The organism is Pedobacter sp. BG31, assembly GCF_042464845.1.
In the GTDB taxonomy this organism is placed as follows: domain Bacteria; phylum Bacteroidota; class Bacteroidia; order Sphingobacteriales; family Sphingobacteriaceae; genus Pedobacter; species Pedobacter suwonensis.
The window spans coordinates 173,015-230,685 of sequence record NZ_JBHNZK010000005.1 but is presented as its reverse complement, the minus strand read 5'-3'; the positions used below and the strand labels follow the sequence as shown (position 1 = coordinate 230,685).

The window sequence follows — 57,671 nt, the reverse complement described above, 5'->3', positions numbered from 1 at the left end:
TAACTCGATTTTTATTTAAACCTTTGCACCTCAATAGAGTTAAAGCCGTTTTAATACGCAAGAAATGATTAAACCAATTTTACATAAACTTTCAGTTTCCAATGCACAAACCGTGTCTGGAAAAGGTTTGTTTATTAATCATTTTCAATCCGTGTTTTATTATCCCACAAGCCGGCAAAATTTCACTCCGCGTATTTAGTACTCAACTAAACGTAACGAGGAATTGATCCTCTCTAAAAACCCAATTAACAAGAATACTTATAATTTTTCGTTAGAAAACGAATGGATATTAACGAATTTATAGTGCAGGTTGCACTTCCTGAACATCGTGTATTTGCAGAAGAAATTGTAACCGAGATGGCCGAATCTGCGAAAGCGCGTGGTACAGGCATCGCAAAACGTTCTCCTGAATACATCTCTAATAAGATGCAAGAGGGCAAATCGGTTATTGCTTTCCACAAAGATGGTTCATGGGCAGGGTTTTGCTATATCGAAACCTGGAGTCACGGACAATTTGTAGCCAACAGTGGTTTGGTGGTAAGCCCTAAGTACCGTAAAGCCGGATTGGCTAAGGCCATTAAAAATGAGATTTTCGGCTTATCAAGAAGGTTGTACCCCAAAGCAAAAATATTTGGGTTAACAACAGGTTTGGCCGTAATGAAGATAAACTCAGATTTGGGCTATGAGCCGGTAACCTACAGCGAACTTACCCAGGATGAAGAATTTTGGAAAGGTTGCCAGAGCTGCGTAAACTTCGAAATTTTGAAAATGAAGGAACGTAAAAACTGCATGTGCACGGCCATGCTTTATGATCCGGCAGAGAAAAAACACGAAGTAGCCAAACAATTTGCTGAAGAACTGCAGAAAAAACCCAAATTATATGAGCGCTTTATGCGCATTAAACAGCGTTTGGTTGTTAAACAAAAGCCGAAAACCGGCTTAAAAGCCCTTTTATTTTTATTTACCCTTTTATTTAAATAGCATGAAAAAAGTTGTCTTAGCATTTAGCGGAGGATTAGACACCTCATTTTGTTGTATATACCTGGCGAAAGACCGTGGATTGGAAGTACACTCGGTGATTGTAAATACCGGTGGTTTTTCTGATGAGGAGTTACAGGAAATTGAGAAAAGAGCTTATGCTTTAGGGGTAAAATCGCATGCGGTAGTAGACGAAACAGAGGGCTACTATGATGATTGTATTAAGTACCTGATTTTCGGAAACGTATTAAAAAATGCAACTTATCCACTTTCTGTTAGCGCAGAACGTGTAAGTCAGGCTACCGCAATTGCTAATTATGTAAAGAAAATCGGTGCTGATTATGTAGCGCATGGCAGTACTGGCGCTGGTAACGACCAGGTTCGTTTCGATATGATCTTCAATATCCTGATTCCTGGTGTTGACATTATTACGCCAATCAGGGATTTGAAATTATCACGCGAAGCTGAAATTGAATATTTAGCCGGTCATGGTGTTGAATATAGTGCCGAGAAAGCAAGATATTCAATCAATAAGGGTTTATGGGGTACTTCAGTAGGCGGTAAAGAAACATTAACTTCCAACGAAACCTTACCAGAAAGTGCATGGCCAACACAGGTTTCAGAAACCGGGTCGCGTAAAATTGAACTTACTTTTGAAAAAGGTGAACTGGTAGCGATTGACGGCGAAAAATTGGCGCCGGTAAAAGCCATCCAGAAATTGCAGGCCATTGCGCAACCTTTCGGCATTGGTCGCGATATCCATGTCGGCGATACCATTATCGGTATTAAAGGCCGTGTGGGTTTTGAGGCGGCAGCACCGGTTTTAATTATTAAAGCACATCATACTTTAGAAAAACACACGCTTACGAAGTGGCAGTTAAGCTGGAAAGAACAGTTATCTTCTTTCTATGGTAACTGGTTACATGAAGGTCAGTTCCATGATCCCATCATGCGGAATATTGAAGCATTCTTAGCCGATACGCAGAAATTTGTGAGCGGTAAAGTTTTTGTTGAGCTATTGCCATACCGTTTCCAGATTATCGGCATTGAATCTGACCACGATTTAATGAGCAACAAATTTGGCAGCTATGGTGAAATGAACAATGCCTGGAGCGGTGAAGATGTAAAAGGTTTTTCTAAAATCTTCGGCAACCAGGTAATGATCTGGCATAAAGTAAATAATGAGGCATAGCCTCGAGGTTTAAGGTTTAGGGCGAAAAGGCGTAAGGTTATCCGCCCGGCCCCTAAACCTTATACCCTACACCCTTAAACCTTTAAAAAAATGATTAAAGCAGGAATAATCGGTGGTGCAGGTTACACTGGCGGAGAAATGCTGCGTATTTTGGTTAACCATCCAAATGTTGAAATTGCTTTCGTAAACAGTACCAGCAATGCCGGAAATTTAATTTCTGATGTACATACAGATTTGATAGGCGATACTGATTTACGCTTTGTAAACGATATTCCGCAAGATATTGATGTGCTTTTCCTTTGTGTCGGCCATGGTGATGCGAATAAGTTTTTAGCCGCTAATCCCATTAACGATAATGTTAGGATTATCGATTTATCGCAGGATTTCAGGTTGCATAAAAAATCTACATTCGAAAAGCGTGAATTCGTTTACGGCCTCCCTGAATTAAACCGTGATAAGATCAAAGCAGCAGGTAATATTGCTAACCCAGGTTGTTTTGCAACTTGTATCCAATTAGGATTACTGCCTTTAGCTGCCAATGGGTTGATCCAAAATGAGGTTCACATTAATGCTACTACCGGATCTACCGGTGCAGGCCAGAGTTTAGCTACAACTTCTCATTTTAGCTGGAGAAATAACAATCTTTCTATTTATAAGGCTTTTGAGCACCAGCACCTTAATGAGATCAGCGAAAGTTTATTGCAATTGCAACCATCACTTACTGAAGCTTTAAGTTTTATCCCACAGCGTGGCGCTTTTACCAGAGGTATTTTGGCCGCTATGTATCTGGAAAGCGAACTTACTTTAGAGGAAGCCCAAACCATTTACGAAGATTATTACAGCGCGCATCCTTTTACGCATGTGAGCCGGAAAAATATCGATTTAAAACAGGTTGTAAATACCAATAAAGCACTGGTACACATCGAAAAACACGGGGGTAAATTATTTATCATCAGTATTATCGATAACCTTTTGAAAGGCGCCAGCGGACAAGCGGTTCAGAATATGAACTTAATGTTTGGATTGAAGGAAGATGCCGGCTTGAAGCTTAAAGCTGCTAATTTCTAGGCGGAAGGCTGGAGGTTGGAAGGCTGGAAGGCCTGGGTGCAGACAAAAAATATTTATGAGTTATGAGAGATTATCAAAAATTAGATGTTTGGAAAAAGGCTCACTTATTTACTTTGCAGGTTTATAAGGAAATCCTACCTATCATGCCTGTTGAAGAAAAATTTGCTTTAACCCAACAAATTCGGCGGGCCGCCTATTCAATACCTCTAAATATTGTAGAAGGAAGTGGTAAAAACACAGATAAGGATTTTGTCCATTATCTTGATAATGCACTTGGCTCTACCAAAGAAATAGAATATGCTTTTATTCTCCTTCGCGACTTAGCTTACGTCAGTTTGGAAGTTTACGAAGCCGTAAATAAAAGCGTTAATGAAATTAAGGCGATGTTAATCGCATTTATTAAATTTTTAAGAAACGGTGGAAAAGGTTAGGGAATATCAACCTTCTACCTTCCCGCCCTCAACCTTCAAACCTTATTAAAATATGCAACTATTCGACGTTTATCCAATTAATGATATAGAAATCACCAAAGCAGCCGGCAGCAATGTTTGGGATGCTAACGGACAACAATATTTAGATTTATATGGCGGACATGCTGTAATTTCTATTGGGCATACCAACCCCCATTATGTAAGCCGTTTAACTGATCAGTTAAATAAGGTTGGCTTTTATTCCAACTCGGTTAAAATTCCTTTGCAGGTACAACTAGCTGAAAAGCTGGGCGAAGTATCGGGGAAAAAAGATTTCCAATTGTTTTTATGTAATTCTGGAGCAGAAGCCAACGAAAATGCACTTAAACTCGCTTCGTTTTACAACGGCAGAAAAAAGGTAATTGCTTTTACCGGTGCTTTCCACGGACGTACCTCTTTAGCCGTTGCGGTAACCGATAACCCAAAAATTGTAGCGCCGGTTAATCAGACCGAAAACGTGATCTTCTTGCCGCATAATAATGAGGTGGCTTTAGAAGAAACTTTTAAAGCGCAGGGCAATGAGATTTCTGCGGTAATTATCGAAGGTATACAAGGTGTTGGCGGAATTAACGAAGCGTCAAAAAGTTTTCTTCAAAAAATCCGTTCACTATGCGATGAGTATAATGCTGTTTATATTGCTGATTCAGTGCAATGTGGTTATGGCAGAACAGGGTTGTTTTATTCGCACGATTGGGCAGGCGTAGAGGCCGATGTATATACCATGGCAAAAGGTATGGGCAACGGTTTTCCGGTAGCCGGAATTGCTATTGCTCCTAAATTTAAGCCATGGCATGGAGAATTAGGTACAACTTTCGGTGGTAACCATTTAGCCTGTGCTGCGGCTTTAGCGGTTTTAGAAGTGATGGAAAAAGACAACCTGATGAAAAATGCCGAAGAAGTTGGGAATTACCTAATTGCCGAATTAAAGAAATTTGAGCAGGTAAAGGAAGTTCGTGGCCGTGGTTTAATGATTGGTATTGAATTACCGGAAGAACTGGCGCATGTTAAAAAAGAGCTTTTGTTTAAGCACTTCATTTTTACCGGCGAGGCCAAACCCAATGTAATCCGTTTACTGCCGGCATTAAACTTAACCAAAGCACATGCTGATGAGTTTTTAGCTGCGTTTAATCTTGTGCTGAAAGCTTAAAGATTAAAGCTGAAAGCATGACTTTTGTATTTGTGAATCTAATTTAAACAAATAAAAGCTAGGTTAGTATCATCCCTATTTTCGAATAGAAGGGCCCGGGCCTTTCTAGTTTAACTTTTAAATTAAAATGAAAGACTACCGAAAACTAGATGTTTGGAAAAAGGCACATGTAATGGTATTATTTGTTTATTCAGATATATTACCCATGTTTCCCGTATCTGAAAGAAATGATTTACATAGTCAGGTTAAACGGGCTGCTTATTCAGTGCCACTCAATATCGTTGAGGGCGCTGGTCGAAATTCGGATCAAGATTTTGCGCGGTTTTTAGATATGGCATTAGGATCTTGTCATGAAGTTGAATATGCTTGTTTACTTGCTGCTGATTTGAGGTACTTGAACGAAGAGAAGTATCTGGAGATAAATAATAAAATAAATGAAGTTAAGGCAATGCTTATAGGCTTGCTGAAACGTTTAAGACGATAACTGTTTAAGGTTTAGATTTTGTATCCTGTTTAAAACTTTGCAGGGGCTTTAGTCTTTAAGCTTTAAACTTTAAGCTTTAAAAAATGAAACTTTTCACTTCCGTACATGATGTTCCGAGCATCAAACAATTTGTAAATGATGCATTGGCATTAAAAGCCAACCCTTATGGACATCAGCATTTAGGTAAGAACAAAACCCTGGGTTTGGTTTTTATGAACCCCAGCTTACGTACGCGTTTAAGCACGCAAAAAGCAGCCTTAAATTTAGGGATGAATGTGATGGTGATGAACCTGGATAAAGAGGGCTGGGCATTGGAGACGCAGGATGGTGTGGTGATGAATGGTTCTACAGTAGAACATATTCGTGAGGCTGCTGCGGTTATGGGACAATATTGTGATATTTTGGGCTTGCGTTCTTTTCCGAAACTGAATAACCGCGAGGAAGATTATAGTGAAGATTTTTTTAACAAGTTTGTAAAATACTGTGCCGTGCCGGTAGTGAGCCTGGAGAGTGCAACACGCCACCCTTTGCAGAGTTTTGCTGATATCATTACCATTCATGAAACCTGGACTAAGAAACCTGACGGCCGCAAACCCAAGGTAGTTTTAGCCTGGGCACCTCATGTAAAGGCTTTACCCCAAGCCGTTCCTAATTCTTTTGCCGAGTGGATGTGTAAAGCGCAGGCAGAAGGAATGATCGATTTTACAATTGCGCAGCCAGAAGGTTATGAACTTGCCGAAGATTTCACACCAGGTGCAAAGATTGAATACAATATAGAAGAAGCCCTGGTTGGTGCCGATTATGTATATGTAAAAAACTGGAGCAGCTACAAAGAATACGGAAAGGTGTTAACTTATCCGGACGGCTGGATGATGAATAACGAAAAGTTAAAAATCACCAACGATGCAAAGGTGATGCATTGCTTACCTGTGCGTCGTGATCTGGAATTATCGTCAGAAATTTTGGATGGTCCAAACTCATTGGTAATTCATGAGGCGGGAAACCGCCTATGGGCAGCACAGGCAGTGATTAAAGCAATGTTGGAGGAATTGAAATAGCATCAGTTGGATGGGAAAGCCAATGAAAAATATGACAACAGATTTCGAGCAGATTATTTTGCTTATTACAGAAGCCCGGAGTAGGGTTTACAGTAAAGCAAATGCAGAGCTGGTGATGTTATATTTTAGTGTTGGGCAAATTGTTTCTGAAAAAGTCGCGAACGGCAGATGGGGTGATGGCACTGTAGATGATTTAGCAAATTACATTGCTGAGAAACAACCTTTGTTAAAAGGATTTAATCGTCGCGGACTTTATAGAATGAAACAGTTCTACGAAGTTTATAGCGATAATGAATTTGTGTCACAAGTGGTGATAAAAAATCAAAAGGTTGATAGAGAGGGTGATAAGTTTGTGTCGGCAGTGCTGACACAAATTAGCTGGACCAATCATTTGTTGATTTTAGCCAAAACAAAAACAAATGAGGAGAAATTATTTTACCTCTATCAAAGTATAAATGAAAAATTATCTACACGGGAACTCGAGCGTCAGTTAAATTCAGCCACTTTTGAACGGACCCTGCTCAGTGATAAATTTGGACACGCAATAGCTAAACAATTGCCCCAAGGAATTTTTAAAGATCCCTATATTTTTGAGTTTTTGGCTTTACCCGAGATCCATTCTGAAGGCGATCTGCAGCAAGCATTGATTAAAAACCTCCAAAATTTCATATTAGAAATGGGAAAGGGTTTTGCGTATATGGGGAGTAAATACAGGCTGCAGGTAGGGAATAAAGATTACTATACAGATTTATTATTTTATCACCGTGATTTACAGTGCATGGTTTTATTTGAATTGAAGATAGAAGAATTTCAGCCGGAATTTTTGGGGAAATTAAATTTCTATCTCGAAGCTCTGGATAGGAGTGTTAAACGGCCGCATGAAAATCCAAGTATTGGTGTTTTATTGTGCAAAGGCAAAGATGTTGAAGTTGTGGAATATGCGCTAGCCAGAAATCTGTCGCCTGCTTTAATTGCAGATTATGAAACTAAACTCATTGATAAAAAGTTACTTGTAGAAAAACTACAACAGCTTTCAGAAATTTTCTATAAAAATGAAGAATAAACAACTCACTATCATAAAAATAGGTGGAAACGTAATCGATAATTCAGAAAACCTGCATCGGTTTCTAGTGGATTTTACAGCATTGCCGGGAGATAAAATTTTAGTGCATGGCGGGGGGAAAATTGCAACTGAACTGGGAGAATCGCTAGGCGTTGAGGCCAAAATGGTTGAAGGCAGAAGAATTACCGATATCGAAACCCTCCGCATTGTAACGATGGTTTATGCCGGACTAATCAATAAAAACATGGTTGCCCAATTGCAGGCCAAGGGTAGCAATGCCATCGGTTTAAGCGGTGCTGATGGCAATGTGATTAAAGCAAAAAAGCGACCGGTAAGTACCAAAACCTATGGGCCAGAAGCTGGGCCTATGGCTGGTGCAGTAATTGATTATGGTTTTGTTGGTGATCTGGATGAAAATTCTGTTTCTTCCTCAACTTTAGATAGCCTGTTAAAGGCTGGATTGGTGCCGGTTTTATGTGCGATTACACATGATGGCGATACGCAACTTCTGAATACCAATGCCGATACTATTGCTTCGTCTGTAGCGGTGGCGATGTCAGCCTTATACGAAACACAATTGGTATACTGCTTTGAGAAAAAAGGAGTATTAAAGGATGTGAATGATGATGCCACTGTGGTAAGGGAGATTAAGGCAGACGAGTTTGAGGGGCTAAAGGCTGATGGGACGGTAGCCGGTGGGATGATTCCAAAACTGCACAATGCTTTTGAAGCCATTAAAAAGGGTGTTTCTGCCGTCTATATTGGAAAAGCTGATGAACTTGCTGAATTGGCTACAGGTACTTTCGGTACCAAAATGCTGAAATAAGGCGGAAGGCAGTAAGGTTGAAGGTGGAGCGTTGAGGTATTGCATGGAAATTAACCGATAATATGCTGTGATTGCCCTATAAACCTGATAGTAGCGAACACGGAGTGCAACGAAGTAAAGCGGATAGCAGGAAATGCCTTTAAATAGCCTTACTGAAATTGCTTTACGAAAAATGAAAAGCTGTATTAACAATCTGAAACAAACCATAATCAACCATGAATAAAAAAATAGCCATCATTGGTAGCGGGAACATCGGTTTATCCTTAGCGAAAGGTTTGGTTAAAGCCAGCTTTGCCCAGGCTGCCGACATTACACTTACCCGTAGAAATACCGACCATTTAAAGTCTTTTGCCGAAGCCGGCTTTAAAGTTAGTAATAACAACAAACAAGCTGTGGTTGATGCAGAGGTGGTAATCCTTGCTGTTCTGCCCCAACAGTTAAACACGGTTTTAGACGAAATTCAAACTTCAATTGTTCAGGCGAAGCATTTGGTCATTTCGGTAATTTCAGGTGTAAGCTGTGCGGCTGTGCGGGAAAAATTAGGAGAGGGTGTTGAAGTGGTGCGCGTAATGCCAAATACAGCAATCGCGATCGGTCAATCTATGACTTGCATGGCGAGCGATAATGCATCAGCAGAAAATATGACTGAAGTAACCAAAATGTTCGAAACTGTTGGATCTGTTGTGAAGATTAACGAAGATTTAATGACTTCTGCAACAGCACTTTGTGCTTGCGGGATTGCTTTTTTCTTAAGGGCCATCAGGGCTGCATCGCAAGGTGGTGTTGAAATTGGTTTTCATGCAGATGAAGCTTTAAAAATGGCTGTTCAGACCGCCAAAGGTGCAGCCGATTTGCTTTTATTACATGGAACACACCCGGAATCAGAAATAGATAAGGTAACTTCGCCGAAAGGTTGTACCATTGCCGGCTTAAATGAAATGGAACATAACGGTTTTAGTTCATCGTTGATAAAAGGCATTAAACTTTCGGCTTTAAAAGCCGGGAATTTATATAATAAAGAGAGCTAAAAGCTGAAAGACCAAAGCTTAAAGCGAAGTAAAAGTATTGCTTGATACTTGATACTAAATACTTGATACTATGTTTTTAGAAAATATACAAAAGGAAAGCCTGGAATTACTGCGGCAATTGATTCGCATCCAGTCTTTTAGTAAAGAAGAAGACCGGACTGCTAATTTAATAGCCCAGTTTTTAGAAGAGAGAGGGGTTAAGACCCAGCGTAAAATGAATAATGTTTGGGCCTACAACAAGCATTTTGATGCCAATAAGCCAACTTTATTGTTAAACTCACACCACGATACGGTTAAACCAAATTCGGGTTATACCCGTGATCCATATGACGCCGCAATAGAAGGGGATAAGCTTTTTGGCCTGGGAAGTAATGACGCTGGCGGTTGTTTGGTTTCGTTAATCGGAACATTTTTGTATTACTACGAGCAGGAAAATTTAAAATATAACATCTGTTTGGCCGCCACAGCCGAGGAAGAAATCTCAGGCAATAACGGCCTGGAACTGGTACTGCCTGATTTAGGTGAGCTTGAATTTGGTATTGTAGGCGAACCAACAGAAATGAATTTAGCTATCGCTGAGCGCGGTTTGCTGGTGTTGGATTGTGTATCGTACGGAAAGGCCGGACATGCGGCGCGGGAAGAAGGGGAGAATGCCATTTATAAGGCATTAAAAGATATCGAATGGTTCAGGAATTATCAGTTTCCTAAAGTATCGGAAGTTTTTGGCCCGCTGAAAATGACTGTGACAATTATTAACGCCGGTTCGCAGCATAATGTGGTGCCGGCCAATTGTACTTTTACAGTTGACGTACGCGTAACCGATGCGTATACCAATGAAGAGGTGTTAGAAATTATCCGCGCAAATGTAGATTGTGATGTCACTCCACGGTCTATCCGTTTAAAGCCTTCATCAATTGATAAAAACCATCCTGTTGTGCAGGCTGGGGTAGCATTGGGGAGAACCACTTATGGCTCACCTACTACTTCCGATCAAGCGCTGCTGGATATTCCATCGGTAAAATGTGGCCCCGGTTTTTCAGGCCGCTCGCACATGGCCGATGAATTTTTGTATGTTAGAGAAGTTGCAGAAGGGGTAGAGGGATATGTAAATATGTTAAAACCAGTTGTTCAAGGTTGAAGGTAGAGGGTTTGAGGGTGTAAGGCTTGATACTTAACTTAAATATCGAATGCCTTAAGTTCTCTGTGGAAAACTCGGTATACGCTGTGGTAAAATGACTGTTGCTTTGTGCTTCGCGAACAACTTAGCACCCTTTGCGGTTAAATGAAAAAGCTTTAAATAATGTTTATATTTGGGATATGAACACCTATGCGAATTTTATCGAAATTAATGCAGATAAACGGTTCGGTCGGCCATGTATAATTGGGACTAGAATTGCTGTTTATGATGTTTTAAACTGGTTTGCGAACGGAATGACCCTCGAACAGATTTTGGAAGATTTTGATGAATTGACCGAAGCGCAGGTTTTAGCCTGTTTGGCCTATGCTGCCGATCGAGAACATAAAATACGCGTTGCCTAGTGAAATTACTATTTGATCAGAATATTTCTTTCCGAATTATTAAGCTTATTCAGTTAGCTTTCCCGCAGAGTGAACAGATTAGGAAATTAAATCTGGAGAATAAATCGGATAAGGAGATCTGGACATTTGCTGGCCAAAATGGTTTTACGATTGTTACTTTTGATGCCGATTTCTATGAGTTTTCTAATTTGTATGGGCACCCTCCGAAAATAATTTGGCTCAGAACGGGCAACAACACAACGCTATCGATATCACAGATACTTCTAACAAAAAAAGAATTAATAATAGAATTTATAAAACAAGCAGAATTTTCTTGTTTAGAAATTCAATAAAACTCAGCATTCTTTGCGAAAAGCCTTAGCGCTCTTTGCGGTAAAATAAATTAAAATGAAAATTTGGCAAAAAAATATTGATGTAAATCAGTTTGTAGAACGTTTCACTGTAGGTAAAGACCGTGAGCTTGATCTGCAAATGGCAAAATTTGATGTACTGGGTTCACTGGCGCATACTGAAATGTTGGAAACGATAAATTTGCTTACCGCAGAAGAGTTAAAAACCGTTCAGCAGGAATTGAAAAATATTTACGCTGAGATTGAAGCGGGTAACTTTACGATTGAAGATACGGTGGAAGATGTACACTCGCAGGTAGAATGGTTGCTCACACAACGCATAGGCGAAGCAGGTAAAAAAATCCATAGTGGCCGTTCACGTAATGATCAGGTTTTGGTTGATTTAAAACTGTTTTTCCGTGCCTGTATTGAAGATATGGTTAACCAGACGGCTACGTTGTTTAATCAGTTAATCGAACTGAGCAATGCCCATAAAGATAAATTATTGCCAGGTTATACGCATTTACAGATTGCTATGCCTTCCTCATTTGGCTTATGGTTTGGTGCTTATGCCGAAAGCCTTGCCGATGATATGGAACTGATGCTGGCTGCCTGGAAAATCACCAATAAAAATCCATTAGGCTCTGCAGCAGGTTACGGCTCATCATTCCCGTTAAACAGAACATTAACTACCCAACTGTTGGGCTTTGAAAGCCTGAACTATAACGTGGTTTATGCACAAATGGGGCGTGGTAAAACCGAAAGAATCCTGGCGCAGGCCATGAGCGCTGTTGCCGCAACGCTGGCAAAAATGGCTATGGATGTTTGCCTCTTCATTAATCAGAATTTCGGCTTTATTAGTTTTCCGGCGGAATTGACAACAGGTTCGAGCATTATGCCACACAAAAAGAATCCTGATGTTTTTGAGCTGATCCGTTCGCGCTGTAATAAAATTCAGGCTTTGCCAAATGAAATTGCGATGATGATTACCAATCTGCCATCAGGCTATCACCGCGATTTACAACTATTAAAAGAAAATCTTTTCCCTGCCATTACTTCGCTTAATGAGTGTCTGGAAATCGCCACCTTTATGTTTCAGAACATTACCATAAAGGATGATATTTTAAAAGATAAAAAATATGATTACCTGTTTAGTGTTGAAGTGGTTAATGACCTTGCGTTAAAAGGCGTGCCATTTAGAGAAGCTTATAAAATAGTTGGCGGGCAAATTGAAAGTGGTACATTTGCCCCATCTAGCCAGATACATCATACACACGAAGGAAGCATCGGTAACCTTTGCAATGAGCAGATTTCGGCAGCAATGCAGGATGTTTTTTCTCAGTTTGGTTTTGAAAAAGTGAATAAAGCAATAGCAGATTTAATAGCATAATATGAAAGTTTCAGTAATAGCCAATTCATTAATTGGATCAGAAATTATAAAAATTGGTAACGAAGTTAACGAAATGAAGCGCAAAGGTGCATCTATCGCTAACCTGACCATTGGCGATTTCGATTCAAATATTTATCCGATCCCAGCTGAGTTAAAAGCGGGAATTGTGGAAGCGTATAATGCCAACCAAACCAATTACCCGCCTGCAGATGGTGTTTTGCAATTACGAGAAACAGTTTCTGAATTATTAAAAGACAGATTTGGATTAGCGTATAATACCAATAGCATTTTAGTTTCAGGCGGTTCGCGGCCTTTAATTTATGCTACTTTTCTGGCATTGATTGATCTGGGTGATACTGTAGTGTTTCCTGCACCATCATGGAACAATAACCACTACTGCCATTTAACATCGGCAAATGCCATTGCAGTTGAAACCGACGCAGCCCATAACTTTATGCCAACTGCGGCACAGTTAAAACCGCATTTAAAAGGGGCAACATTATTGGCCCTTTGTTCGCCTTTAAACCCAACGGGCACCATGTTCGATGCTAATGCCCTGGCTGAGATTTGTGATGCTGTTTTAGCGGAAAATGCAACCAGAGGAGCCGACGAAAAGCCGCTTTACCTGATGTACGATCAGATTTATTCGCTTTTAACTTTTGATAAAGAACATGTAAATCCGGTGTCACTACGTCCGGAAATGAAACCGTTTACCATTTTTGTTGATGGTAGTTCTAAATGCCTTGCTGCCACAGGTGTACGCGTAGGTTGGGGATTTGGCCCGGAAGATATTGTAAACAGGATGAAAGCGCTTGTAGGCCATATGGGTGCCTGGGCACCAAAAGCAGAGCAGGTTGCAATGTCTAACTATTTTAACAATAAGCCTCAGGTTGATGCTTTTTTAACCAGCTTCAAAGCGCAGATCCAGGATAGTTTAAATGCACTCTACAATGGTTTTAATGATTTAAAGGCTGAAGGTTTTAATGTAGATGCAGTAGAACCTATGGGCGCCATTTATCTGACCATTAAAATAGATTATATTGGTAAAACAACCGAAGATGGTCAGCTTTTAAAAGATAGTGCAGATGTTAATTTTTATTTAATTAAAGAAGCCGGAGCTGCTTTGGTGCCGTTCTCTGCATTCGGAAATGAGCATAGTATGCCATGGTTCCGGGCATCAGTAGGAGCTTGTACTTTACAGGATATAAAAGACATGCTGCCTAGAATAAAACTGGCATTAAGCAAGTTGAAATAGAGAATCTGAACACTCCATCAAACAAATTGCATGATGGAGTGTTCAGATAAAAATCTCATTTCGCGCTTATATGGAACCAAAATACACGCCTCAGGGTTACGCTTCTACCTCAGCTATTCTTACTACACTTGCCATTGGTATATTGGCATCACTCATTCTTCCGGTTTTCTACATTATCCTCGGAAGGCTTATTCCCAATATTTGGTTCATCGCCATTATTGCTTTTCTTTTAGGTCTGGGTTTAGGGTTTTTTATTGATCTTGGGGTTAAGATCGGAAAACTCAGGAATAAAAAAATCGTTACCATTATTGCAATCTTTTGTGGCTTATTTGCCTTTTATGTTCAATGGGTATTGTTTGATACTTTAGCCTATAGTAGGAAAGGTTTTACTTTTAACCTGAATGGCGATGATTTAAAGTTTTTGGTTCAAGACTTCTTTTTCCTTTTTACGCATCCCCATATTTTATTTCAGGAAATTACTAATATGAATGAAATAGGTACATTCCGCATCAAAGGAACAGGTACCATTAGCGGTGTACTGTTATGGATAATTTGGGCCGGTGAATTTATCGTTATTCTGGGAGGTGCAATATTTGGCGTTTTGAATGGTCAGGTCATCCATCCCTACTCTGAAATTAATGATAACTGGATGAAAAGGCGAAAAATTACCCATCGCATTCCACTGGTAGAAAATAAAGAAACAATTGTAGAAGCATTAAATCAGCGAAATTTTACGGTTTTACAGGATCAGCCTTCATTAATAAATGCAACTGATTATTCCGAAGTACTGATTTTTGAATCCACCGGCGATCCAACCAAGTACATCAGCTTGGTAAATGTATCAAACCCTACAGGAAAGGCGAAAGATAAAAAACTAAAAAGCATACTGAAATTTTATCCTCTCGAGAACGCCAACATTTAATTAAAAAATTCTGAACTTTTTGATAATGCACACTCAATTAATAGAGTGAACTTAAAAAAAATTCAGAAGATATATTCAAGAAGCTGTCGTCGCCCTGAACCAAGCCTTAGTGAGCTCACCGAAGGCAATTTATTTTAGGGTCTATGCCGCGGATAAAGGATGCTGAAATAAATTCAGCATGACGTTTAGGTTCTGAATAGTACCACGATTAATCATAGCATGTATGTGTTAATCGAGCTCTGGTTTATTAGTAAATCCCATTTCAAATTTAATATCAGATTTCTTTTGTTGGAAAAGACAAAAAAAACCTCGCAGGTTTGAACCAGCGAGGTTTTTTAGATTTTAGACTAAGAACTCCCAACTCAAAACACCCAACTCAAAACTAATCCTCCCTGCTTCCATCATCCGCCATTCTTACCATTTTAGGTTCGAATTTAGCCACTACATCAACCAGTTCAGTTTGTGCAGCCATTACTTTATGGATGTCTTTATATGCCATCGGTGCTTCGTCTATACCTGCGCCGATCAAGGTCACATTGTGGCCTTTCAAAATGGCTTTCATATCTGATTTGGTGATCGATTGGATCGCTTTCGTCCTGCTCATTTGTCTGCCGGCGCCATGCGATGCCGAATTGATTGCACTGGTTTCGCCTTTTCCACGTACCAGAAATCCTGGCGCAGTCATGCTGCCGGGGATAATCCCCATTACACCCTTACCAGCAGGCGTAGCGCCTTTACGGTGAACAATTACTTCCTCGCCATTAATCAACTCCTTCCAGGCAAAATTATGGTGGTTTTCTACTTTGGCTAAAACCTTTGCACCAATGGCTTTGGTTAATCTTTTATGGATCACCTCGTGACAGGCAGAGGCATAATCGCCAGCTAAGTTCATGGCCATCCAATACTCCTGGCCTTCAGCAGTATTCAGGTCTAAATAAGCCAGGTTTGCAGCCTCTTTCGGGAGTTTGCAAATCTCTTTAGCCAATTTGGTATAATGACCGGCGATGGTAGCGCCCAAACCGCGCGAACCAGAGTGGGTTAACAAAGCTACATAACGACCTTTATCAATATTTAAAACTTCGTCGCGGTCGGCAAAATCAATAATCCCCCATTCTACAAAATGGTTACCCCCGCCTGATGTACCCAATTGTGCCCAGGCTTTCCCATGTAAATTTTTCAGAAAAGTGGTTGAGTTGAAAGCTTCGTGATCCAATACTTCGTGTTCGGCTCTTTCCAAACCCCTAAACTCTCTGCCTGCTCCGAATTTAGTAAAAGCAATCAGTTCCCGTTTGTACATGGCATCTTTACCGAAATAATGTTTTTCCGGAATATCAAAAATGCTCAGGGCCATTCGGCAGCCAATATCAACACCCACACCATAAGGAATAATGGCATTTTTTGTAGCCAGTACACCACCTATAGGCAAACCATAACCTTGATGTGCATCGGGCATTAAAGCACCCGCTACCGATACCGGTAATTTCATGGCAATATCCATTTGGTTTCTGGCACCTTCTTTAATATAATCAGAACCAAATACCGCGTAGGGTCTGGCATGTTTTACCAGTTCAATGGTTTCGTCTTTTGGTATATTGGCCTCTTCAATCATCGCTGTGGCCAATGGTTTTAAAACCGGATCATCCAAAAAACTTTCCGGGTAATCTTCAACTTTTTTAAATAAAGCCAGCAATTCTTTTTCTTCTGTATCTGTAAAATTTGCTTTCAAAATCTCCAAGGCCAGGCCTAGTATTTTCCCTTCGGAATAACCTGTTTCGATCAGGTTGCTTCCTGTTATGTTGTTTTTCATTTTTGTTTTTTTAATTAGCATAGAGTTCTATTCTCATTTCTACAAGTAAGGATTCTATTAGGCTTGCATCTGGTTTATCCATAAGCTTACTTTTAGTCGTTGCCTGTTCAATTTTTTCCATCAAAAGTTCTGCTTTTTTTAATACTTCATCGTAATCAAGCTCCCCCCTCTTAATCATAAGCAACTCTTCACGGTTTTGCCTTTTAACATTTAATTCTCCGTCCCGAACAATTTCAAGTGCCACTTGTAATAGCCTAATGGTATGCATCATGTTTTTAGCATCATAATCTTTACCATGGTTTTTATTTAAACTATATCGATCTTCATTTCGCTTTTCTACCCATTCCCAATATTCATTATACTCCTTACAATAAGACGAGTAGCTATCCTTATTGAAGAATAAATAAGCAATTTCATGTTCTCCGGTGGGAATTGATGAGACAGAAACATCATTTGCCGCTTCCTTGGTTGCAATCCCTTTATAATTCAATTTCTTTTCCACATCATGAAACAGGGCATACAGATCTTTAGTATTAGGAATTTTTGCCAGTCCACAATCAGCTTGCGAAATACTGTTTTTTGCAAACCAGGTTTTTGCTCTTACCGATGAGTAATTTACTGTGACGAAACAAAAGTCTAATACTGTTTTCCGGGTTTTAAGCATTGGATTTAATATTTTTTTGTTTAATCCTTTCGCCTTTCGAATCTGAGTTAACGCATATCCTCCAAACGTATCCTTACATAATTTAGATAAGAGCATCGTGATATTTAATTTATCCATTATAGGATGCTTATATAAAATATAATCTTTAGGAGTTGCTAAAATTTCCAGGATGTTTGGATTATTCTTTATTAGTAGTTCTACAAAACGGCCGATTTCATAATATACTTCGTCGTTGCTTTCATTGCTGATCTGAGCGATATATCTCAATCCAAAAAACATGTCTTTTGGCATATAATATATCCCTTTAATATCAGTGTCTGACTGCGGCGTATCCAGTCCGTAAGCTTTGCTACCGCTTAAACATTCAAATAAAAGCAAATTTTGATCTTTTAAATCTTTAATCGTCATAATGTCTTATTGTATTTCTAAAAAAGGTATCGAGCATTTCGGTATCAAAACTTTCTTTTGGCAGATCTTTAGCTCCTTCAGTACAACTTTTAAACTCATCATCAATGTACCTACGCAGGTGGGGGTCTATTTTGATGATAAAAGCCTCTGCAGAAGTAGATTTTAGCACAATCAGATCTTTAACCAATGTTTGAAGATACTCTGGCATTAAGGTTAAAAGTGGACCAATGGTCATTGGAGCAATCGAATTTTTCTCTAAACACCACTTTGCTGAAAGTAAAGGTCGCAGGACATAAAAAAGTTTTTTGATCTTAATTTCGTCACCATTTATTATCGTATCCAATGCACCATGTGCTATTCCTAAATAATGATTAATATTCGTTTTTCTATAAAAATAAGACTGGCATAATGTCCATAATTCATTTCTAAAATCATCTTGTTCTCCGTAAACAATAGGCGATTGCAGCCACTCGAAAGGAGTTGTATTTGATTTTCTGATCAATTTAAGGACCTTTTTAATATCCCATCCATAAATATCAAGTTCATCGCTGATTGGAAAACCCAATTGATCATTCTTTTCTGAAATGGCAAGATAATGGTTAATCGGACTTACATAAATAAAACGCACATCAAAATCGCTGTCTGGCGATGGGAATTCCCACCCACGGCTTCCCGATTCGCAGGCAAATAATATTTTAATATCGTTTGCCTTTTCTATTTCTGCAAGTCTGTTTATGATGGTGGTTTTCATTTTATTCTTAATTAATCCCTCGGCAGGTAACATTCACCTAACCGAGGGGTTTCTAAATTTAATTTATTTTACAAAGATTTGCTTCAATTGATCCACAATTTGGCCGCTACCCGATAAGCTGATGTTATTGATCTTTTCTGCGATTTTCTCCACATATTCCATCTCTTTCAATTTATACAACATCGAATTTTCTTCCATTAATTTGGCTGTATTTAGCAAACTTCTGGTCGAAGCCGTTTCTTCTCTCCTGGTAATGATATTGGCTTGCGCCCTTTTCTCGGCAATTAATACCTGGTTCATAATCTCCTTCACATCGCCTGGCAAAATAATATCTTTAACACCGCAGTTAATTAATTTTACACCCAAATCGGTTGCTTTAGCTAAAGTTAAATCCATTACTTGTGCGGCAATTTTCTCTTTACTTTCCATCAACTCATCAAAAGTCATTAAGCCAACTGATTCTCTCAAGGCCAATTGCATCGTAATGTACAATTGCTTATCAAAATCTTTGTTTTCCAATAAGGCTTTGATAATGTCATCAACTTGATATTGAATGCTGAAGTTTACCCTCAATTGTGCTTTATCCTTAGTTAAGATCTCTTGTCCGATAATCTCCATATTCAATTGCCTCATATCAGTTTTTAAAACTTGAATCGTAGTGGCATTTTTCCAGTAAACATAGTTTCCGGCTTCCATTACCCTTTCAAATTTGCCATCAACAAATAACAATGCTTTTTCGAAAGACTCCACTTTGAAGGCCCTGATATAATTTAATAAAGGTGCTTTCTCTAACAAATTTTTATCAACCGTCTCATCAATGTTGATGTTACTAATATCAACTTTGACAAAGTGATAGGCAGACAAACCTTTCCAGATGGCATGCTTGCCCGCTGTTAACACACTTTTGAAATTTCCATTTCTGTAAACCAGTGCCAACTCATTATCAGCTACATCTACTACATGCACCAGGTTAGTAAAATCAGTGTTTGTTAACAGCACTTCTAGTTCTGCAAGGGTGAAAAAATACTCTTTTCCCATATCGAACAAAGTGATATCTTCTCCAAAACCTAACCAGTAGGTTCCTGCAGTTAATACGTTTTTTAATTTTCCTCTTTTAAACACCAATCCAACATCATTGGTGTTAATGGTTACTCTTTTCATGTTTTTTGATGTTAAGATTTATAATTATTTAATTGTTTTGCTTACAAAGCCTTGTAAAAGCACATTCATCTGGTTTTTGCGGAAATAAATTGAATCCTGATGTGTTTAAGAGTGAAATTATTTTTTCAGTTAGCTGAGATCCTGAGATTGATTCTAACGTTTAAAATAACCTGACTTTTAAATCAGTTCGTTATCGTTTTATTTTCAAAGCAAAAGCAAATTTGCCTTTCAGGAACATAAAAGAACCATTAAGCAGAATGTGGTTTTACAAGGTAGTTTTTTGAGTAATTTGAAAAGTTACCCTTCTTTTTTTGTTTTGGATTTTGAGCCCTAAACGCTTACCAATTAGCTATTCCAACACCTTGGAAGCAGGATTCGAACCTGCATATTTGGTTGTTACTCTAACCCCTGAGTTATTCCGGATTGCTCCGGAAGTGGGATTCGAACCCACGACACACAACGTGTTAAGACAAAAACCAGCACAATCCTGACCAGTATATTCCATGCTATCGCACGAATACTTCGGGGCTATACAGAAACCCTCAACTGCGATCAGTGTTATGTAGTATTGCCATCCCGGTTATTCACCGGAATTTCTTTATAGGTAATGATTTACTTAAACTATTTAATTGCTGCCCTTAACCCTGTTCCGCAGATCCGGAACAGGGGGCTTCGTAATAAAGCGCTACTCAGAAAACGAGCAGCGCCGTGAGCGCGCGTATTTTAAAGCAGTTTAATTTCTTGTAAATCAGTTATTATTATTGATTTTTTTCAAAGAACTTCATTATCGACCGGCGACATGACAAAGATGCCACCAGCCCTGCGCGGAGGAATTGCGTAGTAAATAAAATTTTAATGATCTTTAATCAAAATTCTGTTTATCAGTGTTTTAAAATTTACTTTTTAATAAGTTTCATGTTTTAAGTATCCAATTGCGCAATTCTATTGCGCAGTTATCGGTAACTTAGTTATATTTAACCGAAGCATAAATACCAGATTTTTTAACCTACACGCTAATTACCTCAAAATGGCCATCAATAAATTAGCCCTTATTCGTTACAAAACTATCGACGATTGTCTGAGAAACCGCTTTCGCAAGTGGACCCTAGATGATCTGATTGAAAAGGTTGCCGAAACCCTTTACGAACTGGAAGGTATCACCAGTGGGGTAAGTAAGCGCACTATACAGGCCGATATCCAGTTGATGAGGAGTGATAAACTAGGTTATAACGCACCTATTGTGGTAAAAGACAGGCGGTTTTATGCTTACGAAGACCCCGGTTTTAGTATTACAAAAGCACCGATCAACCATGCTGATGTAGATAAAATGAAAGAAATTGTGGGGGTGCTGAAGCAGTTTAATGCTTTCAATTATTTCGATGAAATGAGCGATATGATTGCCCGTTTGGAGAATAACCTTTATAAATCGACCAAACAGAGCGGAAACAACATTCAGCTGGAAAGCAATAAGCTGGTGAAAGGCCTGGAATGTATCCCACCGCTTTATCAGGCGGTTCTAAATAAACGGTCATTGCTGATTGAATATAAATCGTTTAAAGCGCAACAGGCACAGCCAGGCATTTATTTCCCCTACCTGTTAAAAGAGTACCGTAACCGCTGGTTTTTGATTTGCAAGGCTAAAAAGCGGCCCGGAATATTAAATTTAGCACTCGATAGGATAGTTGAATTTCAGGAATTACCAAACGAACCGTTTATCGCTTATGAAGGAGTAGATTTTGACCGTTATTATGACGATTTAATCGGGGTAACCAAAAGTGAGAGAGACCGGCCACAAAAAGTGATTCTGGAATTTACGAACGATCATGCACCATATGTCATTACCAAACCTTTGCATAGCTCGCAGGTGGTATTGAACAAAACTGATAAAACTACCGTTTTCAGGATTGATGTAGTGCTGAATTATGAATTGGAGCGCGAAATATTGGGTTTTGGCGAATGTGTTAAAGTGCGTTCACCAAGGCTGCTGATTGCTAAAATTAAGCGTCGTTTAGAACAGACCTACAAACAATATGAAATAGCAGAAGAAAAACAAGAATCGAAGACTTGAGGATTGTAATTTAGTTAAACGTTTTAGTGATTGGGTTTTTATCTGTATTTTAAGGGCTTAATAACCAAATATGAGCAGAACCAAATATATCTTATCTATCTTGATGGCTTGTTCTTTGAGCATATCCGCACAGCAAGCTACTCCTCAATGGAGACCCAATTATCATTTTACCGCACCAACTAATTGGCTTAATGATCCTAATGGATTAATTTACCTCAATGGCGAATACCATTTGTATTACCAGTATAATCCATTTGAAAATAAATGGGGGCATATGAGCTGGGGGCATGCAAAAAGCAAAGATCTGGTTAATTGGGAACATCTGCCCGTGGCAATTCCAGAAAAAGTTACCAAAGATACCATCACAATGATTTTCTCTGGCTCGGCGGTTCTGGATAAACAAAATGTGAGTGGTTTAGGCAAGGTTAAAGCACCCATTCTGGCTTTTTATACAGCTGATTTACCTAAACAGCATAACGAATCGCAATATATGGCTTATAGCAACGATGGCGGTTTAACGTTTACCGATTATGCGAAAAATCCAATTATCGATTTAAATAAAAAAGATTTCCGTGATCCGAATGTGTGGTGGCATGAAGCTTCTAAACAATGGATTATGACGGTTGCGATGGTTGATGAGCACCAGGCCCGTTTCTACGGTTCTAAAAACCTGAAAGACTGGAGCATATTGAGCGATTTTGGCAAACAAGGCAATCAGGGCAGTGGATGGGAATGTCCTTTTATCGTTCCGCTGGCCGTTGATGGAAATAAGAACCATACCAAGTGGGTACTCATGATTTCGCTTTTTGGGCCAAAAGGTCCCACTATGCAATATTTTATTGGTGATTTTGACGGCAAAACGTTTAAGAATGATAACGATGGTCAGTTAACTTTGCTGGTAGATGATGGTGATTCATTTTATGCAGCTATTCCCTGGAACAATGTGTCCAATGATAAACGCATCCTTTTGGGCTGGTTGCAGCCTGGCGGTAAAGAAACCTTTCCCTGGAAAGGGCAGATGTCTATCCCGAGGGACTTAGCTTTAAAAACTACGCCTGATGGGGTAAGATTGTTTCAACAGCCAAGTTCGGTTATTGCGGGTAACCTTAAAAAACTTGCACAAAACCGAATAATTTCCAAACAGAATCTGGTCGTTGATGGCGAAATGAAACTGGGTGAAATCACAAATGCAAACTGGATTGAAGCGGAATTTGATTTAAAAGGTGCTAAAACTACAGGTTTTAAGCTGGCCCAATTAAAAGACGGGCAAGGAAAAGTGATTAAAGAAGTTGAAGTGGGTTATAAGGCTGATAAAAACGAATTGTATGTTGATTGTTCGCGCTCAGAAAAAGGCATTAAAAACGATAAGAATATCGTACAAACGGCAAAAATAAATCCTGTTGCCGGTAAAGTGAATATACAGATCCTGATTGACAAATCATCGCTCGAAGTTTTTGGTAATAAAGGCGAAAAGGTAATTTCGACCATGATTTTCCCGGACGGAAAAGCAACTGGAATTACGGCGTTTTCGAAAGATAGCAGAAGTACGCTAAGCAGTTTAAAAATCTGGGATTTGAGTAGGAAATAGTTGAAATCGTCATTATAAGGAGGAACGCCGAAGCAATCTTTCAAGCTAACGATTGTTCCTGTAAAGATTGCTTCGTTGGCTGAAAAAGCCTTCTCGCAATGACGGAAGTATATTATACATAAAAACCTTTTCTAAAAACTTAGAAAAGGTTTTTGCTTTTATAGACTTCCGACTTTAAGATTTAAACTCACTGGTTTTATGGAATTCGATATCCGGATAATCCTGTTTGGTTAAATTAATCATATATTCACTATCAGCCAGGTATACCGGGTTAGCCTCTTTATCAAAGCCGATGTGCTGTTGCTTGCGTTTTACAAACTCATCCAGTTTCTTTCTATCGGTAGAAGTTACCCAGCTCGAACGGGTATAACTCAGCGTGCGGAAACGGCATTTTGCACCGTATTCATGCTCTAACCGGAAATTAATTACCTCAAACTGAAGCTCGCCTACCGCGCCAATTACTTTTCGGTTTCCGGGCTGCATCACAAATAGTTGGGCAACACCCTCATCAGTTAATTGCTCAATTCCTTTTTCCAGTTGTTTGGTGCGCATCGGATCCATGTTTTCTACCTCTTTAAAAATAGAAGGAGAGAAACTTGGAATTCCTTTAAACTGCAGTTTTTCGCCTTCAGTTAAAGTATCGCCAATTTTAAAGTTTCCGCTATCATACAAACCCACTACATCACCTGGCCAGGCTTCTTCTACAATGCTCTTCTCGTTGGCCATAAAATCCATCGGGTTAGAGAATTTTAGTTTTTTATCCTGACGGGTATGGTAATAGAATTTATTGCGTTCGAATTTACCAGAGCAGATCCTCAAAAATGCAATCCGATCGCGGTGTTTAGGATCTAAGTTGGCGTGAATTTTAAATACAAAACCACTAAAGTTTTTTTCTTCTACCAGTACGTCACGTTCTTCAGCTTCACGGTGCCTCGGACTTGGGGCGATATCTATAAATGTATCTAAAAGCTCTTTAATCCCGAAATTATTAATTGCACTGCCAAAAAATACAGGCGCAACTAAACCATCGGTATATAAATCTTTATCAATTTTGCCGTAAATACCGTCAACCAATTCAACATCATCTTTCAGCGTGTTGATTTCATTTTCTTTGAGGTAATCCAGGAGCGAGGTATCGTTCAGGTCATTAACGGCAATAACCGAATCGGTTACTTTAGTTTTATCGGAATTAAATAAATTTAAATGTTTGTTATAAATGCTGTAAACCCCTTTAAAGGTATGGCCCTGTCCAATAGGCCAGGAAAGCGGGCAAAGGCTGATGTTTAGTTTTTCTTCAATTTCATCCAGTAAATCATAAGCTTCTTTACCTTCACGGTCCATTTTGTTGATGAAGATAATTACAGGCGTGTTTCGCATGCGGCAAACCGACATGAGCTTTTCTGTCTGTTCCTCCACACCTTTTACACAATCGACCACTAAAATCACACTATCCACAGCAGATAAAGTACGGTAGGTATCTTCGGCGAAATCTTTGTGACCCGGAGTGTCCAGAATATTAATACGCTTACCGCTGTATTCGAAACCCATTACCGAGGTGGCAACAGAGATACCCCTTTGCTTTTCAATCTCCATAAAATCGGAGGTATTGCTCTGGTTGGCCTTATTTCTTTTTACTGCACCAGCGGTGTTGATGGCACCACCAAAAAGCAGAAATTTTTCTGTAAGTGTGGTTTTACCGGCATCGGGGTGGCTAATAATGGCAAAGGTTTTACGTTTTTCTATTTCAGGGTTAAGCATAATAAAATTTTGGGTATAAGAGATGATGAAACCTTGTTAAAGGAATTTAACAGCGATAAGATTTGAATAGTGGTGTTTCATCAGGTTGCAAAGATAGGGAATTTGGTTAACTGTTTTAAGTGGTTAATTGTTTAATCGAAAACTGATTGCAATTTTTAAGATTGAAAAGCAGTGACAGTGGTTCTTTTGTTATTACAGCCCTGCCATACACTATAGCTCCGATTGAAGAAACCGGAGGCTGCCGTTGCTGTCAGGTTTAGGTTACTCCTGTAGTAGTTCTATTGACGTTTTTGAGGCCACTAATTAAGAAATTATTGATTAAGTAAAGGTTTAGATCAAAAATATCAACTTAAAATTAAAATTTCTCACCAATCATTCTTTAGTTTTGTGCTAAAATGTTTAGCTTTATTTATCCTCCCTGTTTAGCAAACTAAAATTTTATTGCAGATGCCTACATTAGAAGAAACTTCTATGCCCGCTGAGATCGCGGCTAAATTTGTGAATTATACCTCTAAACACGTTTTTTTAACCGGAAAAGCGGGAACAGGTAAAACGACCTTTTTGCGGAAACTGATTCAGCTTACGCATAAAAAAGCGATTATCTGTGCGCCAACAGGTATAGCGGCGATTAATGCTGCCGGGGTTACGATCCATTCTCTTTTTCAGCTGCCTTTTGGTGCTTTTTTTCCTGATGCAGCCGGAAATATTATCAATCAGCAGATTAGCTTCAACTTTAATACGCCACGTACCCTGGCCAAGCATTTAAATATGCAGGGCAATAAAAGGCGCCTGATTCAGGAACTGGAACTGTTGGTAATTGATGAGGTAAGTATGCTGAGGGCGGATATGCTTGATGCCATTGATTTTGCCCTGCGCTACATCAGGAGGAGTAAAAATGTACCTTTTGGGGGCGTACAGCTTTTATTCATTGGTGATTTACACCAGTTGCCGCCTGTGGTTAAAAATGACGAATGGCGGGTAATGGCCGGATTTTATAAGAGTATTTATTTTTTTGATGCGCTGGCATTGCAAAACAATCCACCGGTATATATCGAGCTGGATAAAATTTACCGCCAGGATGATGCTGTTTTTATTGACCTGTTGAATAACTTGCGGAATAACCAAATTACCCCACAGGATACGGCATTATTGCAACAGCATTTTATCCGTGATTTTAAGCCGGCAGCAGATGACAATTACATCACCTTAACGACGCATAATCATAAGGCTGATGGCATTAACCGCGAAAGGTTAACTCAACTGAAAACGAAATCTTATTTTTTTGAAGCCAGGATAACAGGTGAATTTAATGAACATGCTTATCCTAATGATAGGAGCCTGGAACTGAAAGTTGGTGCGCAGATTATGTTTATCAAAAACGATATGACCGCCGAAAAACGCTATTACAATGGGAAAATAGGAGTGGTGCACCACATTGAAAAAGATCTGGTAGAAATTGAATTGCCAGAAGATAAAACGGTAATCCAGATTTCGCCTTATACCTGGGAAAACGTAAAATATAAACTGAACGAGGCCACGAATGAAATTGAAGAAAATGTAGCAGGTTCCTTTGTACAATATCCAATTAAACTGGCCTGGGCCATTACGGTGCATAAAAGTCAGGGTTTAACCTTTGATAAAGCCATTATTGATATTGGTGACGCTTTTGCCCCGGGGCAGGCTTATGTGGCGCTTTCACGTCTTCGCTCCCTCAAAGGGTTAGTGTTAACGTCGCATCTGCGCGAAAGCGGTTTGCAGCAAGACCAGAACATCCATTATTTTTCTAAAACCAAACAGCCTACAGAAGTACTCGATCAGCAGATCAGTGCCGAGAGCTATGACTTTATCAGGACTTATCTTTTATCAGCTTTCGATTTGAATATGGCACGCTATTATTTTAAGGAACACATGCAAACTTTTGATAAGAGTGAGGCTAAATCGACCAAACAGCGCTATGATGATTGGACAATGGATCTGTATAAAGATTTCCAGAAAATTACTGCGACGGCTGATACTTTTGTAAACCAGCTTAAAAACTTGTTTGCCCAACAAACCGAGCATACATTGTTCAATGTGTCCAAGCGGGTACAGGCCGCGGTAAAATATTTCAGTCCGCTGATTAAGGAGGTGTCAGATAAATTCTTAGCCCAAATTGAAGCCATAAAAGAAGAAAAACAGGTTAAAACTTACCTGACTGAACTGCTTGAACTGGAAATTGTGATTTATGAACAGCTGAAGAAAATTCATAAAAGCAAGGCATTGCTGGAAGCCATTATTGATGGCAAAGAGTTTAGTAAGGCCGATACCGATGCGCTTTTAAATGCGGTAGAAAGAGAGGCACAATTAAAAAAGGCGATTACGCTTAAAGGCATGGCGCTAAAAGTAAGAACTGCTACAGAGAAAAAAAAGAAAGAGCCGAAGCCCGATACCAAGCTGATTAGTTTTGAATTATACAATGCGGGCAAAACATTAGATGAAATTGCAAAGGAGCGGGGCTTATCGGTTGGTACTATTGAGGGCCATTTGGCATATTATGTTTCTACACAGCAACTGGATGTAACGAAGTTGGTTAAGGCCAATAAAATCCGCAATATTACAGATGCCGTTGAAAGCCAGAAAACAAAATCGATGGCTACCATCAGGGAGTTTTTAGGCAAAGATTATTCTTTCGGCGAGATAAAAATGGTACTGGCGTCGCTGTTTCCAACAGAGGGATAGATCGAAATCTAACCGCAAAGATTGCTAAGGACAAAAACGCAAAGGGCGCAAAAGCAAATTCAAAGATATGGATGAAAATGAATTATCAAGAATTGTAATCGGATTGGCAATAGAAGTTCATAGTGCTTTAGGTCCTGGTCTGTTGGAAAGCGCCTATAAAGAATGTCTGTATTATAAAATTCTCAAGGCAGGGTTATTTGTTGAAAAGGAAAAGAAAATGCCTTTGGTTTTTGAGGATGTTAGATTAGAGTGTGGTTATAGAATAGATATACTGATAGAAAATAAGTTAGTATTGGAGTTGAAAAGTGTCGAGATGCTAAAATGATGTTCATCTTGCCCAAACTTTGACCTATATGAAATTGGGAAATTATAAGTTAGGCTTATTAATGAATTTCAATGTTGCCCGCTTAAAAGATGGATTAAAGAGAATTGTTAATGGCTTATAACTTTTCTTTATTTCTTTGCGAAAAACTTTGCGAACTTTGCGGTTAAATGGAGAAAGTTAAAGTTTTAGCGCAATACATGCCTGCAGAGGCCGCCCCGCTAATTGCCAGGTGGATTGATTATTTTCAATGCGAATTCAAGATCGCTAAAACACGTTCTACCAAATTAGGCGATTACCGCCATCCATTCCGTGGTAAAGGCCATCGTATTTCAGTTAATTTTAACCTCAACCATTATGCGTTTCTGGTAACCACAGTACACGAATTTGCACATTTGTTAACCTGGAATGATTTTAAAAATAAAGTAAAGCCACACGGAACCGAATGGAAGAAAAACTTTCAGCGGATGATGGTTCCTTTCTTTGATATGAATATTTTTCCGCAGGATATCCATCAGGCGATAGACAATTATATGTCGAATCCTGCGGCCTCAAGCTGTTCTGATTTACATTTATCGCGGGCCTTAAAAAAATACGACAGCAATAAAAGCGAAACTTTACATGTAGAGCAACTGCCAATTAATACCAACTTTAAAATCAAAGATGGCCGTCGCTTTACCAAAGGCGAACAGATCAGGAAGCGATATCGCTGTATTTGTTTAGATGATAAGCGGATTTACCTGTTTAATCCGCTTGCTGAAGTGTTTTTGTTGGAGTAATGTATCACTAACGTCCTGCTGAACTCGTTTCAGCATCTTTAGTTAGCTATTAAGACCCTGAAATAAATTCAGGGTGACGTATAAATTATTACATTAACCTAAACTCATCACCATCAAATAAACCTTTATCACTCAGTTTCAAATGCGGAATAACCAAAAGTGCCATAAAAGAAAGTGTCATAAAAGGAGCAAGCAGGGTTGACCCCAGGTCTTTTGCAAACTGATCGATAGCCGTATAACATGCAGCAACCTCGTAACCATTGTGGTTACTCATTAAACCGGCAACAGGTAGCGGTAGAATCTCTTCCTTTCCGTTTCCTAAAGCGACAACTCCACCAGTTTCCTGAATCACCATATTTACCGCCGCACAAATGCTTTTGTCATCAACACCCACGGCAATAATATTATGACTATCATGCGCTACACTCGAGGCAATTGCGCCCTTTTTTAGACCAAAGTTTTTAACAAAGGAAATGGCAATGGGCGCATCGTGATAGCGGTTAACCACCACCATTTTTAGCATATCATTTTCTACATCGCTCACCATGTTTCCGTTTTCAACTTTTGGTTTTATATGTAGTTTATTGGTGATCAACTGACCATCCAGGGCTTCAATAACCGGAATCTCCTGTTCGTTTTGATAGGGTAAGATAAAATCTTCTTCATTTTTCAAGCTGCAATCAAAATGGTTAATTGATTCTTTACTAGCTGAATGGTTGATCCAGTTACCGACCATTTTACCGTTTTCTGCTAGTAAAAGCCCACTAATATAGGTTTGTTTTACCTTAAAATTAATCAGGTCTTCTATCACAATAAAATCAGCATCATCGTTTACCTGTAACGCACCAACTTCAAGCTTATAATGTAAGATGGGGTTAATGCAAGCCGCGCGAAGCACTTTAAAAACATCGATTCCTTTGGCCACTGCCCTGGCACAAATTTCGTTAATGTGGCTTTCAACTAGACTATCAGGGTGTTTGTCATCACTACAGAACATCATCATTTCGGGCCAATCCTGGAGTAAATGGATTAATGCCTCAAAATTTTTGGCTGCGCTGCCTTCCCGGATCAGGATCTTCATGCCACGCTGTAGTTTATCCAGTGCTTCTTCGGCAGTAAAACATTCATGGTCGGTAGAAATACCGGCATCTATGTATTTTTGGACGGTATCTCTACGTAGGCCCGGCGCGTGTCCGTCAACAGGTTTACCGAGCTCGTGGGCAGCAGCAATCTTTTTTAAAACTTCTTCATCTTTATACAACACTCCCGGAAAATTCATCATTTCGCTGAGGTATTTAATCTCTGGGCGTTCTAAAAGTGCCTTAACATCATCATGATTTAACTCAGCGCCTGCAGTTTCGAAGGTAGTAGCCGGTACGCAGCTTGGTGCACCGAAATTGAATTTAAAGGGTACGGTGTTGCCGTTTTCAATCATAAATTCAACCCCTTCCATACCGCATACGTTTGCAATTTCGTGCGGATCACTAATGGTCGCCACTGTACCGTGCACCACCGCTAACCTGGCAAATTCGCTCGGAATGAGCATGCTGCTTTCGATATGTACATGGCTATCAATAAAGCCCGGCGTAATGAATGTGCTGCCTGGGCGTTCATCCGAAATTTGGGTAATCGATTTTATCTTTCCGGCTTCAACCGTTATTTCGCCAAAGAAAATATGACGTTCTACGATATTAACTATATTTCCACTGACTTTGAAAGTGCCCATGTTGCTTGAATGTTTAACTGGTTAATCGTTTAAACCGGTTAATTGTTTAGGACACACAGTTAACCAATTTAAATAGTTTATACAATTAACCTCTGTTTAATATTTTAATAATTTATCAATTATTTCTGCTAATCTGGCTTTAGCCAGAAAACCATCTTCCAGCACCTTGCTCATTGGAATGGCAGTATCTAAACTTGCACAACGCATTACAGGTGCATCCAGGTATTGGAAAAGATGCTCGCCAATCCAGGCAGAAATTTCAGCACCGAAACCATTGGTCAAGGTATCTTCGTGTAAAATCAATACCCTTCCGGTTGCTTTTACAGCTTCCTTTACCGTTGCCTGATCCCATGGCTGTAACGTACGCAGATCAACCAGGGTGGCTTCTTGTTCAGGATGGCTGCTTAAATGTTCTAAAGCCCAATGTACACCTAAACCATAGGTAATGATCGTAAACTGGTCTCCCGTTTTTAAAGTAGCGGCTTTTCCTATTTCGGTAGTATAATAGCCATCGTTTACCGGCCCGGTTAGGCTTCTATAAAGGTATTTATGTTCAAAGTAGATTACGGGATTGGGATCGGCTATGGCAGACAAAAGCAAACCCTTGGCATCTTCAGGAAATGCGGGATAAACAATTTTCAATCCCGGTGTTTTAATAAACCAGGCCTCATTGCTTTGCGAATGGAAAGGGCCGGCTCCTGTTCCAGCGCCGGTAGGCATACGTACAACTACATCTGCCTTTTCGCCCCAGCGATAATGCGTTTTGGCCAAATTGTTTACAATCTGGTTAAAGCCAGCGCTTACAAAATCGGCAAACTGCATTTCTACAACAGCTTTGTAACCGTTTATAGAAAGCCCTAAACCTGCGCCCACAATGGCCGATTCGCAAATAGGTGTATTGCGCACCCGGCTATTGCCATATTTAGCCATGAAGCCATCTGTAATTTTAAATGCCCCGCCATAACCGGCAATATCCTGCCCCATTAAAACCAGGTTAGGATATTTTTCCATCGCGAGATCGAGTGCATCGCTAATTGCATCCAGATACCTTTTTTCAGAAGCAGATTCGCCTGGTTGAACAATTTCGGAATGGTAGGGGAAGTACATGTCCCTTTCTTCTCTCGCGTGATCTGCAATGGGTTCCGGCTCTTCAAAAGCTTCTTCTACTGCTAATTCAATATCTTGCTTAAACTGAATCTTAATATTCGTAATAGTATCTGTTGTTAAAATACCTTGCTCAATTAAATAGGCCTCATAATTTTTTAAAGGATCTTTCTTTTCCCAATGGTCAAAAAGTTCCTGCGGAACATATTTCGTACCTGATGCTTCTTCATGGCCACGCATCCTGAAAGTCATGCACTCAACCAAAACAGGTCTGGGATCTTTTCGGATTTCCATGGCCAGCTGGTTAATGGTATCATAAACTTCTAAAATATTATTTCCGTCGATCTGAACACCCTCTATTCCATAACCAATGGCTTTATCAACCAGGTTTTTGCATCTGTATTGTTCTGCTGTTGGGGTTGACAGTCCATAGCCGTTGTTTTCGATCAGAAAGATAACAGGAAGGCCCCAAACTGCTGCAACGTTGACGGCTTCGTGGAAATCGCCCTCACTGGTGGCGCCTTCGCCGGTATAAACCAGTGTAGCCTGTTGTTTATTAGCCAAAAGATCGGCCAGGGCGATGCCATCGGCTAAAGCCATTTGTGGCCCTAAATGGGAGATCATGCCCACAATTTTATAATCTTGTGTGCCAAAATGGAAGGAGCGGTCGCGGCCTTTGGTAAAGCCGGTTAACTTGCCCTGCCATTGGGCCATTAATTTCTTTAGCGGAATATTACGTGAGGTAAAAACACCTAAATTGCGATGCATGGGTAAAATGTACTCACCTTTCTGCATGGCCATGGTACTGCCCACAGCAATGGCTTCCTGTCCGATACCCGAAAACCATTTCCCTATACGTCCCTGCCGCAATAATTTAAGCATTTTATCCTCTACCATTCTGGGATAAAGTAGTTTTTTATATAAATTCAATAAGAATTCATCGTCTTTATCTCTTCGGTTGAAATGCATATCTGGTTGGTTTGACTAATGATTCTGGACTCAGGACTCCCGGCTCTTCTTTAATTCCTCAAACTGTTTGGCGAATGATTTATCGGCAACCTTTGGCATTTCACGGTATTTGCCCCAACTCTTTTGAAAGAAGGTTTTGAGCATAAAGTTTTTAAATTTTCCGCCGAAGAAATCCATCCATTTGCGTTTTTGCATCATCTTGCTGAACATGCTCCAGCCGATTTCTTCCTGTTTGCCGTTCTCATGACCAGCTGCAGCATCTCTTCTGTTAAGCAGCAGCATTTTATGGATATCGATTTTTACCGGACATACTTCTGAGCATTTTCCGCAGAGACTGGAAGCATAGCTCAAATGCTTAAACTCTTCCATACCCTTCAAATGTGGCGTAATTACCGAGCCAATTGGGCCACTGTAGGTGGTATTATAAGTGTGTCCACCTATATTTTTATATACCGGGCAGGCATTTAAACAGGCACCACAACGAATGCAGTACAAACCTTGTCGCTGATCCTTTTGTGCCAGTAAATTGGTGCGGCCATTATCCAGCAGGATCACATACATTTCTTCAGGTCCATCCGTTTCATTTGGCTGCCGCGGTCCGCTCAGGATACTATTGTAAACCGTTAGGTTTTGTCCGGTACCATGCGAAGCCAACAAAGGCCAGAACAGGTCCAGGTCGGCCATAGAAGGAATGATCTTTTCAATACCAACAATGGCAATATGTATTTTGGGGAAAGTAGTGCTTAACCTGGCATTGCCTTCATTTTCGGTAATGGCAATACTGCCGGTATCGGCAATCAGGAAATTCCCTCCGCTTATACCAATATCGGCATTCAAATATTTGTCTCGGAGTAGTTCCCTGGCTTTTTGCACCAGCTGCGGTGGTGTAGCATCAATGGGAGTTCCAAATTTATCGTGGAATAACTGCGCAATATCGGTAGCACTTAAGTGCATGGCAGGGGTAACAATATGGTAAGGCGCCTGGCCCAATAACTGTACGATATATTCTCCCAGATCGCTTTCCAGCGATTCAATATTATTCTGCTCCAGGAAATCGTTCAGGTGAATTTCTTCGGTCGTCATCGATTTAGATTTGATGACCGTTTTTCCATTGTTTCTTTTAATGATATTGAGGATTTCTGCCTGGGCTTCGGCAGCATCATTTGCCCAGATCACCTTACCGCCGCGACGCTGAAAATTTGACTCGAATTCTGGTAAGAACTTGTCGAGATTTTCCATTACACGCCATTTAATTACATGGGCTTTTTTCTTAGAAGCCTCGAGGTTTTCGAATTTCGATAAGCCCCGTTCAACCGCCGTATTGTATTTACCAATATTATAATTTATGGTTTTACGGTGTGGCAAATCGAAAGCTTTCTCATCTGACTTCTCTAAAAATTCCTCGGCAGTTTTCATCAATAGCAATTTATTATAGGGTAACGAAGAATAACCGCTTTTAGTTTGGTGTTACTTCGTTAAAAACCAAAGATAGGAAACCCATTGAGTTTATTTTTTCAAAGTTGAAACAAAAGAAATTATTGTAATAAAAAATACTTTTACCAGATTACTTCTGGTATATATTTTTTAGCTATTTCATCGCTTGAAATAAAATCTAAGCCTAATTTTATACTTGTTGCAATAATAATTCTGTCGAAAGGATCGCGATGTAGAAATGGTAAAGCTTTAAGTGTTTTTAATATTTCTACATCTATTGGAAGAACCGTAATATTCGTTTCATTGCATGATTCAATGAGTTCATCAAATGAATACTCTAATTGAAGTTTACCTATTGATTGTTTTATTGTGATTTCTCACAAACTGGCAATACTTAGATAGAGGTTAAGGGTTGGGGCTTCTAAAATGTTTCTTGCTCTGTTAGATAATGCAATGTTGTCGTCCTGCATCCAAAGTAAAACGTGCGTATCAAGTAAATACTTTTTCACTACATGTAATCTTTAAAATCATCTAATGGCGTATTAAAATCATCACTCATTTTCATTTTCCCCTTAAGTAAACCTAGTTTTCTATTGCTTTTAACCGCATTTTTTTGGGAGACTTTTTTTTGCAAAATAAAATCAATAAAGTCTTCTACCTCTTGCTGGTAGGCAACAGGGATCATTTTAATTTTTTCTAAAATATGCAATTGATCCATAAACTCGTTTTATCAAAAATAACATTTTAAGTTTGAAATACACACAAAAAAGCCCCAACATTTCGTTGAGGCTGAGTATTTTGAACATTATTTCTTTGGATTCCCTTTTCCGTCCATGTCTACAACCGGACGCTTGGCTCTGTTGGCAAGCTCCCATGCGGTAAAGTAGGTGAGTTTTGCTCTTTTTGACAATAGAGGGAAGTTGATTTTGCTTACTTCATCGCCTGGTTTATGGTAATCCTGCTGTAACATTCCATCATAATAAAAGATAATCGGAATGCCTAACTTAGCAAAGTTGTAGTGGTCTGAGCGATAATAAATTTGCTCAGGGTCTTTAGGATCATCATATTTATAATCCAGTTTCATTTTAGTATAGGTAGCGTTTACCTGCTCACTTAAATTGGCGAGGTCGCTACTTAACATCCTCGAACCTACTGAATAAATGTAGTTTGCCGAATCAGGTTTGCCCAAATACTCTTCACCTATACGGCCAATCATATCAGTATTTAAATCAGCAATGGTATTGGCAACCGGGAAAACAGGATGCTCAGAATACCACTCGGAGCCCCACAGTCCTTTTTCTTCTCCAACAACAGTCATAAATAAGATACTGCGTTTAGGACCTTTACCTGCTTTTTTGGCATCAGTAAAAGCTTTTGCCATTAGTAAAACACCAGTAGTACCTGATCCATCGTCGTCGGCACCGTTGTTTACTTTATCTTTCGCGTTAGGATCAGTTTCCAAACCAATATGATCGTAGTGACCGGTTAAGATTAATACTTCTTTTTTAAGTACGGGATCTGATCCTTCCAAGTAACCCAAAACGTTTTCGCACCTAACCGATGCTTCGTTTTTGGCGGCACTTGCTGAAAAAGGAACATTTATTACCTGTGAAGCAGGTGTAAGACTTTGTGTAATTTTCTTTTGTAAGTCGGCTGCTGTAGTATTTGCTGATTTTAACAGATCGTTGGCTAAGGCCACAGAGATAGAAATGCGTGGTATCTCATTTTGTTTCTGCGCCTCAATAGCCGCATTTGTTTTGACCATTACACGGCCTTTATTTTGAGCCTGTTTGGTGTTTTCTGTAATTCTATCCACACTTGGATCGATGAGGATAATGGCTTTTACATTATTTTCAGCAAAATATTTTGCCCGGTTTTCTAACATGGCGCGGTAAGCAGCCCTATCAACGCGGGTACCAGGTTTAATGGTTGGGTCGCCACCGTTAAACATCATCACCACTTTGCCTTTAATATCTGTTCCTGCAAAATCGTTATAGCTGTCTTTTTTTATTCCGTAGCCAACAAATACAATCTGATCGGTAGAGAAGGTAAAACCCTTATCACTGATTAGGCTCGGAGAAACCACATAATCTTTCTGATACTCTTTCGGCTGACCGTTAACAGTTACATGGCTTTCTTTCAAGGTAACATTTACGAGGTTGATTTTCTGAAAATAACCTCCATTAACCGGGCCTTTTAAGCCAATTGATTTAAAATAATCGCGGATATAGTCTGCAGCCATCCAGGCGCCTTTTGTTCCTGTCTCGCGTCCTTCATATTCGTCGGATGCTAAAATGGAAAGGTGTTTATAGGCATTATCAGGATTAATGGCCCTGCTAAATTTAATAGCGTCTTTATTGGCAGGTAGTGGTTTAATCTGGCTAAAACAACTTGCTGTAACAAGTGTAGCCAAACCAAGGGTTAAAAACTTTTTGTTCATGATGATAATTTTAGTTGAGGTTGGGTTAGCAAGAAATCTTTTCAACCCGATTTTGGTGGCGGCCACCTTCAAACGGCGTAGTTAAAAAGGTTTCGGTAATTTGTTTGGCTTCATCTACAGATACAAAACGAGCCGGTATACAAAGTACATTAGCATTATTATGGAGGCGTACCAACGAAGCCACTTCGTTTTCCCAGCACAAGCCCGCTCTTATGCCCTGGTGTTTGTTAGCTGTTATGGCCACGCCGTTAGCCGAGCCGCATAGTAAAATACCGTAGGTAAATTCTCCGTTTTCAACGGCACTGGCCACAGGATGTGCAAAATCAGGATAGTCAACTGAATCTGCGGAGAAAGGTCCAAAATCCTTTACTTCGTAATCTTTTAAAAAATCTTTTAATATTTCTTTATAATCGAATCCGGCATGATCCGCGCCAATAGCAATTTTTATTTTTGTATCAGACATTGTCAAATGTATAGAGAATTATGAATTCTGTTCGTAATGTTTTTGTTAGTTTGCATAGAATGCAGCTTCAGCTTTTTTCTTCTTTCTTTCAATATAGGCCGAAACAAAAATACTCAGCTCATACAATAAGAATAAAGGAGTAGCTACTATCAACATCGTCATTATATCTGGTGTAGGGGTTACAATGGCAGCGATAATTAAAATAATTACAGTGGCATACCTTCTGCTGGCACGCATCAGTTTTGGCGTCATTAAACCAAGCTTGGATAGAATAAAAATGATAACCGGGAGCTCGAAGATAATCCCGGTACCCACAGTAAGGGTTGCAACCGATGACAGGTAAGAATCAACTGTAAAAGTATTTTTAATTTCAGTACTAACTGTATAACCGGTTAAAAAATTAACCGATAATGGACAAACTATAAAATAGCCAAAAAAGATACCAACAACGAACAATAAGGAGGCGAAAAAAACAAAACCACTGGCCGATTTGCGCTCATTATCGTGCAATGCTGGTTTAACGAAACGCCAGATCTCCCACAAGAGGTAAGGGAAGCCCACAACGATACCGCACATCACACAAACATTTAGCTGAAGGTTAAACTGGCCGGCCATCTCGGTATTGATGATTTCCCCATTAATTTTGGTGATACACATATCTTTACCTAAAGATGGGAAATGCTCTACCAGTTTACACATCATCCGATAAGTCCAAAAATCAGGCTTTTTGGGTCCAAAAATTATTTTATCCAGAATCTCCTCGTTGAAGTAAAAAGCGATACCCGTAAAAACGGCAATAGCAATTACGGCTCTGATTAAATGTTTACGGAGAACATCCAGATGATCGAAAAAAGACATTTCTGCCTCTAAATTGGTGCTCTTTTGACCGATAGCTTTTGTAAGTAAAGTTTTTTTAATGTCGCTCATGTTGAAAACAAAAATACCATTCTATTTGAATAGAATGGTATTTACGTGTTAAATATAGAAATAGTTTAGATTATTATGAGAAATGGCTGTAAAAATAACAAACTATGCTCTCATAGTAGTTTTAGAATTGGTTTTTAATTAAACTCAACTGCCTTAAATTTGCGGCGTTACTATAATTAAATTGATATATACCATCTTCTCCTGTAACGATCAAAGATTTAGGGCCGGCAATGACATCAAAACTTTTAATATTGTTTAGATGCTGCAACATGTTGTCGCTGATTTTCGTGTTATCTCTTATATTAAAACTCTTTATTCCATAGCTACCTTCGCAGAGAAAGAGATAATCACCAGAGGTGCTTAAGCCATGTGGGTTTTGCATTGGGTAAACCGCTATCTGTTTCGGCTTGGTCGGATCTTCAATATCCACAACTTCCAACTGATTACTGGCCTGCCTGCATAAATTGCCGGTGCGTAAAGTAACATAAGCATACTTGCCTTGTACAACCACCGGGTCGCAAGCGAAAATATGGCTGTAGGTAGATAGTTGGACAGGATTGGCCGGATCGCTGGCACTAAAGATGTGCATGCCTCTGTTGGTGCCTATGAATAACTTGTTATCATAAGGGAAGATGGTTTCTACTCCCCAACCCAAACTGATTGTCTTTAAAAATGTTGGGTCTGATGCGGTTTTAACATTAAACAGATTTAAATTACTTGTACCAACGGTATATAAATAATCGTTCATCAGGGTGAACCTGGCCATCGAACCGCCCTGGCCCGAACCAGCTTGAGAAGAAGAAGTACTGAAAGCAACATATTGCATTTCACGCTTATAAGTTTGTTTTTTTACTACTGTATCTTTATAAGTGTAAATATATTTTTCAATGCCTGGATTATTGAACTGACTAAAAACATCAGTTACCCTTTTAACCAATGTAATATTATTTATATTCGATAGATCGAAGGCCAGCAAATCGATAAAATTATCGGCATAAAGAATATTATTGTGGATTGCTAAATCTACATTGCCCGGGATTTTCAGAAAAGCCATATTCACAGGAGCACTCGGATTGGTATTATTGTAGATGTGAATGCCTTCATTGGGCTCATTAATGAAAAGATAATCTTTGTAGATGTATATTTTTCCAGTCTTTTTTGCGGGAGTAGCCCTGGTAAGTCCTGTAGGCATGGCCCTCATTTCCTTAGCGGAAATCATTTTGACAATCTGGATGGTTTCATACTCATCCTTTTTGCACGAAGTAAATACTGCAAAAGCAAGTAGGATAAGGAATGCGTTAGTTAGATTTTTTTTCATGTTTTGAATGTTTGTGACTAAACGTAACACATTAATTAAACGCTACAGCGTTATCGCTAACTATTAGATATCAGCTATTTATCTGTTGAAAGAAAATCTTGCAAAATAGATTAAGGCCGTTTCAAACATTCTGAACAGCCCTTTATAAACTGAACTCTATTAATAATTTGTTTTGAAGATATTTTATGAACGTTTTTATTTTCTGGTCGTCACCCTGAATTTATTTCAGGGTCTATTTTGTAGAAAAGGTGCTGGAATAAATTCAGCATGACGATCTCGTCATATAAACACTTAAAAATTAAAATTTATATCAAGAAAATAATCAAACTTAGGTTTGTAAGTATAAATGTGAAAATCATTATTATCCTTCAGAAAATTAGAAGGTTTCCATAAATTTTTTGTTGCAATTTACTGTCCTATTTATTATATTGAGAGCAGGATGATATTTAGATAAATTGGAGCTTTTAAGTTAATTATAGTGGCCTCTTAGCGAATAGATTTTAATAATCTGGTCAGTTTCTGAAACTGAATAAATAACTCTATGTTCTGAGTTTATTCTTCTAGACCACTTGCCTGTAAGATTATATTTCAGGGCCTCTGGTTTTTCAATACCTTCAAATGGAGAATTGTTTATCGCAACTAAAAGGCTATGAATTTTCTTTTGGATAATTGTATTTCCAGATTTCTTCCAAAATCTAAATCTTCATTAGCTTTTGGAAGAAAAACTATTTCCATAAGTTATCGAGATCAACTTTTGTGAATTTCCCTTCGCTGAAGTCTTGATCGCCTTTCAAAATTTTTTCAACAAATTCTGGGTTATAAGGCTTCTCTTCTTTTTCAAAAGAAATCTTCATTGCTTTTAAAACCTGCTTTATAGCATTTAGCTGCACTTTACTTTCCGGATGTACAATTAATGTTTCCATAATTCAAATTTACTGAAATAAATTTAATTCTTTGACAAAGCAAAATCCCATTTTGTTTTACCAAAATGGGATTTAAATTTCTATAACACTTCATGTTATTCCGAAAACTCAAAGGTTTCCATAAACTTGGTAGTGAAATTTCCTGCTCTGAAATTAGGGTCTTTCATCAATTGTAAATGGAAAGGAATGGTGGTTTTGATGCCTTCAATCACAAACTCGCTTAAAGCGCGTTCCATGGTACAAATGGCTTCTTCGCGGGTTTGAGCCACGCAGATTAATTTTGCAATCATTGAATCGTAATTCGCAGGGATAGAATATCCGGCATAAACGTGTGTATCTACACGAACACCATGACCACCTGGTGAATGAAAATTCGTAATTTTCCCTGGTGACGGGCGGAAATTATTTGCCGGGTCTTCGGCATTGATGCGGCACTCAATTGCGTGCATTTCCGGCGTATAGTTTTTACCTGAGATCGGAATGCCAGCAGCAACTTTAATCTGTTCTTTAATTAAATCGAAGTTGATTACCTCCTCGGTAACCGGATGTTCTACCTGGATACGGGTATTCATTTCCATGAAATAGAAGTTACGATGTTTATCAACCAAAAACTCAATAGTACCTGCACCTTCGTAATTTACGGCCATGGCACCTTTAATAGCTGCTTCACCCATTCTTAAACGCAGTTCTTCTGTCATAAATGGCGAAGGAGATTCTTCTACCAGTTTTTGGTGACGGCGTTGAATCGAACAATCGCGTTCTGATAAGTGACAGGCTTTGCCAAACTGGTCTCCAATAACCTGAATTTCAATGTGGCGTGGATCTTCGATGTATTTTTCTAAATATAAACCATCATTACCGAAGGCTGCGCCAGATTCCTGACGGGCGCTATCCCATGCATTTTCGAAATCTTCATCTTTCCAAACCACACGCATACCCCGGCCACCACCACCGGCAGTTGCTTTAAGGATAACCGGATAACCCATTTCGTTGGCAATTGCAATACCCTCTTTAACGCTGGTAAGCAAACCTTCTGAGCCTGGAATGGTTGGAACACCGGCATTTTTCATGGTTGCTTTAGCCGAAGCTTTGTCGCCCATATCGTTAATTTGCTCTGGCGTGGCACCAATAAATTTGATATTATACTCGCGGCAGATGTTAGAGAACTTTGCGTTTTCTGACAAGAAACCGTAACCTGGATGTATGGCATCGGCATTGGTTAGTTCTGCAGCAGAAATGATATTCGGAATATTTAAATAAGAATCTTTACTAGGTGGAGGGCCAATACAAACAGCCTCATCAGCAAAACGTACGTGCAAACTTTCGCGATCAGCGGTAGAATAAACAGCAACCGTTTTGATGCCCATTTCCTTACAGGTACGGATAATACGCAAAGCGATTTCACCCCTGTTGGCAATTAGTATTTTTTTAAACATAATTTTACCTTTTCTGATTACACCGATGTTAATGATTACCCCCGATTTATTCGGTAAATAACCACCACTCTGATCAATTGTAATCGGTGTTATCTAATTAATCTGTGTAATCAATAACTAAATAGGTTCTACTAAAAATAACGGTTGGTCGTATTCTACAGGCGATGCATTATCAACCAATATTTTAACGATACGGCCTGAAACTTCACTTTCAATCTCGTTGAAAAGTTTCATAGCCTCTATGATACAAACTACTTTACCCGCGCTAATTTCGTCACCAACATTCACAAACATTGGTTTTTCAGGGCTAGCCGAACGATAAAAAGTACCGATCATTGGTGATTTGATCGTAATGTATTTTGAAGTGTCTTCTGCAACAGGTGGTACAGCTGGTGTTGCTGCCGTAGGAGCAGTAGGAGCTGTGGCAACAGGAGCAGCAGCCTGTACAAGCGGAGCTTGTGGTACGGTAGCATGCACAACTGTTGGTGCCTGGTTTGTTTTGATCGTGATTTTGAAGTTTTCCTGCTCAATAGCAACTTCATTTACTCCAGAACGAGAAACAAATTTAATCAGTTCCTGTATTTGTTTAATATCCATTTTTTAGGCTAGTTATGTAAAAAATAGTGTTTATTGAATTAACTAAGTTATACTTTTTTTTGTTTTATTTTTTTATCCGGGCAGTACTTTTACTTCGGACTCCGGACTAAAGACTTCCGACTATTTTGTATCGTAAGCCCATTTAAGATATACCGAACCCCAGGTAAAGCCACCACCGAAAGCAGCTAAAACGATGTTATCGCCTTTTTTCAACTTGCTTTCCCACTCCCATAAACATAAAGGAATTGTTCCATTGGTTGTATTACCATAACGTTCGATGTTGATCATCACTTTATCAGTAGTAACACCCATGCGGTTAGCAGTAGCATCAATGATGCGTTTGTTGGCTTGGTGCGGTACTAACCAGGCCACATCATCAGCAGTTAAACTGTTACGCTCCATAATTTCGGCAGCAACATCGGCCATATTGGTTACGGCAAATTTGAATACTGTTGGACCTTCCTGATGCGCAAAATGCTCTTTGGCATCAATGGTCTCGTGGGAGGCAGGCTTAACAGAACCACCGGCTTTCATCCCCAGGAAATCTCTTCCGGAACCATCTGTTCTTAAAATAGAATCCTGAATGCCCAAGCCTTCTTCATTTGGTTCCAGTAAAGCACAGCCACAGCCATCGCCAAAAATGATACAGGTGGTGCGGTCTTCATAATTGATAATCGACGACATCTTGTCGCCTCCAACTACCAAAACTTTTTTATGTCTACCTGATTCAACAAATGATGCACCTGTAGAAAGACCAAATAAAAAGCCGGAACAAGCGGCCTGTAAATCATAACCCCAGGCATTGGTGGCGCCAACTTTATCTGCTAAAACGTTTGCTGTTGCAGGGAAAGTAAAATCCGGAGTAGTGGTGCAAAAGATGATCAGTTCAATCTCTTTTGCATCAATTCCTCTCTTTTTAAGTAAACCGTTTACCGCATGAACGGCCATGTCGGAAGTACCTAAACCCTCACCTTTTAAAATTCTACGTTCTTTAATTCCCGTTCTACTGGTAATCCATTCATCGGAAGTGTCAACAATGGTTTCTAACTCTGCGTTTGTAAGCACATAGTCGGGGACATAACCATTTACTGCTGTAATAGCAGCGTGAATTTTACTCATTTTAAGAATTTTAATAAATTATTTAAATGCCATTCTAATTTTTTCTACCAATCCGGTGGTAATCATTTCTCTGGATTGCAGAACCATATTTTTAACAGCCAGCGGACTGGAAATTCCATGTCCGATAACAACGGGAGCATTAACACCTAGAACCGGGCTACCGCCATATTGTTCATAATTAAAACGATCGAAAAACTCATCTTTTAATCCCTTTTTAATGGTAAGCACGTAAAACGATTCGGCTAATTTTAGCATCACATTTCCGGTAAAACCATCGCACACAATTACATCGGCTTTTTCGTTAAATAAATCTCTGCCTTCAACATTTCCAACGAAGTTGAAGAGGCTGGTTTCTTTCATTAACGGAAAAGTAGCCATGCTTAGCATATTTCCTTTTTCATCTTCTTCACCAATATTCATCAAGGCTACTTTAGGGTCATTAATCTGCAAAAGATTTTCTGCATATAAACTGCCCAAAACGCCAAATTGTAATAAAATATCAGGTTTACAGTCGGCATTTGCACCTACATCTAACAGCAGGCCTGTGCCGCCTTTAATTTTCGGAAGAATTGTACATAAACAAGGGCGGATAATGCCCGGAATGGTTTTAACGCTAAAAACAGCGCCAACCAACATGGCTCCAGAATTACCGGCACTTGCGAAAGAGTCGATTTTACCTTCTTTTAAAAGATTAAAACCAACAGCTATGCTAGAATTAGGTTTCTGAACAATTGCTTTGGTGGGGTGTTCGCCCATACCGATTACTTCATCAGTATGAACGTATTCAAAATGATCCGGATTAAAACCCTCCTCTGCAAGAATGGGTTTAATCTGTTCGGTATCGCCAATAAGAACTAAATGCTCTCCAGCGTTAAGCGATTGATGAGCAGCTATTGCTCCCAAAACAATTGCTTTGGGAGCATAGTCTCCGCCCATTATGTCGAGGCCTATTTTCATAGAAAAAATCTGTTTGTGTTAAGTCAGGTGTAATCCTGAATTTTTCAGTTGACTAAGGTATGACTAAAGCCGCTGAAAACACAAACAATTTTTTAAGAAAATTACCCTATCTGAGTATTTTCGATAACCAGTTTGCCGTTGTAGTATAAGTTACCATCAACGTTGTAAGCACGGTGAGGTACGTGGATAGCACCTGTTGCCGAGCATGTTGCTAAAGAAGGGGTAACAGCTTTATAGTGTGTTCTTCTTTTATTTTTTCTCTGTTTCGAGATTTTCCGTTTTGGATGTGCCATTGGTGTATAATCTAATTATTTTTTTAACTTATTAAGGGCTTCCCAACGTGGGTCGCTTGTTTGTTCATTTTCTTCAGCCTGGTTTTCAATCGATAATTGATTTAAACGATCAATCATCTCCTGATCACAATCTTTACCAGCCTGTTCGCAGTTTTTGATATAAGGTACTGCAACATTAATCATTTCGTATAAAGGACCGGAAATGTCAATTTCGGTTTCTTTACGGCTTAGCGAAATAATTTCCTCATCATCACTCTCCAGTTCATCTTCAGCAAACTTCACAATCTGCCTTTCATAAAGATTTATCGGTAACGGAAATTCAGATAAACATTTATCGCAATCTAAATTAACTGTACCCATAACTTTAAATTTTAGTAGCAGCATGGTCTCTTGTTTCTCAAGTTCCAGGTCTACTCTTAAATTTCCACTTTTAATTAACGAATACTCAAATGCGTTAAAAAAGCGGTCATCAAGCTCATATTCAAACTGATGAGATCCCAATTTTAAGCCGGTAAACGGTAATGAAAATTGTTTTAGTGGGTTCAAAGTACTGTAAAATTTTAGCCTGCAAATGTAGGGATAAATTATTAGATTAAAAATGTTTTTTTAAAAATTGTTGATGTTATCTCTTGATTTTTAGGCCTTATCCATTTTTAAGCGATAAGGTATAACTGCACTAACCGGCCAAAACCATTTCTTTATTGTTTCTGCTCCATTCACTCCACGAGCCTACGTAAAGTTTAGGGATCCGTAAACCCGCATAATCCATAGCTAAAAGGGTATGGCAGGCGGTAATGCCCGAGCCACAATGTACAATCACATTTTCGGATCTTACATGTGCTAAAGCTTCTTCGTATTTTTCTTTTAATATTTCAGGGGGCAGGAAAGCGCCAGATGTGTCCAGATTCTCAGTATAAGGGATATTGGCTGCGCCCGGAATATGTCCGGCAATTAAATCGATAGGCTCGGTGAGACCAGCAAAACGATTGGCGTCGCGTACATCAATCACCATATAATGATCTGTTTTAGCTACTCTTTCCACTTCATTGATATCAGATAGCGGTAAACTCCATGTTTTTACTGCATAAGGAGCAACAGATTTTGGGATTTCGACTTTATCAGTAGTTGGGAAACCTGCTTTTACGGCCGCCTGAAAACCTCCGTCAATTACCTGCACCTTTTCGTGACCGATAGCTTTTAACATCCACCATAGCCTCGCTGCTGCGTTGCCGCCATTTTTATCATCATAAACAATGACATGGCTGTGTGCTGTAATCCCAAGTTTTTGTAATACAGATGAAAACTGTTCGGGGGTTGGTAAAGGATGACGTCCGCCAATGGCAAAATCGCCAATATTGGCTAAATCTTCATTTACGTCGGCAAAAAGTGCTCCGGCCAAATGTTGTTCATCATATCTTGCTTTTGACCCTGCACTGGCATCAATAATGACGATTTCATCGTCCTGATTTAGCCAGGTTAGCTCTTCGGGTTTGATGATGGGTGATAGGGATTTCATTTTATTATTTAACATAACCTGATTATAGTGTTGATGACTTACTTCAGAATTGATCCTACATCCAATCCTCCGACCTCTGACTTTCGGAGATCCGACCCTTGGCTTTATTCTCCTCCAAAGATTTCTCCACTACGGTCGAAATGACGATCTTTTCTTATGGGATTTGATCTTATGGCATCCAGTCCTCTGACTTCCGACCAAAAGTTCTTTAAAAACCTTCTACCTTAAGACGCATCATCTTTAATATCGAACTGTGTTTCAACTACTTTTCCGCCGGTGCGCAATTGGTTACTCAACATCTCCTCCTGCTCGCGACGGTTTTTAACAATGTGAATGGCTGAAAACAAAGCTTCGGTAAATGAAGTCGAATCAGCTAAGTTTTTACCCGCAATATCGTAACCTGTTCCATGGTCGGGAGAGGTGCGGACAAAGTTTAGGCCAGCAGTATAGTTTACACCATTATGAAATGCCAGCGTTTTAAAAGGAATTAAACCCTGATCGTGGTACATAGCCAAAACGGCATCAAACTGTTTGTAGCTACTATTACCAAAAAAACCGTCAGCAGGGTACGGACCAAAACAAATAATGCCTTTATCGTAGGCTTCCTGAATGGCTGGCGAAATGATCTCAGTTTCTTCGGTGCCCAATAAACCATTATCGCTGGCGTGTGGATTTAATCCCAGCACAGCAATTTTTGGTTTTTCGATCCAGAAGTCTTTTTTTAAACTTTCGTTAATCAGTTTTAACTTATTTACAATTTTATCTTTTGTAATGGCCGCCGGCACGTCTTTTACCGGAATGTGGCCTGTTACCACACCAACACGTAGATTTTCGCTGATCAAAAACATCAGCACATCTTTGCTGCCACTTTTTTCCTGCAGATATTCGGTATGGCCCGGGAATGCAAAAGTTTCGGATTGAATATTGTGTTTATTAATTGGGGCGGTAACCAAAGCATCGATATCACCGTTTACCAGGTCGGCTGTTGCACGTTCTAATGATAAAAGCGCATATTTTCCGCCTGTTGCCGTAACCTGACCCAGTTCAATTTTTACATCTTCTTCCCAGCAATTGATCATGTTAGCCTTTTTTGGCATGGCCTGACTAGCCTGGCTAACTACATTAAAACTGAAATCGCCCAGGTTATTCGCTTTTCTATGAAAAGAGGAAATCTTGGTATGTCCATAAACAACTGGAGTGCAGTAATTTAAAATTGCCGGATTAGATAAAGTTTTGATGATTACTTCTAAACCTATGCCGTTTACGTCGCCTATACTGATGCCAATTTTAAGTTTATTGCTCATAATTACTGGAAATTTTTAGCGCAAATTACTGATTTTCGCTTAAACCCTTTAAAAAAAATGAAACCGCAGCGCCTGCAGATTGATCTGCATAGAAATATTAAGCCTATCTTTGCTAACAATTTTAATTTTAAAATCCCGTTCAGGGCCGTGGGGTATGAGTTTAGTCAAAGCAAAAAAACATTTAGGACAACATTTTTTAACCGACAAGGGCATTGCTAACCGCATTGTTGAGGCTTTGGCGAATACCGACAAATATCATCAGGTATTAGAAGTTGGGCCGGGGATGGGAATCTTATCTGATTTTTTGCTGCAACGTAAAGATTTAACCACCTATCTAATTGATATTGATACGGAATCTTTCCATTTTTTGAACGAAAAATATCCGCAGCTTGGCGATCGGTTGATTAACGGCGATTTTTTAAAGCTTGATTTTGATGTGATGTTTCCCGAAAAATTTGCCATTATTGGTAATTTTCCTTACAACATTTCATCGCAGATTTTATTTAAGATTTTAGATAACCGCCACAAGGTGATAGAAATGGTGGGGATGTTTCAAAAAGAGGTGGCCCAGCGTTGCGCAGCACCGGCGGGAAGTAAAGAATATGGTATTTTAAGTGTGTTTCTGCAGGCTTATTATAAGATTGAATACCTGTTTACGGTTAAACCAGGTACATTTAATCCACCGCCGAAAGTGCATTCAGCAGTGATCCGTTTAACCAGAAATGAAGTAGAAGCGCTTGATTGCGATGAAAAATTATTCTGGCGGGTAGTTAAGGCAGGTTTTAACCAGCGGAGAAAAACCTTGCGCAATGCCGTTTCTGCAGTAATGCCTAAAGATAAAATGGACGATCATATCTATTTCGAAAAACGTGCCGAGCAGTTAACCGTGGCCGATTTTGTAGCCTTAACACGTCATGTGAGTGAATTAATGCAAGCTTAGCCGTATTTATTCATTATTGTAAGCAATTACTATAGATATGGAGCGCAGCTTATTCATCGGTTTCTGTAGCACAGCTGTCCATCCTAAGCCCACAACCTGTTAAGGTTTGCATTTCATCGGATAGTCGTCGAATCGGGTTTAGGTGTAAAGGTTTGCGCACCTTACCAGCCCGGAAGCTTAAAGGTTGTTTTGCTGGTTTAGTCCCGGTTGCAACATTGCCATGCAGCAACGAAGCAAAAGTCAGCAAGCCGAATTAAAACTCAAACTCCAGCTGGTTGCTCTCTGGTTTTTCCATCTCCACATCATCATAAAACCGCGATAAGGTAATGCCCAATAACCTCACCTGGGTTGTGCCAATTGCCGCCTCTTCCAAAAGTTTAATGGCTTCGGCATAAATGACAGCGGCTTTGCTGATCGGCGTAGCGAAGGAGCGGCTGCGCGTAATGAGTTTAAAATCTGCAAATTTGATTTTAAGGGTAACTGTTTTTCCACTCAGTTGATGTTTCTCTAAACGTTTGGCTACGGTTTCGCTGATCTGTTTCAGCAGATCGTGCATTACTGCATCTTCATTGGTATCTTCTGATAAGGTATCTTCTGCACCTACTGATTTTGCTTCACGATTTGCACGAACAGGCCGATCGTCTATTCCACGAACAATCTGGTAATAAAATCTTCCCGATTTTCCGAATTGGGCAATAAGCTGGGCTTCTGTCAGCTTTTTTAAATCTGCACCGGTAGTAATCTGCATAGCCTTCATTTTGGCACTCGTAACTTTACCTACCCCAAAAAATTTTTCAACGGGAAGCTTTTCCATAAAAGCTTCAATTTTGGAAGGGCCAATAAAAGTTAAGCCATCGGGTTTATTCATGTCTGAAGCTACTTTTGCGACAAATTTATTGATCGATACGCCTGCCGAGGCTGTTAAATTTAATTCATTTTTAATTGCGTCCTTAATCGACTGTGCAATATCAAGGGCTGATCCGATGCCGAGCTTGTCTTCCGTTACATCTAGGTAGGCTTCATCCAGCGAAAGCGGTTCAATAAGGTCGGTATAGCGGCTAAAAATTTCCCTGAGCGATTTTGAAACTGCAGTATAGGCGTCAAAACGCGGGTATACGAAAATGGCTGTAGGGCAGAGCTGATAAGCTTTACTTGATGGCATTGCCGAGCGGATACCATACTGCCGGGCTTCATAACTGGCTGTAGAAACCACTCCACGGCTATCCGGTTTACCGCCAACCACCAGAGGTTTTCCACGATATTCAGGAAAATCGCGTTGCTCTACAGATGCATAAAAAGCATCCATATCGATATGAATTATTTTTCGTAAAACCGGCGGATTCAAATCAGACATGCAATGACCTAAATCTCGTGTTTTTTATCAGGATTATTGGACTGGATTTTTTTTCTTTACAAAATATGGAGAGAACTATTCGTTTTTATAAAAAGCAAGACATGAATGGTATGCTGACATTCCCGAGTGGGGTGGGGCAATTGAAGATTTGCAAATGGTAGAAGGTGCTGATGAGTTGTTAAACTGGATAGCCGCTTCTGAAAATGAATGTAAGTTATTAATGGCCGACCAGCTCATACAAAATGCCGAAATTTTAGCGCTTGTTTATGCGCGTGAAGAGAATTTGGGCGGTGGTAGGAGACTACCTGTTAGAACAGTTTCGTGGAGAATTTAAAAACCATAAAATTTGGCTTTGTCGTGTAACAGAATTTGTTTTTAAACACCTGCCCGAAAGGATTTATTTTAAGGAACTCAAGTAACTACCCGCTAGATCAAAGTTTCCACTTCACCTGGTTTTCCTCCGGATGAAGATCACCAGGCGAGCTTTATAATACAAATCTATTCATCTAATTCAATAAAATCTCAACTCTATTCAACAAAGAGTCCATCTCAAATGGTTTTTCCATAAAATCATTTGCGCCGGCATCCAGTGCAGATTGTCTGATATCTCTGCTGGCTGAAATCATTAAAATAGGAATTTCCTTGAATTGAGGATTATTTTTAAGCTGTTTGCAGATATCTCTGCCATCATAACCGCTCATCCATATATCCAGCATAATTAAATCTGGTTTGTTTTTTACAGCATCAATAACTGCCCCACCATCATAAGTAAATTCAACATCATAGCCCATCACTTCCAAAATCATTGTGATTGCATCCACAATTCCTTCGTCGTCATCGGCAATCAGTATTTTTTTGTTCGCCATTTTGTAATGTTATTTCATATCTTTTGTTTTTCAACTGGTAATTGAGAAGATGATTGATTGCGTATAGGTTATTAATGCGGCAAATATGCTTTTTGTTTTAAAAAAAAAGAATATTTGTGTAAAGAATTTTAATGGCAAGCTGATCAGCTTTTTTAGCTGCTGGATTCCTTACCAAATCCAGGCGAATAATTTAGAAGCTTTTCCGCTCAAATTACTTAAACCTCATTGCAACTTTCTTGATCAGGCGTGGACTTTGTCAGATCATGAAGAATTTAGGATATATTCTTTAACGCGTTCCTATTTTAAGTGAAGAAAAACTATCCGTCAGAGACGGCCCATAAAAAACCGGGTAATTATCAGGATAACCGCTGTTGTCTGTTATTCTTTTCTAAAAGCCCATTAAGGCAGGAGATAAATTTGCTATAGCTAACCGGTTTAAGCAGGTATTGGTCTGCATTTACCTGATGGGCATCCATGGCATACTGACTGTAGGCTGTAATAAATATCAGGTATTTCACGGTATCTCTCAACTTTACTGCAGCTTCAATGCCCGAAATCCCATCCATCTTGATATCTAGAAATAAAAAATCAATTTGCTGTTCGTCGCTTAACATTTGTATGGCGTCTGAGGCATTGGTGAAACTACCGGCAAAGGTTAGTTCCGGCGTATCATTAATATAAGCCTCAAGGAGTTCAACGAGCAATGGATCGTCGTCAACAATCACGCAGCGGTGTTTTCTTTTCTCGTTAATTTTTGTCTCTGTTGTCATACGCCCCATATTTTGGATAAAGTTAGGGATTTGTTGAATTGAAATCCTTAAAAAAATATCTTTCGGAACCGACAGGGTAATGGCCACTTTTGGTAAATTATATTTTTTACTAGATTAGTCCGTCGTCATAACTATCAATCTCGCTCGATGCACACTAAAATAACTTTCTCCGATATCAGCTACAAAAAGCTTCCATATTTGTTCATGTTGATTGTGTTTTTCCTTAATTCCAATAGGGAAGTAAGTGCAAAACTTTCGACAGATGTACCAGTTGATACAAACAGGGTAAACAGTTTATTAGATAGTATTTCAAAATATCGGTACCAGCCCAATTTGGTAATAAAGTATGCCGACTTAGGGATACAACATGCAAAATCTATAACATTTGATAAAGGGCTATCTAAGCTGTTGTTTAGAAAAGGGATTGCATTAATGAACAAAGGACTAAAAAATGAAAGTTTAGCATCGCTTGACGAAGCAGAGCAACTGGCCGATAAAAACGGGCAGTTGCTTGTATTAGCCAATGTAAATAGAATAAGAGGTGTACTTTATTATAAAAATGCAGATTACGAACACGCCACAGCTAGTATTTTAAGAGCCATTAGATTTTACGAACGAAACAAAGTGTACGTTGAATTACCAATATGCTATTCGATACTTGCTTCCATTAATGTAGCCACAGGCAATACTGCTGAAAGTTATCGGTATTATTTTAAATCCTTTAACCTGATTCGATCGTTGCTAAACAAACCAGAATCATCCTTTTCAAAAGAAGATTGGGATAAGTTGCATACCAATTACATCGATCTTTGTGTTAACATTGGTAATTATTTTGAGCAATCGGATAAGCTTGACATGGCGTTGAAGTATTATGAACTGGGACTATCCAAACCTTTTGCCACTCCAAATTATAATGCCTATCTGATCCTGATGACCAATGCTTCCAAAATCTATTATGCCAAAGGAAATGTTGCCAAAGCCAGGAAAATGGCCTATCGCGCATTTAGTTTGGCAAAGGAAGCCCATTTATATCGTGAACAGTCGAACGCGCTTGATCACCTCGGAAGCTTTGCGGATCATTTTACTCAGGCAAATCAATATTATATAGAGGCGGTTGAACTTGCCAAAAAGGCACAGGACAAAGATTTGTTGTATAAGGTTCTAGAGCATCGGGCTAATTCAGCGAAGAAGTTTGGTCGCTATAAATTCGCTTTTGAGGCTTATAAAGAATCAAGAGCCATCCGCGACAGTATCGTTACGCAGGAAAATAGTGTGGCAATTGATAACCTGATATCCAATCATAAGCTGCAGGATTCGACCCAAAAACTTAAGCACGTTGGATTTGAGCGCTACAAAGCGAACCAGCGCAGTAATTTTTATCGGCTTTTATTTGCAGCAACAGGCGCGATATTGCTGATCACGTTTCTTTTTGTCCTGCGTAACAGAAAACTAAATAAAGCTTTAAACCTACGCACAAACCAGCTGAGCGCGCTTAATACGCATAAAGATAGAATTCTTTCGATAATGGGACATGACCTTAAAGGCGCGTTGGCAGATCTTCATGCATTAGCCTTTCTCCTTAAGCGGCATATGGGTACGCCAAGACAGGAAGAACTCATTGAACAGCTATCTAATGTGCAGCAATCCGCAAATGAAATATTAGATAAACTGTTGTTATGGGGTGCCTTAGATATGCATTATGATCATCTTATAGCACCTTTTTATCCTGCAATTGCATTAAGCAGTACCATTAATTCTACCAGAGGCATTGCCACTGCCAGAAACATTACTTTAACGACAGATATAGCCGCCGATGTTGAAATATTGGGGAACGAGCATCATATAACCTTTATTCTGCGAAACCTGTTAAGCAATGCCGTAAAGTATTCAGATGCAGATCAACCTGTTCACATCAGGCTGATCAAAACAGATATAGCTGCCATATTTGAAGTTGAAAATTATAACAAGTTAGCTAACGTTGCCACAGTAAATGATTTTTATGCGAATCGCCAGAGCGTTTCAGTGGAAACCAAAGGGCATGGTATCGGATTGTTATTGTGCAAAATTCTGTCCGATCTGGATAATTATCAATTAAATGCAAGCAAAGAAGGGGATATCATCCGCACCAGACTTATCATTCCTACAAATCCAGCGGTGTTGAAAAACCAGGTTAATGATTCTGCTACAGCTTAAAGGGGTTTAAACATTATCCGGGAAAAATGACCTGCATTTTTTTTATCAATGGACTACAAAAGATGCGATAATACCAGGACATACACAGTGTGGTAAAAACTATTTATAGGATAATATTCAAAAAAGAAGGTTATTTTAAATGCGAGACATTATATTTACAGCGTTTATTCAAACGAGAAGGTTTAACGGCCAAAAATGGACAGCATTAATATTAAGAAGTTAGCAGAAGCATTAAATTTATCTACTTCTACAATTTCGAGGGCTTTTAGGGATAATAGTGACATCAATAGTGCTACCAAGGAACGTATATTGGCAAAGGCAAAGGAATTAAACTACCAGCCCAATCATTACGCCAGTAATTTAAGAGAGCAAAAAAGCAAAACCATAGCGGTTATTGTTCCAGAACTGGCCAATAATTATTTCTCACAGGCCATCCACGGTATTGAACGCATAGCAAGGGAAAACGGTTACCACATCCTCATTTATGTAACTGATGATGATTACCAAAAAGAAGTAACTTTCATCCAGCATTTGCACAACGGTAGGGCTGATGGGATTATCATGTCGGTTTCAGGAGAGGCTAACGACCATAATTACCTTAATACATTTGGCAGTAAAAGATTGCCTCTGGTGTTTTTTGACAGGGTTTACGAAGACATTAATACGCCCAGGGTAATTACCAATGATTATGACAGCAGTTTTTTGGCCACTGAACATTTAATAGAGCAGGGTTGCAAGAGAATTGCTTATCTGGTGGTGAATAAAAGTTTATCAATAGGTAAAACCCGTATGCAGGGTTATATTGATGCCCTGGCCAAACATCAGGTTCCATTTGATGAAAACCTGATTGTAGATTGCAGTAACAGCTATGAGGAAAATAGCATGATCATTAAAGAAGCTTTAACACAGTTAAAACCCGATGGTATTTTTACCTCGGTTGAGCGTTTGGCTTTTGCCACTTATTATGCCTGTTACGATCTTCGTATTAATATTCCCGGTGATTTAAAAGTAATCAGTTTTTCCAGTTTGGAGATCGCTCCTTTGTTAAATCCTTCACTGACCACCATTACCCAGCCCGCTACCGAAATCGGAGAAGAAGCAGCAAAATTATTGTTCACGGTATTGGATAATCATGCCAATAAAAACCGGCTAAATGAGGTGGTTTTAACCTCCAAAATAATCAAGCGGAATTCGACCAATAAGTAGGTAAAAGTAGGTCTGAAAACAAGGCCTTTTTTGGTCTGAAATTTTCAAAAAATTTCTTCACTTAGTGTAAAATACGCAGAATTCTGATCGATTTTCGGGAACGTTCCCGAAAGATGACAAAATTTTGATCTATTTTTTTCGGGAACGTTCCCGAAAAAAGGCTTAAAAACAACTTAGTGTATTTTTTACACTTTAAATTGAAAAATTAATTTTTTAAATATCTAAATATCAATGATTTGTGATTTTAATAATTATTTAATATGAGTTTCGACTTGCTTTTAAAAATGGATTTTTCAGCGAGTTTTTTAATTGATATTTTAACCCGAAATATATTTTTTAAATAAATTTTGAAATCTCAATAACAGCTGTAAATTAGGCCTATGTGTAAATCACTATAATATTTAACCAAATTTTTATACTTAAACGAGCTTCAAATATGAGAGTATTTTACCTGTTAAAACAGGGGCTTTTGGTGCTGTTGGTTTTTTCAGCATTAATGGTAAAAGCACAAACCGGATCGGTATCCGGAAAGGTGCTTGATGAAAGTGGCCTGCCATTGCCCGGTGCCTCTGTAATTGTTAAAGGTACAACCAGAAGTACATCAACCGATGTTGATGGTAATTTTAAACTTGCCGGTTTATCTAATGGTCAGATAACGTTATCTGCAAGTTTTATCGGTTATCAAACACTTGATAAAGCGGTAAGCGTTTCGGCAAATGCGACGGTTAGTTTTCAATTGGTACCCGATGCGCAAAAACTGAATGAAGTGGTGGTCATCGGTTATGGTACCGCTGAAAAGAAAAACCTGACTGGTTCAATCACTACGGTCAACTCCAAGGATTTCCAAAAAGGCACCATTACCACGCCTGAGCAATTGATCCAGGGTAAAGTAGCTGGTGTAAACATCGTTTCGGGTGGTGGCGCACCAGGGGGCGGTAGTACCATCCGTATCCGTGGCGGTGCATCGCTCAATGCCAGTAATGATCCTTTGATCGTAGTTGACGGGGTGCCTTTCAGCGGTAACAGCATTGGTAACGCACCAAGTCCGCTGTCATTGATCAACCCTAACGATATCGAAACTTTTACTGTTTTGAAAGATGCCAACGCAACAGCTATTTATGGTTCAAGGGCATCTAACGGGGTAATTCTAATCACCACTAAAAAAGGGGCATCAGGAGAACCTGTAATCAATTTCAGTACAAATAACTCCATTGCCAGCGTTGCCAAAAAAGTAAATGTGCTTACTGCAGATCAGGTTCGGGCTTTTGTAAACGCAAACGGTACCGCTGCGCAAAAAGCATTATTGGGTACAGCAAATACCGATTGGCAGAATGAAATCTATCAGAACGCATTCTCTACCGATAATAATTTAAGTATTGCAGGGTCTTTAAAAGGAGTGCCTTACCGCGTATCGGCAGGCTATCTTGATCAGGATGGTGTGGTAATTACAAGTAAACTGAAAAGGGCTACAGGTGCGATATCTGTTGCTCCTAAATTTTTCACTGATCACCTGAAAGCCGAACTGAACTTGAAAGGATCTTTAAGCCAATCACAATATCCAAATGACGGTGCTATAGGCGCGGCAATTCAGTTCGATCCTACACAACCTGTTTATGCCAATAATAACTATGGTGGTTATTTCGAATGGTTAAGTACTAATGGTGTACCTAACCCGAATGCACCGCGCAATCCGGTAGCGCTGATCAGGCAACAGGATAACCGTGGAAATGCCGCAAGAAGCTTTGGTAATCTTAAATTGGATTATTCTTTCCACTTTTTGCCTGAATTACATGCAGTTGTAAACCTGGGTTACGATTACTCAAAAGGTTATGGACGCACCATCGTGCCGACCTATGCAGCCCAGAGTGCATCAACCAGCGGATCTTATTCAAACAGGTTAAATACCGAAATGAATAAATTTTCTGAAGCATACTTAAGTTATGCTAAAACTATCGAAAGCATTAAAAGCAGATTTGATGTAACTGCCGGTTACGGTTATTACGATGATGCGGTTACCAATTACAACTTCGCTACCTACAAAGGTACAGGCGAACTGTTAACCACACCTGTTTTTCCTTTTTCCGTTGAGCAGAATAAACTGCTTTCTTATTACGGACGTTTCAACTATACCTTGAACGATAAATATATCTTATCAGGTACGATGAGGGCTGATGCTTCTTCTAAATTTGCCCAGAATAACCGTTGGGGTTATTTCCCGTCAGTAGGTTTTACCTGGAGAATTATCGGAGAGAATTTCCTGAAAAACAGCGAAACCTTATCTGACCTGAAACTACGCTTAAGCTATGGTGAAACGGGTAACAAAGATGGTATTGGTAACTACGATTACCTTTCTAAATACTATGCCAGCACAAACAATGGTCAGTACCAGGTAGGTAATAATTTTTACAACTACTATAGTCCGGCAGGTTACGATCCTGACTTGAAATGGGAAACCACAACTACTTACAATGCTGGTTTGGATTACGGTTTCCTAAAAGGAAGGTTATATGGAAGCATTGATGTTTACTATAAAAAAACCAAGGACCTGTTAAGTACCGTAACTATTCCGGTGGGAACCAACTTTACCAACGTATTAACTACTAACGTGGGTAATATGGATGTAAGAGGTGCTGAAGCAAGTTTAAATTTTGTGGCCATTAAAACAGAGAATACCAGTTGGGAACTGGGCATCAATGCCGCATATAATAAAAGAGAGGTTACCAACTTAACCTTAAATCCGAACTCTGGTTTCAAAATTGATGCAGGCGATATTACGGGAGGTACAGGCATCCATCTTAAATACAATGCGGTTAACCAGCTACCAGGTTCATTCTTTGTGTATAAACAGGTATACAATGCCGATGGTAAACCGTTAGAAGGTGTTTATCAGGACCTGAATGGTGATGGTAGCATTTCTGCAGCCGACCAGTATTTCTATAAATCACCTGATCCTAAAGTAATCTTAGGGTTTAATACCTCGTTTACCTATAAAAAATGGACCGCGAGCACAGTATTAAGGGCCAATATCGGTAACTACGTTTAC

54 protein-coding genes and 1 pseudogene (1 of these 55 cut by a window edge) are annotated in these 57,671 nt (G+C 39.3%); 28 read left to right on the top strand and 27 right to left on the bottom strand.

Annotated features, from left to right (window positions below):
- Positions 1-282 precede the first annotated feature (282 nt).
- The 16 genes from ACFE6N_RS09010 (at position 283) to ACFE6N_RS08935 (ending at position 14,749) form a co-directional block, all read left to right on the top strand.
- Positions 283-981 carry a GNAT family N-acetyltransferase gene (locus ACFE6N_RS09010; protein WP_134204214.1) on the top strand — a complete coding sequence of 233 codons (699 nt, stop codon included), beginning with the start codon at positions 283-285 and terminating at the stop codon, positions 979-981.
- 1 nt (position 982) lies between these two features.
- Positions 983-2,170, top strand: coding sequence for an argininosuccinate synthase (gene argG, locus ACFE6N_RS09005; RefSeq protein WP_378935715.1), 1,188 nt, complete (start codon positions 983-985; stop codon positions 2,168-2,170).
- A gap of 90 nt (positions 2,171-2,260) precedes the next feature.
- Positions 2,261-3,238, top strand: a complete 978-nt coding sequence (gene argC / locus ACFE6N_RS09000) for an N-acetyl-gamma-glutamyl-phosphate reductase (protein ID WP_378935713.1) — start codon at positions 2,261-2,263, stop codon at positions 3,236-3,238.
- Between the two features lie 62 nt (positions 3,239-3,300).
- Positions 3,301-3,669: a four helix bundle protein gene (locus ACFE6N_RS08995; RefSeq protein ID WP_145857302.1), complete on the top strand. Its 369-nt coding sequence runs from the start codon at positions 3,301-3,303 to the stop codon at positions 3,667-3,669.
- A 52-nt stretch (positions 3,670-3,721) separates the two neighbouring features.
- Positions 3,722-4,855: an aspartate aminotransferase family protein gene (locus ACFE6N_RS08990; RefSeq protein WP_378935711.1), complete on the top strand. Its 1,134-nt coding sequence runs from the start codon at positions 3,722-3,724 to the stop codon at positions 4,853-4,855.
- 127 nt (positions 4,856-4,982) lie between these two features.
- Complete coding sequence (locus tag ACFE6N_RS08985; protein ID WP_378935709.1) at positions 4,983-5,339, top strand: four helix bundle protein; 357 nt, start codon at positions 4,983-4,985, stop codon at positions 5,337-5,339.
- Between the two features lie 83 nt (positions 5,340-5,422).
- Positions 5,423-6,397 (top strand): acetylornithine carbamoyltransferase, encoded by a 975-nt coding sequence (locus tag ACFE6N_RS08980; RefSeq protein ID WP_378935707.1) that lies wholly within the window; start codon positions 5,423-5,425, stop codon positions 6,395-6,397.
- A 10-nt stretch (positions 6,398-6,407) separates the two neighbouring features.
- Entirely contained in the window at positions 6,408-7,460 is a 1,053-nt protein-coding gene (locus tag ACFE6N_RS08975; protein ID WP_378935705.1) for a YhcG family protein, read from the top strand.
- Positions 7,450-8,286, top strand: a complete 837-nt coding sequence (gene argB / locus ACFE6N_RS08970) for an acetylglutamate kinase (protein ID WP_378935703.1) — start codon at positions 7,450-7,452, stop codon at positions 8,284-8,286. Before ACFE6N_RS08975 ends, argB begins: the two co-directional genes overlap by 11 nt.
- A gap of 215 nt (positions 8,287-8,501) precedes the next feature.
- Positions 8,502-9,314, top strand: coding sequence for a pyrroline-5-carboxylate reductase (gene proC, locus ACFE6N_RS08965; protein WP_378935701.1), 813 nt, complete (start codon positions 8,502-8,504; stop codon positions 9,312-9,314).
- 70 nt (positions 9,315-9,384) lie between these two features.
- Positions 9,385-10,452: a M20 family metallo-hydrolase gene (locus ACFE6N_RS08960; RefSeq protein ID WP_378935699.1), complete on the top strand. Its 1,068-nt coding sequence runs from the start codon at positions 9,385-9,387 to the stop codon at positions 10,450-10,452.
- Between the two features lie 179 nt (positions 10,453-10,631).
- Positions 10,632-10,853, top strand: coding sequence for a DUF433 domain-containing protein (locus ACFE6N_RS08955; protein ID WP_090765191.1), 222 nt, complete (start codon positions 10,632-10,634; stop codon positions 10,851-10,853).
- Positions 10,853-11,185, top strand: coding sequence for a DUF5615 family PIN-like protein (locus tag ACFE6N_RS08950; protein WP_378935697.1), 333 nt, complete (start codon positions 10,853-10,855; stop codon positions 11,183-11,185). The genes ACFE6N_RS08955 and ACFE6N_RS08950 overlap by 1 nt, the downstream gene beginning before the upstream one ends.
- Positions 11,186-11,240: 55 nt before the next feature.
- Positions 11,241-12,572 (top strand): argininosuccinate lyase, encoded by a 1,332-nt coding sequence (gene argH, locus ACFE6N_RS08945; protein WP_378935695.1) that lies wholly within the window; start codon positions 11,241-11,243, stop codon positions 12,570-12,572.
- 1 nt (position 12,573) lies between these two features.
- The gene (locus ACFE6N_RS08940) at positions 12,574-13,827 is read left to right on the top strand and encodes a pyridoxal phosphate-dependent aminotransferase (RefSeq protein WP_378935693.1); all 1,254 of its coding nucleotides are present in this window, start codon (positions 12,574-12,576) and stop codon (positions 13,825-13,827) included.
- Positions 13,828-13,897: 70 nt separating this feature from the next.
- Positions 13,898-14,749: a hypothetical protein gene (locus ACFE6N_RS08935; protein ID WP_378935691.1), complete on the top strand. Its 852-nt coding sequence runs from the start codon at positions 13,898-13,900 to the stop codon at positions 14,747-14,749.
- A gap of 382 nt (positions 14,750-15,131) precedes the next feature.
- Here the strand turns inward: ACFE6N_RS08935 and ACFE6N_RS08930 are convergent, their stop codons facing one another.
- From ACFE6N_RS08930 to ACFE6N_RS08915, 4 genes are all read right to left on the bottom strand, one after another.
- Positions 15,132-16,556, bottom strand: coding sequence for an RtcB family protein (locus ACFE6N_RS08930; protein WP_378935689.1), 1,425 nt, complete (start codon positions 16,554-16,556; stop codon positions 15,132-15,134).
- A 10-nt stretch (positions 16,557-16,566) separates the two neighbouring features.
- The gene (locus ACFE6N_RS08925) at positions 16,567-17,628 is read right to left on the bottom strand and encodes a DNA polymerase beta superfamily protein (protein ID WP_378935687.1); all 1,062 of its coding nucleotides are present in this window, start codon (positions 17,626-17,628) and stop codon (positions 16,567-16,569) included.
- Positions 17,618-18,379, bottom strand: coding sequence for a DNA polymerase beta superfamily protein (locus tag ACFE6N_RS08920; protein ID WP_378935685.1), 762 nt, complete (start codon positions 18,377-18,379; stop codon positions 17,618-17,620). Before ACFE6N_RS08920 ends, ACFE6N_RS08925 begins: the two co-directional genes overlap by 11 nt.
- A gap of 63 nt (positions 18,380-18,442) precedes the next feature.
- The gene (locus ACFE6N_RS08915) at positions 18,443-19,540 is read right to left on the bottom strand and encodes a slipin family protein (RefSeq protein WP_378935683.1); all 1,098 of its coding nucleotides are present in this window, start codon (positions 19,538-19,540) and stop codon (positions 18,443-18,445) included.
- Positions 19,541-20,567: 1,027 nt separating this feature from the next.
- Here ACFE6N_RS08915 and ACFE6N_RS08910 point away from each other — a divergent pair.
- Both ACFE6N_RS08910 and ACFE6N_RS08905 read left to right on the top strand, forming a co-directional pair.
- Entirely contained in the window at positions 20,568-21,608 is a 1,041-nt protein-coding gene (locus ACFE6N_RS08910) for a helix-turn-helix transcriptional regulator (protein WP_378935681.1), read from the top strand.
- Positions 21,609-21,678: 70 nt separating this feature from the next.
- Positions 21,679-23,196, top strand: a complete 1,518-nt coding sequence (locus ACFE6N_RS08905; RefSeq protein ID WP_378935679.1) for a glycoside hydrolase family 32 protein — start codon at positions 21,679-21,681, stop codon at positions 23,194-23,196.
- Between the two features lie 174 nt (positions 23,197-23,370).
- Here ACFE6N_RS08905 and ACFE6N_RS08900 read toward each other — a convergent pair whose 3' ends face one another.
- Positions 23,371-24,954 carry a peptide chain release factor 3 gene (locus tag ACFE6N_RS08900; protein ID WP_090986418.1) on the bottom strand — a complete coding sequence of 528 codons (1,584 nt, stop codon included), beginning with the start codon at positions 24,952-24,954 and terminating at the stop codon, positions 23,371-23,373.
- 447 nt (positions 24,955-25,401) lie between these two features.
- On the opposite strand from ACFE6N_RS08900, the gene ACFE6N_RS08895 reads away from it, so the two are divergent.
- From ACFE6N_RS08895 to ACFE6N_RS08880, 4 genes are all read left to right on the top strand, one after another.
- Positions 25,402-27,672 carry a helix-turn-helix domain-containing protein gene (locus tag ACFE6N_RS08895; protein ID WP_378935677.1) on the top strand — a complete coding sequence of 757 codons (2,271 nt, stop codon included), beginning with the start codon at positions 25,402-25,404 and terminating at the stop codon, positions 27,670-27,672.
- Positions 27,673-27,739: 67 nt separating this feature from the next.
- The gene (locus ACFE6N_RS08890; protein ID WP_378935675.1) at positions 27,740-27,997 is read left to right on the top strand and encodes a GxxExxY protein; all 258 of its coding nucleotides are present in this window, start codon (positions 27,740-27,742) and stop codon (positions 27,995-27,997) included.
- 28 nt (positions 27,998-28,025) lie between these two features.
- Positions 28,026-28,118, top strand: coding sequence for a hypothetical protein (locus tag ACFE6N_RS08885; protein WP_378935673.1), 93 nt, complete (start codon positions 28,026-28,028; stop codon positions 28,116-28,118).
- A gap of 46 nt (positions 28,119-28,164) precedes the next feature.
- Complete coding sequence (locus ACFE6N_RS08880) at positions 28,165-28,773, top strand: SprT-like domain-containing protein (RefSeq protein ID WP_378935671.1); 609 nt, start codon at positions 28,165-28,167, stop codon at positions 28,771-28,773.
- 88 nt (positions 28,774-28,861) lie between these two features.
- On the opposite strand, the gene ade is transcribed toward ACFE6N_RS08880, so the two are convergent.
- From ade to pdxA, 19 genes are all read right to left on the bottom strand, one after another.
- Entirely contained in the window at positions 28,862-30,499 is a 1,638-nt protein-coding gene (gene ade / locus ACFE6N_RS08875; protein WP_378935669.1) for an adenine deaminase, read from the bottom strand.
- 96 nt (positions 30,500-30,595) lie between these two features.
- Positions 30,596-32,572, bottom strand: coding sequence for a thiamine pyrophosphate-dependent enzyme (locus tag ACFE6N_RS08870; RefSeq protein ID WP_378935667.1), 1,977 nt, complete (start codon positions 32,570-32,572; stop codon positions 30,596-30,598).
- 30 nt (positions 32,573-32,602) lie between these two features.
- The gene (locus ACFE6N_RS08865) at positions 32,603-33,991 is read right to left on the bottom strand and encodes a LutB/LldF family L-lactate oxidation iron-sulfur protein (protein WP_378935665.1); all 1,389 of its coding nucleotides are present in this window, start codon (positions 33,989-33,991) and stop codon (positions 32,603-32,605) included.
- 137 nt (positions 33,992-34,128) lie between these two features.
- Complete coding sequence (locus ACFE6N_RS08860) at positions 34,129-34,362, bottom strand: type II toxin-antitoxin system VapC family toxin (protein WP_378935813.1); 234 nt, start codon at positions 34,360-34,362, stop codon at positions 34,129-34,131.
- Positions 34,363-34,514: 152 nt separating this feature from the next.
- On the bottom strand, positions 34,515-34,724 hold the full coding sequence (locus tag ACFE6N_RS08855; protein WP_378935663.1) for a DUF2281 domain-containing protein: 210 nt from the start codon (positions 34,722-34,724) through the stop codon (positions 34,515-34,517).
- An 87-nt stretch (positions 34,725-34,811) separates the two neighbouring features.
- On the bottom strand, positions 34,812-36,446 hold the full coding sequence (locus ACFE6N_RS08850) for a M28 family peptidase (RefSeq protein ID WP_378935661.1): 1,635 nt from the start codon (positions 36,444-36,446) through the stop codon (positions 34,812-34,814).
- 25 nt (positions 36,447-36,471) lie between these two features.
- A complete protein-coding gene (rpiB, locus tag ACFE6N_RS08845; RefSeq protein ID WP_145857262.1) occupies positions 36,472-36,909 on the bottom strand; it encodes a ribose 5-phosphate isomerase B in 438 nt (145 codons plus the stop codon).
- 45 nt (positions 36,910-36,954) lie between these two features.
- Positions 36,955-37,836 (bottom strand): twin-arginine translocase subunit TatC, encoded by an 882-nt coding sequence (gene tatC, locus ACFE6N_RS08840; RefSeq protein ID WP_378935659.1) that lies wholly within the window; start codon positions 37,834-37,836, stop codon positions 36,955-36,957.
- Between the two features lie 121 nt (positions 37,837-37,957).
- The gene (locus ACFE6N_RS08835; RefSeq protein ID WP_378935657.1) at positions 37,958-39,154 is read right to left on the bottom strand and encodes an LVIVD repeat-containing protein; all 1,197 of its coding nucleotides are present in this window, start codon (positions 39,152-39,154) and stop codon (positions 37,958-37,960) included.
- A 469-nt stretch (positions 39,155-39,623) separates the two neighbouring features.
- Positions 39,624-39,809 carry a Txe/YoeB family addiction module toxin gene (locus ACFE6N_RS08830; protein WP_378935811.1) on the bottom strand — a complete coding sequence of 62 codons (186 nt, stop codon included), beginning with the start codon at positions 39,807-39,809 and terminating at the stop codon, positions 39,624-39,626.
- 70 nt (positions 39,810-39,879) lie between these two features.
- Entirely contained in the window at positions 39,880-40,077 is a 198-nt protein-coding gene (locus tag ACFE6N_RS08825; protein WP_378935655.1) for a DUF2683 family protein, read from the bottom strand.
- 95 nt (positions 40,078-40,172) lie between these two features.
- Positions 40,173-41,513, bottom strand: coding sequence for an acetyl-CoA carboxylase biotin carboxylase subunit (gene accC / locus ACFE6N_RS08820; RefSeq protein WP_090986447.1), 1,341 nt, complete (start codon positions 41,511-41,513; stop codon positions 40,173-40,175).
- A 117-nt stretch (positions 41,514-41,630) separates the two neighbouring features.
- Positions 41,631-42,110 carry an acetyl-CoA carboxylase biotin carboxyl carrier protein gene (gene accB / locus ACFE6N_RS08815; RefSeq protein WP_090986449.1) on the bottom strand — a complete coding sequence of 160 codons (480 nt, stop codon included), beginning with the start codon at positions 42,108-42,110 and terminating at the stop codon, positions 41,631-41,633.
- A 120-nt stretch (positions 42,111-42,230) separates the two neighbouring features.
- Positions 42,231-43,229: a beta-ketoacyl-ACP synthase III gene (locus tag ACFE6N_RS08810; protein ID WP_090986451.1), complete on the bottom strand. Its 999-nt coding sequence runs from the start codon at positions 43,227-43,229 to the stop codon at positions 42,231-42,233.
- A gap of 18 nt (positions 43,230-43,247) precedes the next feature.
- Positions 43,248-44,186, bottom strand: a complete 939-nt coding sequence (gene plsX, locus ACFE6N_RS08805) for a phosphate acyltransferase PlsX (protein WP_145857256.1) — start codon at positions 44,184-44,186, stop codon at positions 43,248-43,250.
- A 101-nt stretch (positions 44,187-44,287) separates the two neighbouring features.
- Positions 44,288-44,479, bottom strand: a complete 192-nt coding sequence (rpmF, locus tag ACFE6N_RS08800) for a 50S ribosomal protein L32 (protein WP_025143959.1) — start codon at positions 44,477-44,479, stop codon at positions 44,288-44,290.
- A 15-nt stretch (positions 44,480-44,494) separates the two neighbouring features.
- Positions 44,495-45,025, bottom strand: coding sequence for a YceD family protein (locus tag ACFE6N_RS08795; RefSeq protein ID WP_378935651.1), 531 nt, complete (start codon positions 45,023-45,025; stop codon positions 44,495-44,497).
- A gap of 130 nt (positions 45,026-45,155) precedes the next feature.
- Positions 45,156-45,995, bottom strand: a complete 840-nt coding sequence (locus ACFE6N_RS08790) for a sulfurtransferase (protein ID WP_378935649.1) — start codon at positions 45,993-45,995, stop codon at positions 45,156-45,158.
- A 224-nt stretch (positions 45,996-46,219) separates the two neighbouring features.
- Positions 46,220-47,299, bottom strand: a complete 1,080-nt coding sequence (gene pdxA / locus ACFE6N_RS08785; protein WP_378935647.1) for a 4-hydroxythreonine-4-phosphate dehydrogenase PdxA — start codon at positions 47,297-47,299, stop codon at positions 46,220-46,222.
- Positions 47,300-47,453: 154 nt separating this feature from the next.
- Here pdxA and rsmA point away from each other — a divergent pair, with 154 nt between their 5' ends.
- On the top strand, positions 47,454-48,239 hold the full coding sequence (gene rsmA / locus ACFE6N_RS08780) for a 16S rRNA (adenine(1518)-N(6)/adenine(1519)-N(6))-dimethyltransferase RsmA (RefSeq protein ID WP_378935645.1): 786 nt from the start codon (positions 47,454-47,456) through the stop codon (positions 48,237-48,239).
- A gap of 253 nt (positions 48,240-48,492) precedes the next feature.
- Here the strand turns inward: rsmA and dinB are convergent, their stop codons facing one another.
- The gene (dinB, locus tag ACFE6N_RS08775; RefSeq protein ID WP_378935643.1) at positions 48,493-49,545 is read right to left on the bottom strand and encodes a DNA polymerase IV; all 1,053 of its coding nucleotides are present in this window, start codon (positions 49,543-49,545) and stop codon (positions 48,493-48,495) included.
- Positions 49,546-49,702: 157 nt separating this feature from the next.
- Between dinB and ACFE6N_RS08770 the strand changes: the two are divergent.
- Together ACFE6N_RS08770 and ACFE6N_RS08765 are read left to right on the top strand one after the other, a co-directional pair.
- A pseudogene (locus ACFE6N_RS08770) lies at positions 49,703-49,927 on the top strand (DUF6717 family protein); the annotation flags it as partial.
- Positions 49,860-50,012: a DUF6717 family protein gene (locus ACFE6N_RS08765; protein WP_378935641.1), complete on the top strand. Its 153-nt coding sequence runs from the start codon at positions 49,860-49,862 to the stop codon at positions 50,010-50,012. The pseudogene ACFE6N_RS08770 and the gene ACFE6N_RS08765, both read left to right, overlap by 68 nt.
- Positions 50,013-50,099: 87 nt before the next feature.
- On the opposite strand, the gene ACFE6N_RS08760 is transcribed toward ACFE6N_RS08765, so the two are convergent.
- Positions 50,100-50,459, bottom strand: coding sequence for a PleD family two-component system response regulator (locus ACFE6N_RS08760; RefSeq protein WP_090986470.1), 360 nt, complete (start codon positions 50,457-50,459; stop codon positions 50,100-50,102).
- 356 nt (positions 50,460-50,815) lie between these two features.
- The gene (locus ACFE6N_RS08755; protein ID WP_378935639.1) at positions 50,816-51,229 is read right to left on the bottom strand and encodes a LytR/AlgR family response regulator transcription factor; all 414 of its coding nucleotides are present in this window, start codon (positions 51,227-51,229) and stop codon (positions 50,816-50,818) included.
- A gap of 147 nt (positions 51,230-51,376) precedes the next feature.
- Here ACFE6N_RS08755 and ACFE6N_RS08750 point away from each other — a divergent pair, with 147 nt between their 5' ends.
- The 3 genes from ACFE6N_RS08750 to ACFE6N_RS08740 form a co-directional block, all read left to right on the top strand.
- The gene (locus ACFE6N_RS08750) at positions 51,377-53,422 is read left to right on the top strand and encodes a sensor histidine kinase (RefSeq protein WP_378935637.1); all 2,046 of its coding nucleotides are present in this window, start codon (positions 51,377-51,379) and stop codon (positions 53,420-53,422) included.
- A gap of 195 nt (positions 53,423-53,617) precedes the next feature.
- Positions 53,618-54,628, top strand: coding sequence for a LacI family DNA-binding transcriptional regulator (locus ACFE6N_RS08745; RefSeq protein ID WP_378935635.1), 1,011 nt, complete (start codon positions 53,618-53,620; stop codon positions 54,626-54,628).
- A gap of 436 nt (positions 54,629-55,064) precedes the next feature.
- A protein-coding gene (locus ACFE6N_RS08740; protein ID WP_378935633.1) for a SusC/RagA family TonB-linked outer membrane protein crosses the window boundary here: on the top strand, positions 55,065-57,671 show its 5' portion. Its footprint extends 360 nt past the window's final position; 2,607 of the gene's 2,967 nt are visible here — the first part of the coding sequence; the start codon lies at positions 55,065-55,067; the stop codon falls past the right edge of the window.

Coding starts and splice junctions, on each gene's coding strand:
- ACFE6N_RS08925 (WP_378935687.1), bottom strand. CDS start 17,628: ATGACGATTAAAGATTTAAAAGATCAAAATTTGCTTTTATTTGAATGT.
- ACFE6N_RS08960 (WP_378935699.1), top strand. CDS start 9,385: ATGTTTTTAGAAAATATACAAAAGGAAAGCCTGGAATTACTGCGGCAA.
- dinB (WP_378935643.1), bottom strand. CDS start 49,545: ATGGATGCTTTTTATGCATCTGTAGAGCAACGCGATTTTCCTGAATAT.
- ACFE6N_RS08990 (WP_378935711.1), top strand. CDS start 3,722: ATGCAACTATTCGACGTTTATCCAATTAATGATATAGAAATCACCAAA.
- ACFE6N_RS08835 (WP_378935657.1), bottom strand. CDS start 39,154: ATGAAAAAAAATCTAACTAACGCATTCCTTATCCTACTTGCTTTTGCA.
- ACFE6N_RS08850 (WP_378935661.1), bottom strand. CDS start 36,446: ATGAACAAAAAGTTTTTAACCCTTGGTTTGGCTACACTTGTTACAGCA.
- ACFE6N_RS08920 (WP_378935685.1), bottom strand. CDS start 18,379: ATGAAAACCACCATCATAAACAGACTTGCAGAAATAGAAAAGGCAAAC.
- argG (WP_378935715.1), top strand. CDS start 983: ATGAAAAAAGTTGTCTTAGCATTTAGCGGAGGATTAGACACCTCATTT.
- ACFE6N_RS08995 (WP_145857302.1), top strand. CDS start 3,301: ATGAGAGATTATCAAAAATTAGATGTTTGGAAAAAGGCTCACTTATTT.
- ACFE6N_RS08915 (WP_378935683.1), bottom strand. CDS start 19,540: ATGAAAAGAGTAACCATTAACACCAATGATGTTGGATTGGTGTTTAAA.
- ACFE6N_RS08940 (WP_378935693.1), top strand. CDS start 12,574: ATGAAAGTTTCAGTAATAGCCAATTCATTAATTGGATCAGAAATTATA.
- rsmA (WP_378935645.1), top strand. CDS start 47,454: ATGAGTTTAGTCAAAGCAAAAAAACATTTAGGACAACATTTTTTAACC.
- ACFE6N_RS08895 (WP_378935677.1), top strand. CDS start 25,402: ATGCCTACATTAGAAGAAACTTCTATGCCCGCTGAGATCGCGGCTAAA.
- ACFE6N_RS08810 (WP_090986451.1), bottom strand. CDS start 43,229: ATGAGTAAAATTCACGCTGCTATTACAGCAGTAAATGGTTATGTCCCC.
- ACFE6N_RS08755 (WP_378935639.1), bottom strand. CDS start 51,229: ATGACAACAGAGACAAAAATTAACGAGAAAAGAAAACACCGCTGCGTG.
- ACFE6N_RS08750 (WP_378935637.1), top strand. CDS start 51,377: ATGCACACTAAAATAACTTTCTCCGATATCAGCTACAAAAAGCTTCCA.
- rpmF (WP_025143959.1), bottom strand. CDS start 44,479: ATGGCACATCCAAAACGGAAAATCTCGAAACAGAGAAAAAATAAAAGA.
- ACFE6N_RS08900 (WP_090986418.1), bottom strand. CDS start 24,954: ATGCTTAACCCTGAAATAGAAAAACGTAAAACCTTTGCCATTATTAGC.
- ade (WP_378935669.1), bottom strand. CDS start 30,499: ATGGGCACTTTCAAAGTCAGTGGAAATATAGTTAATATCGTAGAACGT.
- ACFE6N_RS08905 (WP_378935679.1), top strand. CDS start 21,679: ATGAGCAGAACCAAATATATCTTATCTATCTTGATGGCTTGTTCTTTG.
- ACFE6N_RS08885 (WP_378935673.1), top strand. CDS start 28,026: ATGAAATTGGGAAATTATAAGTTAGGCTTATTAATGAATTTCAATGTT.
- ACFE6N_RS08890 (WP_378935675.1), top strand. CDS start 27,740: ATGGATGAAAATGAATTATCAAGAATTGTAATCGGATTGGCAATAGAA.
- ACFE6N_RS08985 (WP_378935709.1), top strand. CDS start 4,983: ATGAAAGACTACCGAAAACTAGATGTTTGGAAAAAGGCACATGTAATG.
- rpiB (WP_145857262.1), bottom strand. CDS start 36,909: ATGTCTGATACAAAAATAAAAATTGCTATTGGCGCGGATCATGCCGGA.
- ACFE6N_RS08880 (WP_378935671.1), top strand. CDS start 28,165: ATGGAGAAAGTTAAAGTTTTAGCGCAATACATGCCTGCAGAGGCCGCC.
- ACFE6N_RS08765 (WP_378935641.1), top strand. CDS start 49,860: ATGCGCGTGAAGAGAATTTGGGCGGTGGTAGGAGACTACCTGTTAGAA.
- argH (WP_378935695.1), top strand. CDS start 11,241: ATGAAAATTTGGCAAAAAAATATTGATGTAAATCAGTTTGTAGAACGT.
- accB (WP_090986449.1), bottom strand. CDS start 42,110: ATGGATATTAAACAAATACAGGAACTGATTAAATTTGTTTCTCGTTCT.
- tatC (WP_378935659.1), bottom strand. CDS start 37,836: ATGAGCGACATTAAAAAAACTTTACTTACAAAAGCTATCGGTCAAAAG.
- accC (WP_090986447.1), bottom strand. CDS start 41,513: ATGTTTAAAAAAATACTAATTGCCAACAGGGGTGAAATCGCTTTGCGT.
- argC (WP_378935713.1), top strand. CDS start 2,261: ATGATTAAAGCAGGAATAATCGGTGGTGCAGGTTACACTGGCGGAGAA.
- ACFE6N_RS08745 (WP_378935635.1), top strand. CDS start 53,618: ATGGACAGCATTAATATTAAGAAGTTAGCAGAAGCATTAAATTTATCT.
- ACFE6N_RS08825 (WP_378935655.1), bottom strand. CDS start 40,077: ATGGAAACATTAATTGTACATCCGGAAAGTAAAGTGCAGCTAAATGCT.
- ACFE6N_RS08955 (WP_090765191.1), top strand. CDS start 10,632: ATGAACACCTATGCGAATTTTATCGAAATTAATGCAGATAAACGGTTC.
- ACFE6N_RS08855 (WP_378935663.1), bottom strand. CDS start 34,724: ATGGATCAATTGCATATTTTAGAAAAAATTAAAATGATCCCTGTTGCC.
- ACFE6N_RS09010 (WP_134204214.1), top strand. CDS start 283: ATGGATATTAACGAATTTATAGTGCAGGTTGCACTTCCTGAACATCGT.
- ACFE6N_RS08930 (WP_378935689.1), bottom strand. CDS start 16,556: ATGAAAAACAACATAACAGGAAGCAACCTGATCGAAACAGGTTATTCC.
- plsX (WP_145857256.1), bottom strand. CDS start 44,186: ATGAAAATAGGCCTCGACATAATGGGCGGAGACTATGCTCCCAAAGCA.
- pdxA (WP_378935647.1), bottom strand. CDS start 47,299: ATGAGCAATAAACTTAAAATTGGCATCAGTATAGGCGACGTAAACGGC.
- argB (WP_378935703.1), top strand. CDS start 7,450: ATGAAGAATAAACAACTCACTATCATAAAAATAGGTGGAAACGTAATC.
- ACFE6N_RS08980 (WP_378935707.1), top strand. CDS start 5,423: ATGAAACTTTTCACTTCCGTACATGATGTTCCGAGCATCAAACAATTT.
- ACFE6N_RS08870 (WP_378935667.1), bottom strand. CDS start 32,572: ATGCATTTCAACCGAAGAGATAAAGACGATGAATTCTTATTGAATTTA.
- ACFE6N_RS08935 (WP_378935691.1), top strand. CDS start 13,898: ATGGAACCAAAATACACGCCTCAGGGTTACGCTTCTACCTCAGCTATT.
- ACFE6N_RS08910 (WP_378935681.1), top strand. CDS start 20,568: ATGGCCATCAATAAATTAGCCCTTATTCGTTACAAAACTATCGACGAT.
- ACFE6N_RS08790 (WP_378935649.1), bottom strand. CDS start 45,995: ATGAAATCCCTATCACCCATCATCAAACCCGAAGAGCTAACCTGGCTA.
- ACFE6N_RS08760 (WP_090986470.1), bottom strand. CDS start 50,459: ATGGCGAACAAAAAAATACTGATTGCCGATGACGACGAAGGAATTGTG.
- proC (WP_378935701.1), top strand. CDS start 8,502: ATGAATAAAAAAATAGCCATCATTGGTAGCGGGAACATCGGTTTATCC.
- ACFE6N_RS08975 (WP_378935705.1), top strand. CDS start 6,408: ATGGGAAAGCCAATGAAAAATATGACAACAGATTTCGAGCAGATTATT.